Source organism: Mycobacterium gordonae (genome assembly GCF_002101675.1).
Lineage (GTDB): Bacteria > Actinomycetota > Actinomycetes > Mycobacteriales > Mycobacteriaceae > Mycobacterium > Mycobacterium gordonae.
The window spans coordinates 1-47,482 of the sequence record NZ_LQOY01000252.1 but is presented as its reverse complement, the minus strand read 5'-3'; the positions used below and the strand labels follow the sequence as shown (position 1 = coordinate 47,482).

Below are 47,482 nucleotides of genomic sequence, written 5' to 3'. Positions count from 1 at the left end.
GCGCGAACGGGACGGGGGCACAGGGCGCCGCGGGCACGCAGTTGGCCAATGCCGGTACCGGCGGTTTAGGCGGCGACGGCGGCACCGGTGGCGTCGGCGGGGCCGGCGGCTCCGGCGGATTCTTCGGCTCTGTTGGTGCCACAGGCGGCGCTGGTGACGGTGGCGGTGGCGGCACCGGCGGGCTGGGCGGCGTCGGCACCTCGACGAGCGGGGGTGGGTCTGGCGGCACCGGCGGCAGGGGCGGCCTTTCCGGCGGCGTCGGTGGCACCGACGGTGCCGGCGGGGACGGCGGTCACGGCGGCAGCGGCGCGGCTGACGGAACGGGTGCGACCGCTGGCGCCGGCGGGGCCGGAGGCGCTGGTGCCGCAGCCACCAGCGGCGGGCCGGGTTACGGCGGTGGCGGTGGTGGTGGCGGCGGGGCCGCCAGGGTGCTGACCACCGGCGGTGGCACGGCCGTCGGTGGCGCCACCGGCGGTGTCGGCGGCGTCGGCGGCGCCGGTACCACCGTGGCGCCGGGCGGCGTCGGCGGAGCCGGAGGCAACGCCAGTCTCATCGCCAGCGGAGCCGGCAGCGCCGTGAACGGCACCGCCACCGGCGGCGACGGCGGGGTCGGCGGAACCACCTCCGCGACCGGCGGCCGCGGCGGTAACGCCACCCTCAGCGCCAACGGCGGCGGCACGATCACTGGCACGGCCACCGGCGGCGTCGGGGGTGCGGGCACCAACGGTGGCAACGGCGGTGCCGGCGGCGCCGGCTACCTCTTTGCTAGAGATCCAGGCAGCTCCGCCAGCGGCACCGCCCTCGGAGGCGTCGGGGGCACGGGCACCAACGGCGGCCGCGGCGGCTACGGAGGCAGCGCCCGGGTCGGCGCTTATAACGGCGGCACCGCCACTGGCACGGCCACGGGCGGCCTCGGAGGTGCGGGCACCACCAACGGCCGCGGCGGCGGTGCCGGCGGCGGCTACGTCGTCGCTAGGGGCGCGGGTAGCTCCGCCAGCGGCGTCTCCATCGGCGGCGCCGGGGGCGCGGGCTCCACCGGCGGCACGGGCGGCTACGGAAGGTACGCCTCCATCAGAGGTTATTACGGCGGCACCCTCACTGGCGGCACAGCATCCGGCGGCGCCGGAGGCGCGGGAATCGGTGGCCGCGGCGGCGTGGGAGGCGGCGCCACCCTCTTCGCTACCGGGGCGGGCAGCTCCGTCGCCACTGGCTCCGTGACCGGCGGGGTGGGCGGGGCGGGCACCAGCGGCGGCTGGGGCGGTGACGGAAACATCGGCCGAATCAACGCCATCAATAGCGGCACCGTCAGCAACAGCGCCACCAGCGGCGGGAACGGCGGTGCGGGCATCACCGACGGCCGCGGCGGCGCCGGCGGGGCGTCCACCTTCACCGCAAACATCGGCGGCATCATCGACACCAGCACCGGCACCGGCGGCAATGGCGGTAGCGGCACCGGCCTAGGTAGCACTGGCGGCGCCGGTGGAGCCGCCGACCTCACAGCTCCCCCCTCAGCGGCGGGAGCCGTCATTATCGGTACGCCCGGCGCGAATGTGCCGTGACAGTCGCCGCTGATCGAAAGGCCGGGCGCGGCTGTTCGCTGTCGAAGAGAGAATCAACCTCACACGATCATCAGCCCGGCGGGAATCCCCTCCGGGTCGCGCCAGAAGGCGTCGTGGATGAAGCGGTCGAACAGGTCCGGCGGGAGCAGCGTGTCGCGCGGTTCGGCCTTGACCGTTGAGCGCACGGTGTGCAGGCCGGGCGTGCCCGCCCGCTCGTCGAACTCGGTGACGTCGTACTCGACGTGGCTGAAGTCGTGGTCGAACACCGGCTCACCGATAAACGAGTAGACGGCCTGCATCGCCTTGGCCGGGTCGGTGCTCAGAGTTTCGTACTGCAGCAACAGGAGTCGATCCCGTTGCGCGCCGTAGCAGGCCTGCTTGAGGGCATCGTAAGGACCCCCGACCATGCCATCCGGCGCCACCACTTGTTGAGCGCGGCTGTAGACCGTGCCGCCGGCGCTGTAGTTGAAGATCGACGACGGACTGAAGACGTTGCGTTGAATCAACCGCTCGATGCTGTCCACCACCCACTGCAGTTCGCGCACGCACGCAATCACCTTCGCCTCGGGAAACAGCCGGGCAAGCGCGGGCATCCACGCACACCAGCCGCGGTTGGTATCAAAGATCACCTGGGCCGTGGAGTCCGCGTAGAAATCGTCGAACAACCCCCGCAGGATGCGCTCGCGCTTGGCGTCGTCGATAAACACTGAAAACTCGTTGCGCCCACTCATTTCGTCGAGCAGGGCGCCGAACAGGCCGGCCAGCGGTCCGGACATCCCCGCCTGGAAGCGCGGGTTCTGTCGCAGCAACGCGGCCAGCAACGTCGAACCCGAACGCGGCAGACCCGAGATGAAATGAATGGCTTTCACGGAATACCCCTGACCTAACTTCCGCACCATGAAATGCCCGGCGGACGCCTACCCCATAACGCCGTCATATTAACCGATCGCAAATTCCTTTATCGGCTCATCTCGGATCAACGCGGACGCTCGCCATGAGCTCATCACGATCGGGCTTTGGATCACTGAGTGGGGACGATTGTCCGTCGCGGCCCCCACCGCCGCGGACGCGTCCGACCGCTTCGCCCCCGGGAACAAGCTCGCCACGCGCAGTAAGAAAGTACTCAGCGAGTCAGCTGCTAAATGCCCGCCTGGGCGTAGACGTTCTTGTGGATCGTTTCGCAGATGTCCTCAAGGGGGAGGTCATTCGCGTCATACCCGAAGGGGCTTTCAATCTCGACGCCGATTTCCTCGATGCCGAAGAACGTGTAAGCGATGATTAGGACGTCGATAACGGTCGTCCAGCCGAAGGTCTCGACCATGGCGAAGGGGAGAGTGAAGCAATACAAGACAAGCGCGCGCCGCAGGTGAACGGCGTAAGCGAACGGCATCGGCGTTTTCTGGATTCGTTCGCAGCCGCCGAGGTAGTCGACCAGGAGCTGAATGTTCTGGTCCATCGACGTGAGCATGATGTCAGAGATCAAGCCCCGCTCGTGCGCCTCCCGGAGGCAATCGGACATGTTGCCGGCGACAGCGAGTGCGGGGTGCTGGGCGTCGATCGCCTCCTGCGCCTCGGCGGGCGGCAGCTCGGTGATTTGTGGCCCAAGGCCTTTGGTACCGCGCAGGCGGTGCATGGCAGCCCAGGCAAAGGCGGCTGTCCATCGGGTGAGTCGGGCGACCAGCGCCGGATCCCCCGTGATGTATGTGCTGGCGCTTCGGACGAGGTTCCGTGTTTCGTTCACGATCCCTCCCCATAACTTGCGCCCCTCCCAGAAGCGCTCATAGCTGGAGCTGGTGCGGAAAACCAGAAGGAGACCAAGGGCGAGGCCCATCAGGGTGTGCAGCTGAATGGGCATGCCGACCGGCGCGACGTAATTGTGAAACGCGACAACCGCCGCCGACCAAGCGACGCATAGGGAGACTCGACCGATGATCTCCCGGACCAGCGAGCCGCGGATGTCAAAGAAGTGGTCCAGCCATTTATGCGAGTCGTATTGAATCATCTCGTATTTCGCGTAGTTGGGACAAACGGTCTCAGCAGGCGCGGGTTCTCAGTGAGGGCTTCGTGGCGACGGCTATGGCACGATTCGAACTGCGAATTATGCCCCTGCTGCACCGCCGCCGGACAATTGAAGCCCGCGCCAGCATCAAAGAACGCTACACAATCCCAACGGGCACGGCGCGCCGCACGTCCTCGGGCAAATCGGTCGCGGGCCAACACAAGCGTGCACGACGGTAACAACAGCTGTCCCCTCGGACATCCGCGTACCGTGTCGCCTGAGAGGCTGAAACGGATTCTTGCCATGGTGCAGTTTGCGCCCTGCACGCGACGAATGTGTCGACTCGGACCACGGAGACGGCCCAGAGGTGGCGGGACCGGAGAGGCAGATGCCCTCGGCGACTTGTCCGAAGCAGGTGCAGACGGATTGGCTGCCCAGGCGTGAGGAAGGAGATTGTCTTGCCAACAGCTACCACGGGTGAGGCCCGAATCACCATCAACGCGGCCCCGCGGACGATCTACAACCTGATCAGCGATATCCCCCGTATGGGCGAGTGGAGCCCGGAATGTTACCGCTGCGAATGGCTCGATGGTGCCGACGCGGCCGTGCCCGGCGCAAAGTTCCGCGGCCACAATCGACTTGGCAAAGTCCGGTGGCACACCGATGCGGAGATCACCGCAGCCGAGCCCGGACAGGAGTTGGCGTTCACCGTGCTGCACAAGACCGGCCGTGAGGAAACGCTGTGGCGCTACCGCTTTCGTCCAATCAGCGCCGACAGCACGGAGGTGGTCGAGTCTTACCAGTTCTTGTGGTGCCCGCTGGTGAACCGGATCGCCGAATTACCCGTCCCTCGTGACAAGCAACTCCGTCGCGGGATCGAACAAACATTGAACCGCCTGAAGACCACTGCCGAACGTGGTCAGGGCGCAAACCACATTGACTAGCTGGCCGTCGCGCGAGGTTCCTCGACCGGGAGTCCGGCGAGCCGCCACTCGAGCATGCCGTCACCGAGGCGTTTGACCCGGCGTCCAGAGGTCTTCACGACGCGGGTCGCCTCGGGCGCCATGACGCAGTAGGCACCGCGACAGTAGGCAACTATCTCGCGATCGGCGGGTAGTTCGGCAAGTCGGTCCGCAAGCTCCGTGAGCGGCATGTTGATCGCGCCGGGGATGTGTCCAGCCACATATTCTTCGCGTGGCCGCACATCGATCAGCGTGACGTCGCCGGCCTCGAGTCGGTGGACCAGTTCCTCGCGGGTGATCGCATCTTCGGGTGAGCCAAGCGCCGCGGCGGCCGCGACGGCCACATCTGCCAGGTGGGCCTCGGCCACCGTCTGGACGAGTGAAAACAGCTTTGCCACATCGTTTCCGGCCAGCCGGTAGTACTGGCGGGTTCCATCGCGGCGAGCTTCGACCAAGCCGCCGGCCTTGAGTGCCTGCAAATTTGCCGAGGCGGTGGTGAGATTCATGCCCGATGCGGTAGCGATCGATTCCACGGTGCGCTCCCCCTGAGCAAGAAGATCCAGGATCTGTAGCCGACGTCCGTTGCCCAGCGCCTTACCGACCCGGGCGATCTCCTCGAAGAGCGCCGCCTTGCCGCCGGGTGGATTGCCCATTGCTTCTCCAATGATCTTTGGAATATTGTATAAATATTAGCACAGACGAAGGCCGCACCGGGTCATCGACGTCGGCCTACCCCCGGAGAGGTGAAGATTCGTGAGCAAGACAGTTGTCGTCCTAGGCGCCGGTGTGGGAGGTCTGGCCACGGCCGCCGAACTTCGCAAGGCGCTTCCCGCCCAAGATCGAATCCTGCTAATCGACCGCACCTTCAGCGGCAATCTGGGCTTGTCGCTGCTGTGGGTGATGCGTGGGTGGCGCACCCCCGAGCAGGTGCGGGTAAAGCCCTCCGCCGCAGCCCTTCCCGGCGTGCAGATGGTCACCGCGGAAGTCGATTGGATCGACGAGGCTGAGCAGACCGTGCGCTGCCGGGACGGGGACCCGATCCGCTACGACGCACTAGTGATTGCCCTGGGCGCCGCACTCGACGTCGCGGCCGTTGCCGGCTTGGCCGAAGCGCTCGAAGCTGGCGTCGCGAGCCAGTTCTACACCCTCGAGGGTGCCGCGGATCTGCACCGCAGGATCGGAGCGCTGAAGTCGGGACGATTGATGGTGCTCGTGCTTGGTGTGCCGTTCAAATGCCCGGCCGCCCCGTTCGAGGCGGCATTCCTCATTGCCGATCAACTCGGCGCCAGACACTCCGGCGGCGCGGTGCGCGTTGACACATTCACGCCGGACACACTTCCGATGCCGGTCGCAGGTCCAGAAGTCGGCAAGAGCCTGGTGTCGATGATGGAAGCGAAAGGTATCGGTTTCCAAGGCGGTAAGTCCGCGACTCACATCGACGCGAATACCCGCACCGTGGAATTCGCCGACGGCACCACTGAAGCGTTCGATCGTCTCGTGGTTATTCCGCCGCACCGGTCCGAGGCAGCAACGTTGATCTCCACCGGAATCGCTCCCAACGGCTGGATTCCCGTCGATCCGCATACCCTCGCCACCAGCGCGCCGGGGGTATGGGCGATCGGTGATGTCACCGCGCTGATGCTGCCCAACGGCAAGCCCCTGCCGAAGGCCGCGATCTTTGCCCAAGCCGAAGCCGAGGTGGCTGCGCACCAGGTGGCCCGTCACCTGGGTTACGACGCACCTGACACCCGCTTCACCGGCGAAGGCGTGTGCTACGTCGAGATTGGCGGCGGTCTGGCCGCCAAGGGTGAAGGAGACTTCTTCGCGACGCCCGTTCCTCGGGTGGCACTGCGCGACCCGTCTCCGGGATATCACGCCGAGAAGGCGCAAGAGGAGCGAGACTGGTTGGCGCGCTGGAACATTGGCGAAGCATCTGCGGAAACGTCGTGGAACCGGAGGATCTCATGAAGCGGCTACTCACCATCGCCTACGGCGCGATATGTTATCTCGTCTTCCTGGCGGCATTCCTGTACGCCATCGGCTTCGTCGGCAATTTCGTTGTCCCGCATAGCATCGACCACGGCATCGCCGCCTCCCTCACGGAAGCCATCGTCGTCAACGTCTTGCTGCTCGGTCTGTTCGCGGTGCAACACAGTGTGATGGCGCGACCGGCGTTCAAACGCCGGTGGACGCGGTTGGTGCCGAAAGCAATTGAGCGCAGTACCTACGTCCTCCTGTCGAGCCTGGCGCTGTTCCTCTTGTTCTGGCAGTGGCGGACGATGCCCACAGTTTTTTGGAACGTCGCGTGGCCGCCCGGCCGGGCAGGACTGTGGACCCTGTTCGCGCTGGGCTGGGCAACAGTTCTGGCGTCGACGTTCATGATCAATCACCTGGATCTGTTCGGGCTACGGCAGGTTTACCTGGCGGAGCGCGGAGCCAGCTATACGGGCGTCGACTTTCGCACGCCGTTGCTTTATCGAGTAGTGCGTCACCCGATCATGCTCGGCTTTCTCGTCGCCTTCTGGGCAACCCCGACCATGACGGCAGGCCACCTGCTCTTCGCGGGTGCGACCACGTCCTACATTTTGGTCGCGCTGCAGTTCGAAGAACACGACCTCGCCGCAGAGCTTGGCGACCAATATCGCGAATACCGCCGCCACGTGCCGATGCTCATCCCGGGCCTGCCCACCGGTAAGGATTCAGCGGCTCCGACGACAAGGCCGCGACCCGCCTAGTTCCTGGCCGAAAGCCGGGCCTCGCAACTCCCGGCTGGGAATTTCTGACTGTGGAGCTAAGGGGATTCGAACCCCTGACCTACTCGATGCGAACGAGTCGCGCTACCAACTGCGCCATAGCCCCTGATCGCTAAGCAGGCTACCAGCCGCGACCGCGATGCAACGAACCGCTCACTACTGCCCGACGGCACGCGGCAGGTCGCGAGGCCAGCCGTAGTTGCGCATCGGCACCGCGTAGTCCAGGTGCTCGAAGATCGGGTCCTCGTCGTCGATCTCCAATACCACCGCGCCAGGGCGCCGCAGCCGTGACGGAACCAGGTCGTATTCCCGGTCGGCGGTGTTCTCCACACCCAACCGGCTGCGCGCCATCCGCTGCATCCGGCGCCGGCGCACCTTCTCCTCGATCTTGGTCTGCCGCCGCAGGTAGAACAGGTACATCAGGGTGACCGTGGTCGCGACAGCGCACAGCCACCACGCCGTCGGCGTCACCTCGAAGGCGGCGATTGCCGAACCCACCAGCACTACCGCCATCGCCACCAGCACCCGCTTGCGGAACGCGTACTTGCGGGCGCTGACCGCCGCGGCGGTCTTGTTGTCGAACCGGCGTCGCCGGTTGACGCCGACCGGGTATGCCGGCGGCGCGTCGTCCATCTCGTCGTCGTCTTCCTCGGGCTCCAACCCGGAGGAGTCTTCGACGTATTCATACTCGTCGTCAGCGAGGTCGTCGTGCGAGTCGTCGTGCTCGTCGACGGGTTCGGGCTCGACCGCGAGCAGCGCCGGCCCCTGAGACTGTGCCTCGCTGGCACCCACCGGCAGCGCGGGCGCGTCCTCGTCGATCACGTCCACATCGAGATAGTCGTCTTCGGCAGGCTCAGCAACCTGGTCAGCACGCGCCATCGCCGTCACGACCGACCGCGGGCGCATCAGCTCGTCGGTGTCGGCGTCGTCAGCCGCGTGGTCCTTGTCAGCGTCGGCGAAGGCGCCGTCGATCGGCTCGGTGTCCCAGTCCTCCTCCGGCTTCCAGTCGGGGTCGCTGCGATGACCTGCCGCCGGACCGGTGCGCTTGAGCAGGCGGGCGCCGGCACCGCCGTTGAGCACCCTGGTCGCCAGGGCCACGTCGCTGGTGCGCCGAACCGCGTCGCGCTTGCTGATCAACATCGGCACCAGCACGAACAACCACAGCACCACAAGCGAAATCCACAACAACGATTGCGGGATGCTTGGCATGATGACCTGCTCTCTTCGGTTGCGATCCCCGCGAGGCCTAATCGTTGGCCTGCGTGGCCGGGTCACTGCGACCAGGGCAATTACACACCTGTAATTTGCCTCTTTCAAGCATCACACGCCACATATGTCACGCCAGCCACAATTTTATTTCGGTTGGGGGAGGATCCCGCGTGTGTGGCCCTCGAGATCGGCGTCACGGTCGCGATCAGCGCCCAACCACAGCCCTGACGGCAACCTCGACGGAAAGAATCAGACCCAGCTGGCCCGGCCGGCGCGCACCAGCGTCGACGCCACCGACCCGTAGACCTCTTCGACGGTCACCGCCACCAATAAGTGGTCCCGCCAGCCACGGTCGACTTCCAGATACCGCCGCAGGAGGCCCTCTTCGCGGAAGCCGGCTTTGGCCAGCACGGCCCGACTGGCGGCGTTCTCCGGACGCACGGTGGCCTCCACCCGGTGCAGCATCACCGGCCCGAAGCAGTGGTCGAGCCCCAGCGCCACGGCTCCGGTGGCCACCCCGCCGCCGGTGTGCTCGCTGGACACCCAGTAGCCGATCCACGCCGACCGCAGCGCCCCGTGGGTGACGTTGCCGATGGTCAGCTGCCCGCAGAACTGCCCGTCGAGTTCAATCGCATAGGGCAGCATCCGCCCCTTGCGCGCCTCGGCGCGCAGCCCGGAACACACCGCCGGCCACGCGGCCACGGAGTGACGCACCGACCACTCACCGTCGGTACTGGGCTCCCACGGCTCCAACTTGGCGCGGTCGGCCAGCCGGATCCGGCTCCACTGCGCGCCGTCGCGCATGCGCACCGGCCGCAACCGGATCACCCCGGCGGCCACCCGCAGCGGGCCCATGCTCATCGGCCAGCCAGGATGGCGGGAATTGGATCGCAACAGGTTCACGGGCCCGGCGGCAATCAGCCGTGCTGAGCCAGGAAGGCGACGTCGACGATTTCTCCGGTGCGTATCTGCTCGGCCCCGCTGGGCACCACGACCAGACAGTTCGCCTCGGCCAGCGTGGCCAGCAGATGCGACGACGCTCCCGGCGCTCCGCCCAACGCCTGCACCAGATACTCACCGCTCTCCTGATCGCGCATCAACTGCCCGCGCAGGAAGCCTTTGCGGCCTGCCACCGACGTGATCGGCGACAGGGTGCGGGCCTGCACGATGCGGCGCATCGGATGCCGCTTGCCCAGGGACAGCCGGATCAGCGGCCGCACCATCACCTCGAAGACCACCAGCGCGCTGACCGGGTTGGCCGGCAACAGAAACGTCGGCACGCCGTCGCGGCCGAGCTGCCCGAAGCCCTGCACCGAACCCGGGTGCATGGCCACCCGCACGACCTCCATGTCACCGAGTTCGGACAGCACCACACGGACCGCCTCTGCCGCCGCACCGCCCACCCCACCGGCGATCACCAGCACCTCGGCCCGGTTGAGCTGGCCCTCGACGACCTCGCCGAGTTCCTTCGGGTTGTTGCTGACGATCCCGACGCGATTGACCTCCGCTCCGGCATCGCGCGCCGCCGCCGCCAGGGCGTAGGAGTTGACGTCATAAACCTGCCCGTTGCCCGGGCTGCGGGAGATGTCGACCAGCTCCCCCCCGACTGCCATCACCGACACCCGCGGGCGTGGATGAACGAGCACACGTTCGCGGCCGACCGCCGCCAACAGCCCCACCTGGGCTGCACCGATGATGGTGCCGGCACGTACCGCAACATCCCCGGGCTGCACGTCGTCACCAGCGCGCCGCACATAGGCGCCCGAGGGCGCGCCCCGCAGAATTCGGACGCGATTGGTGCCGCCGTCGGTCCAGCGCAGCGGCAGGACGGCATCGGCCAGGGTCGGCAGCGGCGCCCCGGTCTGCACCCGGGCGGCCTGGCGGGGCTGCAGCCGGCTGGGGGTCCGCGCACCCGCCTCGATGGTCCCCATCACCGGCAGGGTCACCGCCTCGCGGGGCGCGGCGACACCGTCATCGCCTACCGCCTCCAACGGTCCGGAATCACCGACTCCGAGGACGTCGACGCTGCGCACCGCGTAACCGTCGATGGCGGCCTGGTCGAATCCGGGAAGCGGGCGTTCGGTCACTACCTCTTCGGCGCACAACAGCCCCTGGGCTTCGGCGATCGCAACCTTGATCGGCCTAGGTGCGACCGCTGCTGCCGATATCCGTGCCTGTTGCTCCTCCACAGAACGCACAGTGCGCCTTCCTGCCGTCCAGCCAGGCGAACTGAGCCGCCGGCTACTGTTCGGTCAGGCCCAATCGCGCCACCAACCACCGCCGAAGTTCCGGGCCGTAGTCGTCACGATCCAATGCAAAGTCAACCGCAGCCTTGAGGTACCCGCCGGGATTTCCCAAGTCGTGTCGGGATCCGCGATGGACTACCACGTGGACCGGGTGGCCCTCGGAGATCAACAGCGCGATGGCATCGGTGAGCTGCACTTCTCCCCCGGCGCCGCGTTCGATCCGGTGCAGGGCGTCGAAAATCGCGCGGTCCAGCACGTAGCGTCCGGCCGCCGCGAACAGCGACGGCGCGTCCTGCGCCCTGGGTTTTTCGACCATGCCCTTGACGCGCAGCACGTCCCGGTTGTCGCCGCCGGGAATCGGTTCAACATCGAAAACGCCGTAGGCGCTGATCTCTTCGGGCGTCACCTCGATGGCGCACAGCACCGTCCCGCCGTGCTCGGCCCGCACCTGCGCCATCGTCTCCAGCACGCCGGTGGGCAGCACCAGGTCGTCGGGGAGCAGCACCATGACCGCGTCCTCATCAGCCGCCAGGGTGGGCTCCACGCAGCTGATCGCGTGGCCCAACCCGAGCGGTTCGGCCTGCACCACAGACTCGACCTTGATCAGCGCCGGGGCGCGACGGACCTTGGCCAGCATGGCCTTCTTGCCGCGGGCCTCTAGGGTGCCTTCCAGCACCAGGTCCTCGACGAAGTGCGCGACGACGCCGTCCTTGCCCTCGGAGGTGATGATCACCAGCCGCTCGGCGCCGGCGTCGGCGGCCTCGGCGGCCACCAGTTCAATCCCCGGGGTGTCGACGACGGGCAGCAACTCCTTGGGCACGGTCTTGGTCGCGGGAAGAAAACGGGTCCCCAAGCCGGCGGCGGGGACTATCGCCGTGAACGGGATCGGGATTTCTGCTCGTGACATCGGTTCTCACCATAGCCTTATCCGCCGCACACAAACCTCTTGGCGGGGAGAACGCGCGGGTCGCCGGTGGTCTGACATGGTTGAAGCCATGGCTACCGCGAGCAAGTGGGCCTGGCGGCGCCAGATCAGGGCGGCGCGGCGGCTGGTGACCGACGAAGAGCACCGCACCGAAGCGCGGATGCTGCGCAACCACCTCCAAGTGGTGGTAGTCCCTGGTAGCACGGTGTGCGCGTATGCGCCGCTGGCTACCGAACCGGGCACCGTCGACCTGCTCGATGAGTTGCTGCGGGTCGCGGACCGAGTCCTGCTACCGGTGGCGCACACCACCCCCGACGAGGAGCCGGTGGCGTTGCGGTGGGGCGAGTACTGCCCCGGTGAACTCGTGACAGGGCTGTGGGGGCTGCAGGAACCGCCCGAACCCTGGTTACCGGAATCCGCCCTGGCCGAGGCAGAGCTGGTGCTGCTGCCGGCGCTGGCGGTCGACCGCCGGGGCGTGCGGCTCGGGCGAGGCGGCGGCTTCTATGACCGTTCGCTGGGGTTCCGGGACCCGGGGTCGCGGCTCGTGGCGGTCGTGCGAGACACCGAATTGGTCGACGAGTTGCCCTCCGAGCCGCATGACGTGCCGGTGACGCACGCCCTCACCCCAGGACGCGGCCTGATTGCGCTGCCCGTCCGGGAATGATCACCGGCACGTGGCGGTTCTAGCACTTGAGACGGTAGAGTGCTAAGTCAGACTTCACATCATCCGGAGGTTTTTTGTGCCGACGTACAGCTACGTGTGCACCGAATGCGGAGACCGGTTCGACAAGGTGCAGGCGTTCACCGACGACGCGCTGACCACCTGTGAGAAGTGCTCGGGTCGCCTGCGAAAGCTGTTCAACTCGGTCGGAGTCGTGTTCAAGGGCAGCGGCTTCTACCGCACCGACAGCCGTGAGGCCGGGAAGAAATCGAACGGTTCGAGCGGCGAGTCCAGCGACTCCAAACCGAGCTCTGGTTCGAGCGAGAGCAAGACGACGTCCAGTTCGGACAAGTCGTCAAGCAACTCGGCGGCGGCTACCGCGACCGCGTCCAGCTGATCTGTACCTGACGTCGCCGGAGGCACGTGCAAGTGCCGGGCATTCCTTGCTGTGAATCAATGGACATCCGAAGCCCGTAGACAATGGCAGGAAACGCATTGTCCAACTGATTTACATAACTTTAGTGGGAATATCACGTTTCTATAACCCTTGAGTCGCGTTTGTGTAACAGGCGGTGCTTTCCCGCTCGTGCTCAATACCATTCGACCGAAATCGAGTGGGAGGTCTGCGATGGTCTGGGCACGTGAACACGCTAGCCGTCATGCCGCGCCGCCGGCGCCGGTGATAAGCCTCCGCATTTGGGTCTACCGTCGGCTATTGATTCACCGCCATTTTCTGATTCCCTTCATCGCGGGTGTTCCGCGTTTCTGGAATTGGATCAATTCGACCGGCACACTGCGGCTGTTATGCAACCGGGTGTTTGTCAATTTATTCGCCTACGCCGCGCAGCCGCGGCCCACGGCACTCACGTTATGGAGCCCGCAGCCGGCGGCCCCCTTGACGCACTACGTCAGTTGGACCGGCCTGGTCGATCGCCGCTACACCGCGCGGCAGTTACCGCCGGCGACCACCGATTGGGTTCACGGGCTTCCCGACCGCGACGAGCTGCGGCAGCTCTTTCGGCGCCCGACGGGGCAAATCGCCTACTGCCCTACCAGCTCGGCGCTGCTAGGGTTCTTCGCCCAGTGGTTCACCGACGGTTTTATGAAGACGGACGCCGGGGATCCGCGCTGCAACACCTCCACCCATGAGGTCGACCTCTGCCAGCTCTACGGCCTCCACGCCGCCGACACCGCACTCCTGCGCGAGCGATCCGGCGGCCGGCTCAAGAGCCAGTGCATCGACGGCCAGGAGTACCCGCCTTACCTGTTCGAGAACGGCGAGGTGCGGCCTGAATTCCGCGGCCTGTCCTACGTCGGCCTGACCCCCGACGGTACCTGGGGCTACCGCGACGCCCGGCTGTCGCAAGATCCGTTGCTCACACCGCAGCGCAAGGACCGCCTCTTCGCGACCGGCCTGGAACGCGGCAACATCACCATCTTCTTCGCCGGCATCACCACGATCTTTCTGCGCGAGCACAATCGGCTGTGCGCACAGCTGCACACGGCCTATCCGGACTGGGACGACGACCGCCTCTTCGAGACAGCGCGCAACATCAACATCGTGCAACTGCTGCGCATCGTCGTCGAGGACTACGTCAACCACCTTTCGCCCGTGAACTTCCGCTTGATCGTCGATCGGACCTGGGCCGAACGTGAGTGCTGGTATCGCACCAACCGCATCAATGCGGAGTTCAACCTGCTCTACCGCTGGCACGGGCTCATGCCCGACGAGCTGACCGCGTCGGGACACGCCATCGCGGCCGCGGACTACATGCTCAACAACGAACAGCTGCTGAGGCATGGCCTCGAGAACCTGCTCGGGGCGGCCTCATCCCAGCGCGCCGGGCTGATCAGCCTGCTCAACACGCCCGACTTTCTGGTGGAGGCGGACCTGGCGGCGATGGACAAATCCCGCGGCTGGGGCCTGCGCTCCTACAACGACTATCGCGAGCTGTACAGCCTCGGACGGGTTCAGACGTTCGAGGAGATCTCGTCCGATCCGGCGATCCGCGCCGCGCTCGAGGCCGTGTACGACTCGGTGGACGATGTGGAATTCCTGGTCGGCCTGCTGGCCGAAGACCGGCTCGCCGGGTCACCGCTGGGCGAGACGATGAGCATCATGGTCGGCACCGACGCTTTCACCCAGATCTACACCAATCCCCTGCTGTCCCAGTACGTCTACGGCGAGCAGGCCTTCTCCGAGGTGGGCATGCGTAGCATCGAGAGCACCGAGACGTTCGCGCAGCTCGTCGAACGCAATTGCAGCCCAGGGACACCCGTGCCGCAGCTCTCGTTCACCCACGGCCGCACCAGTGCCGCACCCAACTCATGTAGCACCCGTCGGCCGGCGCTGCATAGCGTGCCCGACACCGCCGCTGCCTTTTCCGGCTGACGCGCGTTATCCACAAGAAGGCCGTCGACCGGCACCGCCGGTAGGCGCCACGCCCTAGGGTCGTGGGCATGGGCGACTCGCTCAATCCCACTCTTGCCAGCCGGATCTCAACAGTGTTGCGTCCGGACTGGACCAGGACCGTACTGGCCCGCAGGGTGGCCGCGGGCGGGTTGGTGGTCTTGGCCGGTATCGCGGCGCTGCGCTCCGACCCCGAGGGCGACCGCGTCGAGGTGTTGGTCGCCGCCCGCGACCTCGGCTCCGGGGCCGCACTCAACGACTCCGATGTGCGAACGGAAAAGCGTTTGGCGACAACCGTTCCCGAGGGGTCGATGACGGACCCCGGCCGGGTGATCGGTGCCACCCTGGCCAGTCCGACACGTCGGGGCGAAGTGCTCACCGACGTCCGATTGCTGGGCAGCCGGCTGGCAGAATCGACCGCCGGGCCCGGGGCGCGCATCGTGCCGTTGCATCTGGCCGACGACGCGCTGATCGACCTGCTGCGAGTGGGCGACGTGGTGGACGTGCTAGCCGCCCCGGCCGGTGAAGTCCAGCGATCGGCAGTCAGCAAGGTGATCGCCACCGATGCCGTCGTAGTGCTCGTGTCGGCCAAGGAGAAGCTACGGTCCAGCGAGACAGACCGCGTAGTCTTAGTTGCGCTGCCGGCTCACGTGGCGAACACGGTGGCAGGTTCGGCGCTGGGTCAGACGGTGACCTTGACCCTGCATTGAGTACCTGTCCTGTGGTGGACACCTGGCCGGCAGCAAACTCGGTCAGAGTCCAGGAAGGGACATCCTCATGCTCAAGGGGTTCAAGGAGTTTCTCTCGCGGGGCAACATCGTCGACCTGTCGGTCGCGGTGGTCATTGGTACGGCATTCACGGCGTTGGTCACGGCCTTCACCGACAGCATCATCAAGCCGCTGGTGAGTTCGATCGGCGTCAACCAGGCGTCGCAGATCAACGTCCTGAAGATCCACATCACCGGCGATCAGTACATCGACTTCAACGTGGTGTTGTCGGCCGCGATCAACTTCATCCTGGTGGCCGCGGTGGTGTACTTCCTGGTCGTGCTCCCCTACAGCAAGCTGCGCAAGCAGGGAGAGGTCGAGCAGGCCGACGACGCGCAGGTGGTGCTGCTCTCCGAAATCCGCGACCTGCTCGCCCAGACCAACGGCAGTTCCTCAGGCCGGCACGGTGGTTCGCCCGCAGCGGTGCCGCTGTCCGCACCGCCGGAGTACGGACCCCGCGCCGAGAGCTGAGGCTTGCTCAGATCTCGAGGCTAGAGAGCTGGCCGATGATGTGCGCGGCCAGTGGGTTGAGCGTCGCCATCCCGTCCCGCACGGCGTAACGGGAGCCCGCCAGGTTCACCACCAGGGTGCTGCCGGAGACTCCGGCCAGCCCGCGTGACAGACCGGCGTCGGTGATGCCCGCGGACAGACCCGAGGCGCGGATGGCTTCGGCGATGCCGAGGATCTCCCGGTCCAGGATGTCGCGGGTGGCCTCCGGGGTGACGTCGCGGGGTGTCACGCCGGTGCCGCCGACCGACACCACTAGGTCAACCCCGCCGATCACTGCGGTGTTCAACGCATTTCGGATCTCGACCTCGTCCGCCTCGACGGCCACCACGCCGTCGACCACGAATCCGGCTTCGGTGAGCAACTCGGTGACCAGCGGCCCGCTGTGGTCCTCGTCGCCGTGCGCCGTCCGGTCGTCGACCACGACGACCAGTGCCCGCCCGACTACCAACTCCGCGCCCTGTTCCATGGGTGCCACCGTATATCCGAGGTCGGACAGCTGCCCTTCGACCTTCATCAACTGTCCGCCTTCCCGAGCGTGACCTGCACCGTGCGATTGCCACCGGCAGGGTCCTGGTATGTCAGCGCCACCTTGTCGCCGGGCGCCTTGGAACGCACCGCGGCGACGAGCGCGTCCGCGCTGTTGATCGGACGGTCGTCGACCTTGGTGACGACGACGCCCTTGGGTACGCCGGCGTTGGCCGCCGCACCATTGCCCACAACCTCCATCACCTTGGCACCGGGAACGCCCTTGTCGGTGGTCACCTGCACGCCCAGGGAAGCGTGGGTGGCCTTGCCGGTGCTGATCAGCTCGTCGGCGATGCGCTTGGCCTGGTCGACGGGGATCGCGAAGCCCAGACCGATCGAGCCGCTCTGCGCGTCCCCGGAATCGGCGCCCAACGTGGCGATGGCGGAGTTGATGCCCACCAGCTGCGAGTTCATGTTGACCAGCGCGCCACCGGAGTTACCGGGGTTGATTGCGGCGTCGGTCTGAACCGCGTCCAGCACGGTGTTCTGATTACCGGCCTCGCCGGTCGTGGAAACCGGCCGGTTCAGCGCGCTGACGATGCCGGTGGTGACGGTGCCCGCCAGACCCAGTGGGGACCCGATGGCCACCACCGGCTGACCGACCTTCAGGCCCGCCGAGGACCCGATTGCGATTGGGGTCAGGTTGGCGGCGCCCTGCACCTTGACCACGGCGATGTCACTGGTCGGATCGGCCCCGACCACGGTGAACGTCGAGGTACGACCGTCGTAGAAAGTCACCGTCGTCTTCGGCGGAGGACTTCCCGCCGGAGGCTTGGCGGCCGCCGCGACGACGTGGTTATTGGTGAGGATCAGCCCGTCCGCCGAGAGGATCACGCCGGAGCCCTCTTCGGACTGCCGGCCCAGATCGGTCTCGAGCATGACGACGCTGGGCACCACCTTGGACGCGACCTGCTCCACCGAGCCGGGGGGCATGTTGGCCGCCGGGACACTCGGGGCCCCGCCCGATGCGGCGGTCGTGCCGTGGCCGGTGCCGGTCTGGTGACCCAGCTCCACGATGGTGGCGGCCGCACCGCCGATGCCGGCCGAGACCACGGCGATGGCCAGCGCGCCGAAGATCAATCCGGCCGAGCGGCGCCGCCGGGGCGGCGGAGACATCGGTGGCATCATCGGCGGCATCGGACCTGGACCGGTCGGTATCGGACCGGCGCCGGTGCCGCCCGGTATTGGTCGGGCGCCGGTGCCGCCGGGGATGGGGCCCGCACCGGTGTTGCCCGGAATGGGACCGGGTCCGGTGTTACCAGGTATCGGGCCGCCTCCGGTGCCAGTCAGCGGATCGTAGGAGGACCGGTACTGCTGCTGGGGTTGGTACCGCCAGTCGAATTGCTGGTTATAGCTCTGCTGCCCCTGGGCATAGGCGGGCGGCACCGGCTGACTCTGGGTGGCACCGTATCCCGGCTGCTGCGGCGGTGGCGAATACCTCGGGTGATTCGTCATGTCGCTAAAACGTTCTTCCTCTACCTTGGGGGCTTACTTCAAGCCGACTCGACCATGCGTTGCTTGCACGGCGCTGGTTTTCCACACTATCTGTCAACCACCTTGCGCGCGCGGACTAAGAATCGACTGAGATGACATTCGTGGATCCCCGTGATTTTGCGCTCTCTCCCGCATCTCTAACGGTGGTTCCCCGCGCGTCGGTTCCCGCTGCGCGGTCCGCGGCTCCAGCGGACGACGGGTGCGTCGGGGCCGGCATGGGACGCCCCGGCAGCAGCACGTAGATCGACGTTCCCGGCGGCTGGCCGCCCGGTTCGGTGTCCTCCACACGCAACGACCCACCGTGGTTGAGCACGACCTGCTTGACGATCGCCAATCCCAGCCCCGAACCCGGCATCGCCCGCGCCGACGTCGAGCGGTAGAAGCGTTCGAACACCAGGCGCCGTTCCTGCGGAGGGATTCCCGGGCCCCGGTCGGAGACCACCAGTTCGGCATGCGACGGGTCGAGTTGACGCAGCGTGACGCCGACGTGCCCGCCGGGAGGACTCCATTTGGCGGCGTTGTCCATCAGGTTCAGCGCCGCGCGCGACAATCCGGCGGAGTCGCCGTACACCTGCCACGGGATCACCTCGACGTCGAAGTGAATGTCGTTGCGGCGCCGCCGGACCCGCTCCAGACTTCGGTCGATGACCTCGGCCATGTCCACCGGCTCGTGCACCGCGTGTCCGGCGTCCCCGCGGGTGAGGTCGACCAGATCGCCCACCAACGTCGACAATTCCTCTATCTGGGCGATGACGTCCGCCTGCAGGTCGACCATCTCCTGCTCCGGTAGCCGCGGCGCTCCGGGCGCCATCGAGGCCATCAGCAGCTCTACGTTGGTGCGCAGCGACGTCAGCGGGGTGCGCAATTCGTGGCCGGCATCGGTGACCAGCCGTGCCTGTCGTTCCCGCGATTCGGCCAGCGCCCGCAGCATCAGGTTGAACGCCTCGGTGAGCCTGGCCAGTTCGTCGCTGCCGAACACCGGGATGGGACGCAGGTCGTCGGTTCGGGCCACCCGCTCGGCCGCTTCGGTGAGACGCCCGACCGGACGCAACCCCGCCCGGGTCACCATGCCGCCGGCCACCGCCGCGATTGCGACACCCACCCCGCCGACCATCAGCAGCACGAAGCGCAATTTGCCCATGACGTGCTCGGTGGGCTTGAGGCTCTTGGAGATCAGCAGCGAGCTGCCGTTGTTCAGGTGGATCGCCAGCACGCGCTGGTCGGATGCGGTGCGCCGGGACATGAACAACTCACCGCGGATGACTGCCTTCTCCGGCGAGCCCACCGGCAGGGTCTGCCCCGGTTGGTTGGCCGTGTAGATCGACTTGCCCGGGTTCACGAGCATCGCGTTGACGTCGGAATAGGCGGTGCCCTCGATCGCCTTGCCCGGATCGGCCGCAAGCGAACCGCTGGCGATCAACAATTGCGCCCGGCTCTGCAGCTGGTTGTCGATGTCGCTGTAAAGCGCGGCGGAGATCACCGCGTAAACGGCCAGGGACATCAGGACCACGACCATCGCCACCATCGACATCGCCAGCAGCATCACCCGCCATCGCAGGGACAACGAGCTGGTCGCCCGCAGCGGTGCGCGGCCGGCCCGGCCGGGGCGGCGGAACCAGGTCATCAGGGTGGCGTTTCGCGTAGCACGTAACCCACCCCGCGCACGGTGTGGATCAGCCGCGGCTCGCCGTCGGCCTCGGTCTTGCGGCGCAGATATCCGACGTACACTTCCAGCGCGTTACCCGAGGTGGGGAAGTCGAATCCCCACACTTCCTCGAGAATGCGGCTGCGCGTCAGCACCCGTCGCGGGTTGGCGATCAACATCTCCAGCAGGGCGAACTCGGTGCGGGTGAGGCTGATCCGGCGCTGCCCACGGATCACCTCGCGGGTGACGGGGTCCAGGCTCAGGTCCGAGAACGTCATCGCCACCGACTCGGCGGCGTCCTCGGGCTTGGTGCGACGCAGCAGCGCCCGCATCCGCGCCAGCAGTTCTTCCAGAGCGAACGGCTTGGGTAGGTAGTCGTCGGCCCCCGCGTCCAGGCCCGCGACCCGCTCGGAGACCGAGTCGCGCGCGGTGAGCACCAAAATGGGCAGATCGTCGCCGGTGCTGCGGAGTTGCCGGCACACCTCGAGGCCGTCCAGGCGCGGCATCATCACATCCAGCACCACCGCGTCGGGCCGGTCGCTGGCAATCAATTCGAGCGCCTCAACCCCGTCATGGGCCAACTCCACCGAGTAGCCGTTGAAGGAGAGCGACCTGCGCAGCGACTCGCGGACAGCACGATCGTCGTCAACGACAAGTATTCGCACGCTGCCTAGTTTCGTACGGAGGCCTGAGAGCGGCCTGAGAGGCGCGCCGACCGGACGCGATGCGGAGCGTCGAACGCTCCGCTGAGGAGCCGGTCAATCGGGACCGTAGGTCAGCGCTTGTCGAGGTCGACCAGACCCAGTCGGGCGGCCTTGAGCAGGCGGCGCGGAACCTTGTGCTTCTGACCGGCCACGTTCACGTTGACCAGCCCGGTCGCGGTGGCCTTCCACTGCGAACGCCGGCTGCGGGTATTCGAGCGCGACATTCTGCGCTTAGGTACGGCCATGGTCGGGCCTAACTCCTCGTGTGGGGCTTGCGGTCGGGCGTGTCGCGCTCCATGGCCTTTTGGGGCCGGACGACGACAGTTGACCTCAAGGGTAGTGGGTGGACCGGCTGGTCACCAAAATGGCCTTTAAACAACCCGGCGCTGAGCCGGTTGACGCGCCGCCGCCCGCACCCGCTAACCTACCGGTTGGTTGGTTCATTGCGGCCGCCGAATCATCCCAATGGAGGGAGGACGCGCCCATTGTTTTCCGAGGCCCCTTCTGGCGCCGTGCGTATCGCGAACTGCTCCGGTTTCTACGGTGACCGGCTGTCCGCGATGCGCGAGATGCTCACCGGCGGCGAAGTCGACTACCTCACTGGCGACTACCTTGCCGAACTGACCATGCTGATCCTGGGCCGCGACCGGATGAAGAACCCCGAGCGCGGTTACGCCAAGACCTTCCTGACTCAGCTCGAGGAGTGTCTGGGTCTGGCGCACGAGCGCGGGGTGCGCATCGTCGCCAACGCCGGTGGCCTCAACCCCGCCGGCCTGGCGGACGCGGTGCGCGCACTGGCCGAGCGTCTGGGCGTCCCGGCGCGGGTGGCCCATGTGGAGGGCGACGACCTGCAACCACGGGCAGCCGAGCTCGGCCTGGGCACGCCGCTGACCGCCAACGCGTATCTCGGCGGATGGGGCATCGCGGACTGCCTGAACGCGGGAGCCGACGTCGTGGTCACCGGCCGGGTGACCGACGCCTCGGTGATCGTCGGGTCGGCCGCAGCGCACTTCGGCTGGGGACGCACCGACTACGACCACCTCGCCGGCGCCGTCGTCGCCGGGCACGTCATCGAATGCGGTACCCAGGCCACCGGCGGCAACTTCGCCTTCTTTCGGGAAATTCCGGCAGTGGCGGGCGTCTTCCAGCCGGGCTTCCCCCTGGCCGAGGTCCATGCCGACGGCTCGTCGGTGATCACCAAGCATTCCGGCACCGGTGGCCTGGTGAGTGTGGACACCGTCACCGCACAGTTGCTCTACGAGATCACCGGCGCCCGGTATGCCAATCCCGATGTGACGGCCCGGATGGACAGCATCGCGCTGTCGTCCGACGGCCCCGACCGGGTGCGGATCAGCGGCGTGGTCGGCGAACCGCCACCCCCGACGCTCAAGGTGTCACTGAATAGCATCGGCGGCTTCCGCAATGCGATGACCTTCGTACTGACCGGTCTGGATATCGAGGCCAAGGCGGAGTTGGTGCGGCGCCAGCTCGAAGCCACCTTGACCGTCAAGCCCGCCGAACTGGAATGGACCCTGGCGCGCACCGACCACCCCGACGCCGACACCGAACAAGGCGCCAGCGCCTTGCTCAGTTGCGTGGTGCGTGACCCGGACCCGGCCAACGTGGGACGCAAATTCTCCGCCGCCGCAGTGGAATTGGCGCTGGCCAGCTACCCCGGCTTCACCTCCACCGCGCCGCCGGGTGATGGTCAGGTGTACGGCGTGTACACCCCCGGCTACGTGGATGCCGGGCTGGTGCCGCACGTCGCCGTACACCCCGACGGCACCCGCACCGAAATACCCTGCGCCACCGATACTTTGGTTCTGGAGGCAGCGGACGATCCGGAGCTGCCCGAGCCGCTGACCGCCCAGCCCACCCGGCGGGTACCGCTGGGCCTGATAGCCGGTGCCCGCAGCGGCGACAAAGGCGGCTCGGCCAATGTCGGCGTCTGGGTGCGCACCGAGGACCAGTGGCGCTGGCTGGCGAACACGCTGACCGTCGAACTGCTCAAGGAGCTACTGCCCGAAGCGGCTGAGCTGCCCGTCACCAGGCATGTGCTGCCGAACATCCGGGCGGTGAACTTCGTGATCGAGGACATTCTCGGCCAGGGCGTGGCCTACCAGGCCCGCTTCGATCCGCAGGCAAAGGGGCTGGGCGAGTGGTTGCGCAGCCGTCACGTCGACATTCCGGAGAGTCTGTTATGAGCATCTGGACCACGCCCGAGCGCGAGCAATTGCGCAAGACGGTGCGCTCGTTCGCCGAACGGGAGGTATTGCCCCACATCGACGAGTGGGAACGCACCGGCGACCTGCCGCGCGATCTGCACCTGCGCGCCGGCGAGGCGGGCCTGCTGGGCGCGAACTTCCCCGAGTCCGTCGGCGGTGGCGGCGGAGACGGGGCCGACGCGGTGATCATCTGCGAGGAGATGCATCAATCGGGAGCTCCCGGTGGCGTTTTCGCGTCGCTGTTCACCTGCGGTATCGCCGTGCCGCACATGATCGCCTCGGGTGACCAGCGGCTGATCGACACCTACGTGCGGCCCACGCTGGCCGGTGAGAAGATCGGCTCGCTGGCCATCACCGAACCCGGCGGCGGCTCGGACGTCGGGCACCTGCGGACATCTGCTGTGAAAGACGGCGACCACTACGTCATCAACGGCGCCAAGACCTACATCACCTCCGCGGTGCGCGCCGACTTCGTCGTCACCGCGGTTCGCACCGGAGGGCCCGGTGCGGGCGGTGTTTCGCTGATCGTGGTCGACAAGGGCACGCCGGGATTCGAGGTGTCGCGCAAGCTGGACAAGATGGGCTGGCGATCCTCCGACACCGCCGAGCTGTCCTACACCGACGTACGGGTGCCGGCCGAAAACCTGGTCGGGGGGGAGAACACCGGCTTCGCCCAGATCGCGCAGGCGTTTGTCTCGGAGCGTATTGCCCTTGCCGCCCAGGCCTATTCGAGCGCGCAGCGCTGTCTGGACATCACTGCACAGTGGTGCCGCGACCGCGAGACTTTCGGCCGCCCGTTGATCTCTCGGCAGTCGGTGCAGAACACGCTGGCCGAGATGGCCCGCCGCATCGACGTCGCGCGGGTGTACTCGCGCCGGGTGGTGGAACGCCAGCTCGAAGGAGAGACCAACCTGATCCCGGAGGTGTGTTTCGCCAAGAACACCGCTGTCGAGGCCGGGGAGTGGGTGGCCAACCAGGGCGTCCAATTGTTCGGCGGGATGGGCTATATGGCCGAATCCGAGATCGAACGCCAGTACCGGGACATGCGCATCCTGGGCATCGGTGGCGGAACCACCGAGATCCTGACCGCATTGGCCGCCAAACTGCTGGGCTACCAGTCGTGAGCGCGCTACGGTCCACCCTCGACCCCAACGGCTCCGCCTTCACCGACGCGGCCGCGGCGGCGACCACCAAGCTCGACGAGATCGCGGCCGAGTTCGCCAACGCCGTCGAAGGCGGCGGGCCCAAGTACGTCGACCGTCACCATGGCCGGGGCAAGCTCACCGCGCGTGAACGCATCGAGTTGCTCGTCGACCCTGACTCCCCGTTCCTGGAGCTGAGCCCGCTGGCGGCCTGGGGCAGCGCCTTCAAGGTCGGCGCCAGCACGGTCACCGGGATCGGCGTCGTCGAGGGCGTCGAGTGCATGATCGTGGCCAACGACCCCACGGTCAAAGGCGGCACCAGCAACCCCTGGACGCTGAAGAAGATCCTGCGGGCCAACCAGATCGCCTTCGAGAACCGGCTACCGGTGATCTCACTGGTGGAGTCCGGTGGTGCCGATCTTCCGACCCAGAAGGAGATCTTCATCCCGGGCGGCCGGATGTTCCGCGACCTGACCCGACTCTCGGCCGCCGGAATCCCGACCGTCGCACTGGTATTCGGCAACTCCACCGCGGGTGGGGCCTATGTGCCCGGCATGTCCGACCACGTGGTGATGATCAAGGAACGCTCCAAGGTGTTCCTGGCCGGTCCCCCGCTGGTCAAGATGGCCACCGGCGAAGAATCCGACGACGAGTCCTTGGGCGGCGCCGAAATGCACGCCCGCGTTTCGGGTTTGGCCGACTACTTCGCGCACGACGAGCTCGACGCGATCCGCATCGGGCGTCGCATCGTGGCCCGGCTCAACTGGGTCAAGCAGGGGCCGACGCCCAAACCGGTCACCGAGCCGCTGTTCGACACCGAGGAACTGATCGGCATCGTGCCTGCCGACCTGCGCATCCCGTTCGATCCGCGCGAGGTGATCGCCCGCATTGTCGACGGCTCCGACTTCGACGAATTCAAACCGCTGTACGGCTCGTCGCTGGTGACCGGCTGGGCGCGACTGCACGGATACCCCATCGGCATCCTGGCCAACGCGCGCGGGGTGCTGTTCAGCGAGGAATCGCAGAAGGCCACCCAGTTCATCCAGCTGGCCAATCGCTCGGACACGCCACTGTTGTTCTTGCACAACACCACCGGCTACATGGTGGGCAAGGACTACGAAGAGGGCGGCATGATCAAGCACGGCTCGATGATGATCAACGCCGTATCCAATTCGAAGGTGCCGCATATCTCGCTGCTGATCGGTGCGTCCTACGGCGCGGGCCACTACGGCATGTGCGGCCGCGCCTACGACCCCCGATTCCTGTTCGCCTGGCCTACCGCCAAGTCCGCCGTCATGGGCGGGGCGCAGCTCTCAGGTGTGCTGTCGATCGTGGCCCGGGCAGCCGCGGAAGCCCGCGGCCAGCAGGTCGACGAGGCGGCCGACGCGGCGATGCGCGCCGCCGTCGAAGGCCAGATCGAGGCCGAGTCGCTGCCACTGGTGCTGTCCGGAATGCTCTACGACGACGGGGTGATCGACCCGCGCGACACCCGCACCGTGCTGGGAATGTGTCTGTCCGCCATTGCCAATGGCCCGATCAAGGGGACGTCGAACTTCGGCGTCTTCCGGATGTGAGCTTCATGGGGATCACGAGAGTACTGGTTGCCAATCGCGGTGAGATCGCCCGGCGGGTGTTCGCCACCTGCCGACGGCTCGGTCTGGGCACCGTCGCCGTCTACACCGACCCCGATGCGGCCGCACCGCACGTCGTCGAGGCCGACGCCCGAGTGCGGTTACCGAACACCAACGACTACCTCAATGCCGAGGCCATCATTGCCGCCGCCCGCGCCGCCGGTGCCGATGCCGTGCACCCCGGATACGGATTCCTCTCCGAGAACGCCGAATTCGCGGCGGCGGTGCAGGAGGCCGGTCTGACGTGGGTGGGGCCACCCGTCGACTCGGTGCGCGCGATGGGGTCGAAGATCGAGTCCAAGAAGCTGATGGCCGCCGCCGGGGTGCCGGTGCTCGAGGAACTCGATCCGGAGACCGTGACCCAGGCCCAACTGCCGGTACTGGTCAAGGCATCCGCCGGTGGCGGCGGGCGCGGGATGCGGGTGGTGCGGGAATTGTCGGCGCTGGCAGCCGAAGTCGAGGCCGCGCAGCGCGAAGCGCAGTCCGCGTTCGGTGACCCGACGGTGTTCTGTGAGCGCTACCTGCCGACCGGGCACCACATCGAGGTGCAGGTGATGGCCGACACGCACGGCACCGTGTGGGCCGTGGGCGAGCGCGAATGCTCCATCCAGCGCCGCCACCAGAAGGTGATCGAAGAGGCGCCGTCGCCGCTGGTCGAGCGGACACCGGGGATGCGCGAGAAGCTGTTCGAGGCCGCCCGGCTCGCCGCGGGTGCGATCGGCTACACCGGCGCCGGGACGGTCGAATTCCTCGCCGACGATGACGGTGACTTCTTCTTCCTGGAGATGAACACCCGGCTGCAGGTCGAGCACCCCGTCACCGAGGAAACCACCGGTCTGGACCTGGTCGAACTGCAGCTCGAGGTGGCCGACGGCGGGCGGCTGGGCGCCGAACCGCCGGCCGGGCAAGGACATTCGATCGAGGCGCGGCTCTACGCCGAAGATCCCGCGCAAGGCTGGCAGCCGCAGGCCGGCAGGGTGCACCGCATCCACGTGCCCGCCGTGGGCACGCAGTTCAGCACGCTGGGACACCGAACCGGCATCCGGCTGGACTCCGGCATCGTCGACGGCTCGGTGGTGTCGATCTTCTACGACCCGATGCTGGCCAAGGTCATCTCCTATGCGCCGACTCGCCGGCAGTCCGCGCTGGTGCTGGCCGACGCGCTGGCCCGCACCCATGTGCACGGGCTGCGCACCAACCGCGAACTGCTGGTGCACGTGCTGCGGCATCCGGCATTTCTCGACGGAGCAACCGACACCGCGTTTTTCGACACGCACGGCCTGACCGAGTTGTCGGCGCCCCTGGCCGACAGCGCAACGGTGCGACTGTCGGCGATCGCGGCCGCGTTGGCCGACGCCGCACACAACCGCGCCAGCGCGGGGGCGTTGGGCTCACTGCCGTCGGGTTGGCGCAACCTGACCTCGGGGTACCAGGTCAAGACCTACCTGGACGACACCGACACCGAGCAGCGGATTGAATATCGGTTCACCAGAACATCTTTGGCCTTACCACACGATCCGAACGTGCAGCTGGTGTCCGCCTCACCGGAGGAGGTGGTGCTGGCCGATGGCGGGGTGGCCAGCAGCTACGCGGTCGCACGCTTCGGTGCTGACGTCTACGTCGACTCCGCGCGCGGACCGGTGCACCTGGTGGCCCTACCCCGGTTCCCCGAACCGGGCTCGGCCGTCGAGCAAGGCTCGCTCGTTGCGCCCATGCCCGGCAACGTCATTCGGATCGGCGCCGAGGCCGGCGCCACCGTCACCGCCGGTCAGCCGCTGATCTGGCTGGAAGCGATGAAAATGGAACACACCATCACCGCGCCCACCGATGGGGTGCTCGCGGAGATCAACGTCCAGACCGGCCAGCAGGTCGAAGTAGGTGCCGTCCTCGCGAGGGTCGAAGCGCCGGAATCAGAAGGGGATCCGTCATGACCGACACCAGTTTCATCGAAAGCGAAGACCGCCAGGCGTTGCGCAAGGCGGTGCGCGAGTGGGTGTCCAGCTACGGCGCCGAGTACTACCTGAAGAAGGCTCGCGCCCAGGAGCACACCACCGAATTGTGGGCCGAAGCAGGCAAACTCGGTTTCCTCGGGGTGAACCTGCCCGAGGAGTACGGCGGCGGCGGGGCCGGCATGTACGAGCTCGCGCTGGTCATGGAGGAGATGGCCGCCGCGGGCAGCGCGCTGCTGCTGATGGTGGTGTCACCGGCCATCAACGGCACCATCATCAGCAAGTTCGGCACCGAGGAGCAGAAGAAGCGCTGGGTTCCCGCCATCGCCGACGGCACGCTGACCATGGCGTTCGCCATCACCGAACCCGACGCCGGATCGAACTCGCACAAGATCACCACGACCGCCCGCCGCGACGGCAGTGACTGGGTGCTCAAGGGCCAGAAGGTGTACATCTCCGGCGTCGACCAGGCTCAGGCGGTCCTGGTGGTCGGCCGCACTGAAGAGGCGAAGACCGGCAAGCTACGGCCGGCGCTGTTCGTGGTGCCCACCGACTCGCCCGGGTTCACCTACACGCCGATCGAGATGGAACTCATCAGCCCCGAGCGCCAGTTCCAGGTGTTCATCGACGACGTGCGGCTGCCGTCCGACGCGCTCGTCGGCGCCGAGGACGCCGCGATCGCACAACTCTTCGCGGGCCTGAACCCCGAACGCATCATGGGCGCGGCCAGCGCGGTCGGCATGGGCCGGTTCGCCCTCGACAAAGCCGTCGACTACGTCAAGACCCGGCAGGTCTGGGGCGCCCCGATCGGCTCGCACCAGGGCCTCGCGCACCCGTTGGCGCAGTGCCACATCGAGGTCGAGCTCGCCAAGCTGATGATGCAGAAAGCCGCGACGCTCTACGACGCCGGAGACGACGGCGGTGCCGCCCAGGCCGCCAACATGGCCAAGTACGCGGCCGGCGAGGCGTCCACCCGGGCCGTCGACCAGGCCGTGCAGTCGATGGGCGGCAACGGGTTGACCAAGGAGTACGGCGTAGCGGCCATGCTGACCGCATCGCGGCTGGCGCGGATCGCCCCGATCAGCCGTGAAATGGTGCTCAACTTCGTCGCGCAGACGTCGCTGGGTCTGCCCCGCTCGTACTGATGGACACCCTCGTCGAGTACGCCCGCGAGGGCGTCGTAGCCAAGCTGACGCTGAACTCGCCGCACAACCGCAACGCCCTGTCCACCACGCTGGTCACCCAGTTGCACGAAGGGCTACGGGCGGCCGCTGCCGACCCGGCGGTGCGGGTGGTCGTGCTCGGACACACCGGCGGCACCTTCTGCGCGGGTGCGGACCTCAGCGAGGCCGGTGGGGGTGACCCTGTCCAGTCCGCTGTCGCGCGCGCAAAGGAGATGACCGCGCTACTACGCGCCATCGTCTCCTCACCCCGTCCGGTGATCGGCGCCATCGACGGCCATGTACGGGCCGGCGGATTCGGCCTGGTCGGTGCCTGCGACATGGTGGTGGCCGGGCCGCGCAGCACGTTTGCCCTGACCGAGGCTCGCATCGGCGTCGCTCCGGCCATCATCTCGCTGACGCTGCTGCCGAAACTGTCCGCGCGAGCCGCCGCACGCTACTACCTCACCGGTGAAACCTTCGGCGCCAGCGAAGCCGCGGAGATCGGTTTGGTCACCGTGGCCGCCGACGACGTGGACGCCGCGGTGGCCGGTCTGGTCGCCGATGTCGGGCGCGGATCACCGCAGGGCCTGGCCGCATCCAAGGCGCTCACGACGGCCGCAGTCCTGGCCGGCTTCGACCGTGACGCCGAGCGGCTCACCGAGGAGTCCGCGCGGCTGTTCGTCTCGGAGGAGGCGCGTGAAGGCATGCTGGCCTTTCTGCAGAAACGGCCGCCGAGCTGGGTCTCTGACACCGGCCCGACATCCTGACAATGCTGCTCGGACCGTGTGAACGTTGCAGTTCAGCCAACACCTTTTGCAGCAAACCGTGGAAGTCGTAAGCTCGCGGGTGAGATGACCAACCCAACCCAGCGTGATGCAAAGGCCACGCGTGACGAACTGTCGCGTGCAGAGGACACCGACCGTATCCAGATTGCGCAGTTGCTGGGCTATGCGGCCGAACAGGGCCGCCTCCAGCTCAACGAATACGAAGACCGGCTAACCAAGGCTTACGCCGCCACCACCTACCGGGAGTTGGATCAGCTGCGAGCCGACCTGCCCGGCACGGCGGTGAGCCCCCGGCGCGGCGGCAACTGCAACCCGGCGCCCTCCACCCTGTTGTTGGCCATCATGAGCGGCTTCGAGCGTCGCGGGCGGTGGAACATTCCGAGGAAGCTGACCACCTTCACGTTCTGGGGCAGCGGCGTCATCGACCTGCGCTACGCGGACTTCACCTCGACCGAGGTCGAGATTCACGCGTACTCGATCATGAGCGCTCAGACGTTCCTGTTGCCGCCCGAAGTCAACGTCGAGATACACGGCCGCGGGGTGATGGGCAACTTCGACCATGAGGTGGTCGGCGAGGGCACCCGGGGCGCGCCCACGGTGAAGATCAAGGGATTCTCGCTGTGGGGCGGCGTCGGCATCAAACGCAAGGCGCGCAAGGCTCGCAAGTAATCCACACGGTGTGGCAGGGGTGAGTGGCCCGCCGCATTTTCCGGTGAAAGGCTTCGCCGAAAGTTCGCGTCTGCGGAAGGCGATTGCGGTGGCTTCAGAATTGCGGGCGACTCCCGATGTGCTGACTCACGTAGGCATCCAACTGGCGCACCAGGGCCAGGCATTGCAGGCGGTGCAGTGGTCATGCCTCCGCGACGCCGACGGGGCCCAGGCAGGGTGGGTCGGGGCTTCGGCCTCGGCCCTGACTGGATTGTTGGATCGGTGGGCTGCCTTGGGCGAGGGGCACCAGGTCCGCCTGAGCGACCATGCTGACGGCATGCGGTTCGCCGCGACCGCCTTGCGCGCGATGGAGCAGAGCAACGCCGCCTCGCTCCGATGACGGTGACCTTGGCCGACATCGAGCGCTGGGATCCCGCCGCCATCACCACCGTCTTCGAAGCCGCCATCCGGCGTGCACACGGAACCCGCACCGCGGCTGCGGCGATCACCGAGCTGATGCGACTGCTGAGTTTCGGCGGTGACGCCGCGGCGGCGGCGCACGCGGCGACCGGACACACCGCGCTCGTCCTGGACGATCACGCCGATGCATGCGCTGCTGTCGGACGTGCCGCCGAACAGGCGGCCGAGGAGGTCGCCGCGGTGAAGCGGCGACTGAAGTTGATGCGGGACGCGGCGAGGGAAAACCACTTGCAGATCAACGAAACGCTGGGCTCCGCACTACCTCCCTCGGACCTGGTCGGCCTTCCCCCCGGGAGACAGCAGGCCATCCTTGACGCGGCGGTGCGGCTGACCGAGAGCCTGCAACGGCTGTTGGCGGACGCCGAGCGCGCCGACGAAGATCTCGCCGCGGCAATCCGCGGCGCGGACGGCGACCTCGGCGCCGGACAGATCGACGATCAACTCGGCCATCAGCCGCCCAGGATGCCTGGGCTGCCGGCTCCCGGCACCGAACCCAGCGCCGTCGCCGCCTGGTGGCACGCGCTGACCCCCGGCCAGCAAGACCGGCTCAAGCAATGGTTTCCCGGTCGATTGCGCAACCTCGACGGCATCCCGGCCACTGTCCGCAGCGAACTCAATGTGCCCGCACTGCAACGGGAACTCACCCGACTACAGCAAGGCTGGGTCGACTCCTACGGGTGGCACACCGACCCCGGCAAGCTGGCAGACCTGACCGCGCTGCGCGACACCCTGGCCGCCAATCCCGAGGCCAGCCTGCTGCTGCTGGACACCGCAACCATCCCGGGTAAGGTGCTCGCGGCCGTCGGCGTCGGTGACGTCGACAACGCCGAGCGGGTCGGCGTCACCGTGGGCGGACTGACCACCCGGGTCAGCGACAGTACCGCAACCATGGTGCGGCAGGCCGGTTTTCAGCGCGACGAGGCGCGGCAGCTGCGCCGCAATGCCGGGGTCGCCAATCCGGATGCGGTGGCCTCGATCGCCTGGCTCGGCTACGACGCGCCGGACAGCCTGCGCGACGTGGCGCACGACTGGCTTGCGCGCGACGGCGCCCGGGCTCTCAATAGCTTCTATCGTGGACTGGCTGCAGCCGGCAACCTTCCGGCCACCGGGATCGTCGCCTTCGGCCACTCCTATGGATCGTTGACCACGAGTCTTGCGTTGCAGCAGGGCGCCCCGGTCAGCGACGTGGTGCTCTACGGCTCGCCGGGTGCCGAACTCACCGACGCCGCGCAGCTCGGAGTCCCGCCCGGTCACGCCTACTTCATGATCGGCGCGAACGACCTTGTCTCCGAGCTTATTCCGGGATTCGAGGCGTTTGGCGCCCCGCCGCAGGACGTGCCCGGCATGGCGGAATTGTCCACCGACGAGGGGTACGCGTGGGGCGGTGAGTACGGTGACGGGCGACTGCACGAACGGGCTTACGGGCATTCCGAATATGCCCGCACGGGAAGCAACGGGAACCTGCGGATGAGTGGCTACAACCTCGCGGTGGTGCTGGCGGGGCTGCCCGCCGACCTCATCACCCCCGGAACTGACCCATGCGACCCGTGACCCGGCCGGCGGCACTGCTGCTCGGCCTCGCCCTCATGCTGGCCGGCTGCGTTAAGCCGACCACCTTGAATCCGAACGCCAATCCTGGCCGGTCCGAACTGGATCGGCTGCAGCGGATGGTCAACGCCCGGCCCGATCTGGAAGCCGTCGAGCGTCAGCTGGCCGAACTCGACACCGCGATTCGCGCGGTGATCGGCAAACACTCACCGCAGAGCCGGTTTTCGACGATGGCGGCCACCCATCTCAGCAACGGTTGCCAGGACCCGTTCACCCGCAGCATCGGCCGTCAGGTCAATAGCGATATGTTTTTCGCCGACCCGCCGCCCTCGGCCGCGCAGTGGTTGCAGATCGCCACCGAGCTCGCTCCGGCGTTCACGGCCGCGGGCTTTGCGCCCAACAACTCCGCACCCGGAACTCCGCCGCTGGCACTGGGTGCGGCCAACGACTCACAGATCCGCGACGACGGCGCGACAGTGACGCTGGTCAATGGGATCGGCAGCAGTCCCCTGAACTACTCCTATGACACCGGCTGCCACCTACCGGGCGGCTGGCGCAGCGCCCCGCCGCCGCCAGCTTCGCGGCCCTCGAATGACCCGGACGTGCACTACCCCTACCTGTACGGATCTCCCGGCGGCCGCAAGATGGACGCCTACTAACTTGGCGCGAGCAGACGTGAAAGCCCCCCATTTTGGGCTGCCACGGGTACTTTGGCGTCTGCTCGCGCTTGTCAGCGACGGCGTCGCGAGCGTAGGTAGTCCCCCACCACGGCTGCACCCAGTCCGTCCAGATCCGGCACCACCACCCGCCCCTCGACCCGGCGGGCGATCTTGTCGAGGAATCGGGCCAAGCCGGGGTCGCTGCCCAGCCGGAAGATGGTGATCTGCGCGCCAAGCCGGGCCATGTCGTCGAAGCCCTTCACGGTGAAGGAGATGGTGCGCGGGTTGGGCGGGTAATCAAAAAACACAGCAGAACGCCCTTCCCCGCCGTAGTCCTCCAGGTGGGCGGTTGGCTCGCCGTCGGTCACCACCAGCACGACGGGCTGTGCGTTGGGATGCCGGCGCAGATGACGGCCCGCCAGCGCGAGCGCGTGATGCAGGTTGGTGCCCTGCTCGTAGACGCCCTCCAAGCCGGTCAGTTCGGCGGCCGTGACGGTGCGGGCGTAGCGGCCAAAGGCGATGATCTGCAACGCATCTGACCGGAACCGGGTGCTCACCAGGTGGTTGAGCGCCAGCGCGGTCCGTTTCATCGGCAGCCACCGGTTCTCCATCACCATCGAGAACGAGGTGTCCACCAGCAGCGCCACCGCGGCCTGGGTGCGCATCTCGGTCTCGGAGACCTCGACGTCGTCGACGGTGATGCGCAACGGGCCGTCCAGCGTGTGCATTCCCGACTGCCGCAACACGGCATTGGTGAGGGTGCGGGAGATGTGCCACGGCTCGGTGTCCCCGAACTGCCAGGGCCGGGTCGCTCCGGTCAGCTCGCCGGCGGCGCCGGCCCGCCGGTGGTCTCGCTCCCCCTTGCGTCCGGAAAGTTGTTGTGCGACATCACGTAACGCCGTCTCACCGAGCCGGCGCATGGCTTTGGGGGACAATCGCCACTGGCCGTCGGAGCCGCGGTCCAGAAAACCCTGATTGAGCAGCGCCCGTTCCAGTTCGGCGAGCGTCCGGGCGTCCACCGCGGCGTCGTCGCCAAGCTGGCGGGCCAGGGCGTCGAGGTCGACGTCGTCCATCGTGGCGCCCGGATATGCCTGAGACAGCTGCTCGGCCAGCTGCTCCAATTCGCCGATGTCGGCCAGCGCCTGGGTGCCCTCGCCCATGCCGAACGGATTGTCGCCGGAGAACTGCTGCTCGCCCGTCCAGTCCTCGCCCGGCCGAGCGGCCTGCAGGTGCGCGTCCAGGCGATTCAGCGCGTTCATCAACGACGGCGAGCCGAAGGCCTGCTGCGCCAACGCATCCAGCTCGTCGCGCTGCTGCTGGCTCAGGCTGTTGCGGAACCGCCGCGCGGCGGCGGCCCGCTTGGCCAGCGAATCCAGCAACTCCTCGACATTCTGCGGGTTCTCCGGGAAGAACTCGCCGTGCTTGTCCATGAAATCCTGGAAGTCCTGCTCGGTGTCTTCTCCACGGGAGTGCTTGTCCAGCAAGTCATTCAGATCGTCCAGCATCTCGTTGACCCGCTGGCGGTCCTCGTCGGTGGCGCCTTCCAACGCCTGCTTCATACCCGCGAAGCGTTGGTCGAGCATCTCGCGGCCCAGCAGATCCTTGATCTGGTCATACTTCTGCCGCGCCTCGGGGCTGCGCCACTGATATTCGGAAAGCTCCTGCACTGCCTTGGCCGGCGACGGCGGCAACGACTCCAACTGCAACTCGGAGAACCGCGCGTCGTCGTCCAGGGCGCGGGCCAACTCCTTGCGTTCGGCCAGCACCGCCTCGTCCAGCAGCTTCTTGATCTCCTGCAGCGTCCCATCGAGGTTGTTGCGCCGCAAGAGGTCTCGCCTTTTGCGGTTGGCCTCGGCGGCCAGCCGGTCGGCACCACGCATGTTTTCGCTGCCCCGGCGCAGCAATTCGGACAGGGCCCGGCGCGGCGAGGTGCCCGCCATGACGTCCTGCCCGATCTGTTCGAGCGCCTCACGCAGATCCACCGGCGGAGCCAGCGGGTCGGGCCCGCCGGTATACGCCGAGTATCGCTGTGAGTGCCCGCTACTAGCCATAGACGGTCTGCCCCTCCCCGGATACCTTGTCGACGCGCTTGGCCAGATACAGCGCCTCCAGCGCCAGTTCCAATGCCGCGGCGCGCTCGCCTTCGGACTCCGCGCCGAGTTTGGCCGCAATCTTGTCCACGACCGGCAGCCCGGGCACCGCGCCCAGCACATCCTTGGCCGACACCCGCTCACCCGTCGTCACCGCGGATCCCCTCTCGACCGCGGACACCAGAGTGCCGACGTCCACTCCGCCGAGCACCCGGGAGGCGGTGTCGGCGGTCGCCCGGCGCAGCAGGTGCTCGAGCACGGCCTGCTCGCGGCCTTCCTCGCCGGACTCGAACTCGAGCTTGCCGCGCAGCACGTCGATGACGGTGCCCAGGTCGACCACCCGGGCCACCGGGTCGGTCTCACCGAGAATCGCGCCGCGGTGCCGGGCCGAGGCGGCCACCGTCTCAGCGGCGGCTATGGCGAAGCGGGCCGACACCCCGGAGCGCTGGTCGACCGAATTGGACTCGCGCAGATACCGGGCGAACCGCGCGATCACCTGCAACAGGTAGTCGGGCACCTGCGCGCTCAGGTGTGCCTCCTGGGCGATCACGCCGATCTCGGCCGATAGCTCGAGTGGGTAGTGGGTGCGGATCTCGGCGCCAAATCGGTCCTTGAGCGGAGTGATGATGCGGCCGCGGTTGGTGTAGTCCTCGGGGTTGGCGCTGGCCACCACCAGCACGTCCAGCGGCAGCCGCAACGTGTAGCCGCGGACCTGGATGTCGCGCTCCTCCATCACGTTCAGCATCGAGACCTGGATCCGCTCGGCCAGGTCGGGCAGCTCGTTGACCGCGACGATGCCGCGGTGTGCGCGTGGAATCAGGCCGTAGGCAATGGTTTCCGGGTCGCCGAGGCTGCGGCCTTCAGCGACCTTGATCGGGTCGATGTCACCGACCAGGTCGGCCACACTGGTGTCAGGGGTGGCCAGCTTCTCGGTGTAGCGCTCACTGCGGTGCTTCCAAGACACCGGCAGGTCGTCCCGCAGCTGGGCCGCGCGGCGGATCCACTCCGGGGTGATCGCCGTGTAGGGATGCTCGCCCAGCTCCGATCCGTCGATCACCGGCGTCCACTCGTCGAGCAGACCGGTCAGCGCCCGCAGTAGCCGGGTCTTGCCCTGGCCGCGTTCACCCAGCAGCACGAAGTCGTGGCCGGCGATCAGCGCGCGCTCGAGTTGCGGAATCACGGTGTCGTCGAAACCCAGGATGCCCGGCCAGATATCGTCGCCGTCCGCCAAAGCGGTCAACAGATTTTCGCGGATCTCCTGCTTGACGCCCCGCTCGCGATGACCGGAGGCACGCAGCTCGCCCACAGTGCGGGGCAGATTGCTCGGTGAAGTCACCTCTCCAAGCTACGCGCTGCTGACCCGCGTGACGCGCCGAACAGTCAGTGGGCGAAGTGCCGGGCTCCGGTGAGATACAGCGTGACACCGGCTTTGGCGGCGGCGGCCGTGACTTCGTCATCACGCACCGACCCACCCGGGTGCACGACGGCTTTGACGCCGGCGGCGGTCAGCGTCTCGAGTCCGTCCGGGAACGGGAAGAACGCGTCGGAGGCCGCGACGGCGCCGTTGACCCGGTCACCGCCCCGTTCGACGGCCAGGCGGGCGGCGTCGACCCGGTTCACCTGGCCCATGCCGACGCCGATGGTGGCGCCGCCGGCGACGATCACGATGGCGTTGGACTTGACCGCGCGGCAGGCGCGCCAGGCGAACACCAGGTCGGTGAGGGTGGCCGGGTCGGCGGGATCGCCGGTGGCCAGGGTCCAGTTGTTCGGGTCATCGCCCGGGGCGTCGAGTTGGTCGCGCTGCTGGATCAGCAGCCCGCCGCTGATCGGGCGCAGCTCGTGCCCGCCGTTCAGTGGCTCGGAGGCCAGCAGGACCCGGATGTTCTTCTTGCGGGTCAGCACCTCGACGGCGCCCGGCTCGTAGGCGGGCGCCACGATCACCTCAGTGAAGATGGTGCTGATGTACTCCGCCATCTCCACGCTGACCTCGGTGTTGGCCGCGATCACACCGCCGAACGCGCTCAGCGGGTCGCAGTCGTGGGCCTTGCGGTGGGCGTCAGCGACCGAGACGTCGGAGATCGCGATGCCGCACGGGTTGGCGTGCTTGATGATCGCCACGCAGGTCTGCTCGTGGTCGAAGGCCGCCCGCCAAGCCGCGTCCGCATCGGTGAAGTTGTTGTAGGACATCTCTTTTCCGTGCAGTTGCTCCGCCTGCGCCAGACCCGGCCAGGCGCCGGGGTCGGTGTAAAGCGCGGCCTGCTGGTGCGGGTTCTCGCCGTAGCGCAGAGTCGCCTGGCGGCGCCAGTTCCTGGCGAAGAAGTGCGGGAACTCGTGCGCCGGCTCTTCGGGCGCCAACGTGGACTGCATCCAGCTCGCGACGGCGATGTCGTATTCGGCGGTGTGTTGAAAAGCCAACGAGGCCAGCTTCTTCCGCTCGGCGAGGGTGAACCCGCCGTGGCGCACCGCGGCCAGCACGCCGTCGTAGCCGCGGGGATCGACGACGACGGCGACGCTGGGGTGGTTCTTTGCGGCGGCGCGCACCATCGACGGTCCGCCGATGTCGATCTGCTCGACGCACTCGTCCGGGCTGGCACCGGACTCGACGGTCTGGGTGAACGGGTAGAGGTTGACCACGACGAGTTCGAAGGCGGCGACGCCGAGCTTCTCGAGCGAGGCGCGGTGTTCGGGCTTGCGCAGGTCCGCCAGTAGACCGGCGTGGACCTTGGGATGCAGGGTCTTGACGCGACCGTCGAGCACCTCCGGGAAACCGGTGAGCTCCTCGACGCGGGTCACCGGAATCGCTTTGTCCGCAATGGTCTTCGCTGTCGATCCGGTCGAGACGATCTCGACGCCGGCGGCGGTCAGGCCCTGGGCGAGCTCGACCAGACCGGTCTTGTCGTACACGCTGATCAACGCGCGACGGATCGGCTTCTTGTCGATGTTCATCCCAGGGTCGCCTTTCGCTCTGTGACCGTCACGCCACGGGTCGCGATCGCGGCCACCACATCCACCAGGAGTTGGCGTTCCACGACCTTGATGCGTTCATGGAGGGTCTCTTCATTGTCTCCGTCGCGGACCTCGACGGGCTGCTGCGCCAGTATTGGGCCCGTGTCCACGCCGGCATCCACCAGGTGCACCGTACAGCCGGTGACTTTCACGCCGTAGGCCAGCGCGTCGCGGACGCCGTGCGCGCCCGGGAAGGCAGGCAGCAGCGCCGGGTGGGTGTTCAGGATGCGGCCGTTGAACCGCGAAAGGAACTGCGGTCCAAGAATTCTCATGAACCCCGCGGAGACGACCAAGTCCGGGCTGTGGGCTGCGGTGGCCTCGGTGATGGCCGCGTCCCAGTCGTCGCGGGTCGGGTGCTCGCCGACGCGGACGGCGAAGGCGGGGATTCCCGCGCCGGCGGCGATCTGGGTGGCCCGGCAGTCGCGATCGACCCCGACGGCCACCACCCGCGCCGGGTAGTCGCCTTGGGCGGCGTCCAATAAGGAGTTCAGCAGCGAACCGGTGCCCGATGCCAGCACCACGAGCCGCGCCGGTGCACTCGCGGGTACACGGAGCGGTTCCTGCACACGGAGAGCCTAGTCGGGCGACGATGCCGGCCGCTCTGCGGCCGGAGGAGGAGCGCGACACATCAGAACGAGTCGGGCTTCGTCGAAACTGCGTCCAGGGCTGCTCTGCCGCCCTGGGCGCAGCCCTCACCGCAGACTCGACGCCACCTTCGCAGACGCAAGACGGGCAGACGAACTAATCTTCTTCCGCTGGCGGGCGCGGCTCGTCGGCCTGCTCGTCAGGCAGCGCAGGTTCCTCGACGCCCACGGGTTCGTCCTCGTCGTCGAAAGCCCCCTCCAACGGTTCGTCGTCTTCGACGGGCTCCGGTACAGCAGCGGGCGGCCTGACCCGCCGCCGTCGCGGCCGTCGCCGAACGCCTCCGGCCATCACCACGGTGACCCCACCCACCACGGTGAACCAGAACAACACGCCCAGGAACATGGCGCTGTGGTCGACGCCGACGTCGCCGAAGTTGCCGAGCTTGCCGCCGCCGCCGTAACCCAGCAGCGTCATCATCATCGCCGCCACCAGGGCCGCCACCAGCAACTTGGCCACCGCGGGGATCAACGGCAGCGCACGCCGGGCACATTGCTGACCGACCGCGACTCCGGATGCCGCACCGATGATCAGCAGCGCAACCCACACCGGCCCGAGCGGCGGCGTGGGCGCCGCGGCGAGGATCGGCAGGGCAGGCACATCGCCGCCGAACACCGTGAACGAGCTGAATGTCGCGAAGCCGATATGGGCGCTGGACCCGACGGCGACCGCAGCGGCACCCACCATGACGTTCGGCGCGTACAGCACCGACAGCGCGGTCAGATTGAACTGGCCCCAGATCGAATCGGTGATGCCGTACAGGTCTTGCATGGTCGACCAGTGCACGACCAGCGACCCCGCCGTCACCACACCGGAGAGTCCGAGCAGGGCCAGCACCCCGGCCGAAGCCGCGCGCAATGAATCACCGAGCCAGTTCGGCAACGGAGAAGCGGCCAATGCGCGTCGCCCCGCCTGTGACCAAACCCCGATCGCGGCGCCGATGGCGTGTACCACCAGCACGCTGGTGAACGCCCGCAGCGCGCTGGGCGTCTGCAGTTCGGTCAACACCGACGACGCGTCGTGGATGACGGCAAGCGCGATGGCGGCGATCAACAGCGGGCCGCCCAGCGCCGACGCGACGACCCACCGGATCACCAGCCACGACGAGTACGGCGAGGTCGCGCGCGCGGTGGTACGTGCGGTGCCCCACACCATCAACATGACCGGCAACAGCGGCATCACGCCCAGTTCCCGACCGCCGATGGAGATCGGCACCTGGTGCACGCCCAGCCACATGCTGGCGATGGCACCCAAGGCGCCGGTCATGTCGCTGTTGGCGATCAGCAGCTGCAACAGTGTGACCGCCGCGATGACGACCAGCGCCACCACCGCGGGGGCGAAAGCTACCCTGACCAGGTCGCGCGCCTGGCGGGCGCCCGTTTCTCGGTTTCTTGCCGACACCCGTGTCACTCTTGGTGGGTCACTCTTCGCGCACGAGCCTGACTAGGCGCGAGAGCGCACGGTTAGACGGGCGCCGAACCAGGCGACTGCTGCTGGCCCTGGCCGTAGGACGATTGCTGGCCACCGCCGGCGGGGTTGCCGTAGTTGACCGGGGCAGCACCGCCTTGCGATCCGCTGCCTGCGCTGACCGGCGGTGGCGGGCTGAAGCTCGGGAAGCCGGTGGGCGGCGTGTTGGTCGGCCCCTGTTGCTGCTGGGGTACCTGCTGCGTGGGCTGTGCCGCGAAGCCGCCGGACTGGGGGTTGGGGTTCGACGAGTAGCCACCACCGTACTGTGAGCCGTACCCGGATTGGCCCGGGTTCTGCGCGGACTGCTGTGCACCCGGCTGACCGTAGTACCCGCCCGGCTGACCCCCGTATTGGCCGTACTGACCGTACTGTCCGTAACCACCACCGAACGGGTCGTACTTGGGACGCGGCGTCGGCGCGCTGATGATGCCCGAGTCCAGCAGCAGCGCGCCGACCGCGGCCACCGCCTGGAAGACGATGCACACCAGAACGATCCACAGCGCCCATCCGGTGGACAACAGGGGGGACTTATTGAATGTGGCCGCAATGATCAGCAGCACTCCCAGCACCGAGAGGACGGCGACAATGGGCACGTAGCTTTTGGCCTTGGGCAACAGCCCGAGCCCCGCCAGCATCCCAGCCAACAGGACGACGGCAATCGACAACCCGGTGTCACCCGATGCCGCGGTGCCGGATGCGCTGCCCATGTCGCCGTTGTAGGTGAACATCGGGCCGAAGCTGAAGAAGTACGCCAACAGGCCCAGTGCCGCTACCGCGATGGCCAGGTACAGCCCCAGCTTGCTTTCGCCGGGCTCGCCGGCGGCGGCGGGGGCGGCAGGCGCGGAGCTGCCGTACGAGCCGGCCGGCTGTTGCGCGGATGGATATCCGGGACTACCGGGCGGGTAGGTCATGAGTCCTCCTGTTGCTTCCGGTGCCGTCACGGCCCCTCTGCTTCGGCACGACGCGGTACGGCCTGCGACGCATTCGATCAACCACGCTAGCGCACCTCTGACAACTAGTGCCCGTCGCCGCAGGGGGTCGGCTGCGGCCAAAAGTAGAACACGTTCTAAATTGGGGCATGGACTACAGCCTCGTTCTGTTCACCAGCGATCGCGGTATTTCCCCTGCGGCAGCAGCGAAACTTGCCGACACACATGGTTTTCACACCTTCTACGTACCCGAACACACGCATATCCCGATCAAACGCGAGGCGGCTCATCCCACCACCGGAGACGAGACGCTGCCCGACGACCGTTATATGCGCACCCTGGATCCCTGGGTGAGCCTGGGCGCGGCGTGTGCTGTGACGTCGCGGGTGCGGCTGTCGACGGCAGTCGCGTTGCCGGTCGAGCATGACCCGATCACCTTGGCGAAAAGCATCGCCACGCTGGATCACCTGTCCGGCGGGCGAGTTAGCCTCGGCGTCGGGTTCGGCTGGAACACCGACGAGCTCGCCGACCATAACGTGCCGGCCGGCCGTCGTCGCACCATGCTGCGCGAGTACCTCGAGGCAATGCGGGCGCTGTGGACTCAGGAAGAGGCCGAGTACGACGGCGAGTTCGTGAAGTTCGGCCCGAGCTGGGCATGGCCCAAGCCGGTGCAGACGCACATTCCGGTGCTGGTGGGCGCCGCGGGCAACGAGAAGAACTTCAAGTGGATCGCGCGCAGCGCCGACGGCTGGATCACCACGCCGCGTGACTTCGACATCGACGAGCCGGTGAAGTTGCTGCAGGACACCTGGGCCGCGGCGGGGCGCGATGGCGCCCCACAGATCGTGGCACTCGACTTCAAGCCGGATCCCGAAAAGTTGGCACGCTGGGCAGATCTCGGCGTCACCGAGGTGCTGTTCGGCCTGCCGGACGCCGACGAGGACAAGGTGGCCTCGTACGTGGAGCGGCTGGCCGGCAAGCTGGCGTCATTCGCCTAACCGGCCGTGCAGCGGTTCCCGTAATCGAACGAGCGCACCTGCACCGGCTGCCCGATCGGGTCGCCGTCGATCAGTAGGGTCAATAGTGCGTCGTCCTCGGTGGTGGCCAGGAAACGGCTGTCGTCGGTGGTGAGCCGGCCGATGATGACGCCCGTCGGTCGGCCGCCATCGCGCCGGACGGTGTAGGTCTCGATGGTGGCGGCGCCGTCGGGGTTCTCGGTGACCCGCACCTTGGGTCCACCGTCGACCAGCGCCTGCAACTCAGCGCTGCGATCGGACCCCCAGGGGGCCGGCGCGGTGGAATAGATGCCGACCGAATACTTGCTCTGAATGCCACCGTTTGCCCCGACCAACCCGAATTGCCCTGGCGCACTTCGCATCCGGACCACGGTCTCGGCGACGCCGTGCATCGAGTAGTTGTTGCCGGGGCCGCCGAAGAACGGCAACCCGCCGGTCAGGGTCAGCCCGCGCGGGTCGTCGGGGGCGATGCCCAGCCCGTCGCAGATGTTGAACACCGGTACCGGGAAGCAACTGTAGAGGTCGAAGGTGGCGACATCGTCGACGCCGATGCCGGCCACCTGGAGCGCTTCGCGGGCCGCCATGACGGCCGACGGGGCATGCCCGAGGTCGGGCCGCTCCATGAACGCCGGCGCCTCCAGGTCGGCATGCCCGCGCAGATAAACCCATCTGTCCTCGGGAACGCGCAGCCGACGCGCGGCCTCGACCGACATGAGCAGCGCCGCCGCGCCCTGGTTCACCTGATCGCGGGCCACCAGCAAGCGCGGATAGGGCTCGGCGATCATCCGGTTGCTCTCGGTGACGGTGATCAGTTCGTCGACCGTCCGCTCCACCGGCGCGGCAGAGTAGGGGTTGCTCGCCGCGACCTTGCTGAACGGCGCGAACAGTTCGGCCATCCGCCGCAGGTACTCGGCCGGCCCGAGGCCCGTCGCGGCTCGTCGGGCGTTTTCCATCAGGGCGTACTGGGTGGGCGCATCTACCAGTCCGTGGATCACGGTGTAGCGCGAGATGTATTTCTCGATGCCCGGTCCGCGGTCTTCCAGGTCACCGTCAACCGTTTCGCTGAAGTCCGGCTTGTCCTCACGCTGCGCGAAGTGCCGCAGGGTGGATGTGGCGTCCGAGCCGAAGACCAGGGCCACCTCGGAGCGCCCCGCCGCAATCTCGCCGGCAAGTTCGGTGATCAGGTGCTGCGGGCCCTGCCCGCCGACGATCTCGAGGATCGCGCGACGCGGTTCGGCGCCGATCCGTTTGGCGACCGAGCGTGGGTAGTTGTTGGACCGGCCGAGGGGCGCGTTGGGCACCGGTCCGGAGATCTCGAACTGTCGCAGCGCCGCGATCGTGTCGACCTCGGCGGCCACCGCGGTAGCACCGCAGTCGTCGAGGGCGGCCTGGGCTGCGGCAGCGGCCAGTTCCACGGGTGACATGGCCCGGTAGCCGGGGTCGTCGATACGCTCGGCGGCCTGCCCGACGCCGACGACCACGGGCGTCCGCGGATCAAGATTCATAGCCTTACTATCTACCGCAGCGACCGGCGTGCCTCCCGGGCGGGTTGCCCTGACCCGCCGAGCAGACGCCAGAGCCCCTCATTTCGGCACGAAATGGGGGCTTTGGCGTCTGCTCGCGCTACAGGGTCTTGAGGATCTCCCGCGCCAGCGCCGCGGTCTCAGACGGCGTCTTGCCCACCTTGACGCCGGCGGCTTCCAGTGCGTCCTTCTTGGCGGCCGCCGTGCCCGACGAGCCGGACACGATGGCGCCCGCGTGGCCCATCGTCTTGCCTTCGGGCGCAGTGAATCCCGCCACGTAGCCGACCACCGGCTTGGTCACGTTGGCCTTGATGAAGTCGGCCGCGCGCTCCTCGGCGTCACCACCGATCTCGCCGATCATCACGATGAGCTTGGTGTCGGGGTCCTTCTCGAACGCCTCGATGGCGTCGATGTGGGTGGTGCCGATGATCGGGTCGCCGCCGATTCCGATCGAAGTGGTGAACCCGAAATCGCGCAGCTCATACATCATCTGGTAGGTCAGCGTGCCCGACTTGGACACCAGGCCGACCGGCCCGGGACCGCTGATGTTGGCCGGGGTGATGCCGACCAGGGACTGGCCGGGGCTGATGATGCCCGGGCAGTTGGGCCCGATGATGCGGGTACGCGGACCCTTTGCCCCCCCTTTTTCCAGGTTGTAGGCCCACGCATAGGCGCTGTCCTGCACCGGAATTCCCTCGGTGATGACCACCAGCAACGGGATCTCGGAGTCGATGGCCTCGATCATCGCGTCCTTGGCGAACACCGGCGGCACGAAAATGATCGACACATCGGCGCCGGTCTTCTCGATCGCCTCCACGACGCTGCCGAACACCGGCAACTCGATCGGGTTGCCGTCGACGTCCTTGTGCGCGACGGTGGTGCCCGCCTTGCGGGCGTTGACCCCGCCGACGATCTGGGTGCCGGCGGCCAGCATCCGCGCGGTGTGCTTGGTGGCCTCCGCGCCGGTGATGCCCTGGACGACGACCTTGTTGTCCCTGTTCAGGAAGATAGCCATGTCAGTCGTCCTCTCAGGCGCTCGCCAGCTCGGCGGCTTTGTCGGCACCGGCATCCATCGTGTCGGCCTGGATCACCAGCGGGTGGTTGGCATCGGCCAGGATCCGCCGACCCTCTTCGACGTTGTTGCCGTCCAGGCGGACCACCAGCGGCTTGTTGGCCTCGTCGCCCAGGATTTCCAGCGCCTTGACGATCCCGGCCGCCACCGCGTCGCACGACGTGATGCCGCCGAAAACGTTGACGAACACGCTCTTGACTTCCGGGTCGCCCAGGATGACGTCCAGGCCGGCCGCCATGATCTCGGCCGACGCGCCACCACCGATGTCCAGGAAGTTGGCCGGCTTCACACCGCCGTGCTTCTCACCGGCGTAGGCGACCACGTCCAGCGTCGACATCACCAGGCCCGCCCCGTTGCCGATGATCCCGACCTCGCCGCTGAGCTTCACGTAGTTCAGGTCGTGTTCCTTGGCCTTGAGCTCCAGCGGGTCGGTGGACGCGCGGTCCTCGAACTCGGCGTGCCCGGGCTGGCGGAAGTCGGCGTTCGCGTCCAGGGTGACCTTGCCGTCCAGGGCCAGGATCTTGTCGTCCGGCGTGCGCACCAGCGGGTTGACCTCCACCAAGGTGGCGTCCTCGCCGACAAATACCCCCCAGAGCTTCTCGATCGTCACCGCGGCTGCGTCGAGCACTTCGGCGGGCAGGTGGCCCTGCTCCGCGATGGACCGCGCGAAGGCGAGGTCGACGCCCTTGACGGCGTTCACCGGCACCTTGGCCAGCCGATCGGGCTTGGTGGCCGCAACCTCCTCGATCTCCATGCCGCCCTCGACCGAGCACATCGCCAGGTAGGTGCGGTTGGCGCGATCGAGCAGGAACGAGAGGTAGTACTCCTCGGCGATGTCACTGGCCTCGGCGACCAGCAGCTTCTTCACGATGTGGCCCTTGATGTCCAGGCCCAGGATGTTCTTGGCGTGCTCGTAGGCTTCCTCGGCGTTGGCGGCGTACTTCACGCCACCCGCCTTGCCTCGGCCACCGGTCTTGACCTGGGCCTTGACCATCACGGGCGCACCGATCTCCTCCGCGATGGCCTTCGCGCCTTCGGCGGTGTCGGTAACCCGGCCTTGCGTGCCGGGTACGCCATGCTTGGCGAACAGTTCCTTAGCTTGGTACTCGAACAGATCCATGGGGCGTCACTGCCTTTGCTCGGCTTACTTGCTAGGCCAACTAGGGTGGCGGTGCCGGTACTCGGCAACTCGCACGGAGGAACTGTATCGACCCCGGAAATCAGCCCTGCCGCCGCATCCCACCGCTGTGGCATACGTCACGCCATGGCCACAGAGACGAAACGTGATCCAATTCACAAAAATGACCGGTTTTCATACTGAGGTTGCCAGCCCCCCACGTTTGCGGATACCTTCTCAAGGTCCAGATAACGTTATGGTCACGATCCGAGGACATTTCAGCTTGTCCCAGCACCTTTTCGCTCGCACTGCCGCCGCAGTATCGGCGCGCGCATCCCGGGAACGCTGGCCCCATCACCACCGCAACGAAGTCACCGAGATCATTCCGTTAGACGGGTCTGATGAACTCGACGACATGGAGCTGGCCGACCTCGACGAGTTGGATTTCGGCGAGTCCGAGTTCGCGTTCGACGACCTGCTGCTGCAGGCCCCCGAACTTGACGACCTCGACGACACCGACGATCTGACGCCGATGTGGCTGGCCGCCCCCGCCACCGAGGTCCTGCCTCGCGTTGCCGCCGAGGCCCCGCACCCGATCACCCACGCCATCAACGTCACCCCCGTCCCGCGCCGCGGCGGCAGCCACCGCAAGCAGCCGACCAGCGCCGCCAAGGGACGTCTGTTGATCGGGGCGATGGCAGCCGGGGCCGCCGCAGCGGCCACCCACACCGCGCTCAGCCAGTCCGACCACAACACCAAGATCGAGACGGTGCTGACCGCCAACGCCTCGACGCTCACCGGCGGCTCCGGGAACGCCGGCACCAGCGCGCCGCGTGGGGTGCAGGTGATCGCCGCCCAACCGGCCAATGCGGCGCTGCACAACGAAGAACTCGCCCGCGGCGTGGCCTTCGCACAGGAGCGGGCTCAGCGCGAAGCGCGCCTGCAGCAGCCGCTGTATGTCATGCCGACCAAGGGCATCTTCACCTCCAACTTCGGCTACCGCTGGGGCGTGCTGCACGCCGGTATCGACCTGGCCAATGCGATCGGCACCCCGATCTATGCGGTGTCCGACGGCGTCGTCATCGACGCCGGACCGACCGCCGGCTACGGCGCCTGGGTCAAGCTGCTGCATGCCGACGGCACCGTGACGCTGTACGGCCACGTCAACACCACGCTGGTGAGCGTCGGTGAACGTGTGATGGCGGGCGACCAGATCGCAACCATGGGCAACCGCGGCAACTCCACCGGCCCGCACCTGCACTTCGAGGTGCTGCTGGGTGGCAGTGAGCGGATCGACCCTGTGCCGTGGCTGGCCAAGCGGGGTTTGTCCGTCGGCAACTACGCCGGCTGACCGGTGACCGGGCCGAACGATCCCTCCCCCAGCGAGAACCCACCCGAGCCCGCCGAACCGCCAAACGAACCACGCACCAAGATCATTCGGCGTGCGCCGACCAGTCCGCTGCCACCGATAACCGCGCAGCCGACCACCCAGATCCCGCGTCCGGCAGGGCTTCCGCCGCTGCCCGCGGTGTTGCGGCAGGAGCCGAGTGCGCGGACGGCGGTGGCGGCCAGCGCCGTGAGCATCGTCAGCGGATGGGCTACGTCGGTGGTGGCCACCGATCTGATCGCCGGTTGGTGGCAGACCGACCGGCTGTTCTGCATCGCCGTCGGATTCCTGGCCCTGGTCTTCGCGCTCACCACGATCAGCGGCGTGATCATGCTGTTGCTGCGCCGCCCGTTCGGGCGCTACCTGATCGTGGCCGGAGCGGTGGTGGCGCTGCTGACCTACCTCGGGGTGTTCATCGCGGGTGCGCGCGTGGGATGGATAGTCCATGCGCTGCCGTTGTTGCCGGTCGCGAGCGTGGTTTTGGCGATGCTGCCGGAGACTAGGCGCTGGGCCGAGTAGCCGGCTTCGCCGAACGTGTCGTGACGGCGATATTTTCGCGCTCAATGTCAAGTGGTTAGTGCAACGCGGTTAGGCGGCTTGATCGAGCAGGGCTGCTAAGCGTTGGGCGGGGGT

41 protein-coding genes, 1 tRNA gene and 2 pseudogenes are annotated in these 47,482 nt (G+C 67.5%); 22 read left to right on the top strand and 22 right to left on the bottom strand.

Features of this window, described 5'->3' with window-relative positions; translation table 11 throughout:
• A pseudogene (locus AWC08_RS36080) lies at nucleotides 1-1,559 on the top strand (hypothetical protein); the annotation flags it as partial.
• A gap of 59 nt (nucleotides 1,560-1,618) precedes the next feature.
• Here the strand turns inward: AWC08_RS36080 and AWC08_RS33420 are convergent.
• Nucleotides 1,619-2,458, bottom strand: coding sequence for a sulfotransferase family protein (locus tag AWC08_RS33420; protein WP_065132489.1), 840 nt, complete (start codon nucleotides 2,456-2,458; stop codon nucleotides 1,619-1,621).
• Nucleotides 2,459-2,697: 239 nt separating this feature from the next.
• Nucleotides 2,698-3,561: a bestrophin family protein gene (locus tag AWC08_RS33415; protein ID WP_065132490.1), complete on the bottom strand. Its 864-nt coding sequence runs from the start codon at nucleotides 3,559-3,561 to the stop codon at nucleotides 2,698-2,700.
• 455 nt (nucleotides 3,562-4,016) lie between these two features.
• Here AWC08_RS33415 and AWC08_RS33410 point away from each other — a divergent pair, with 455 nt between their 5' ends.
• On the top strand, nucleotides 4,017-4,502 hold the full coding sequence (locus AWC08_RS33410; protein ID WP_065132510.1) for an SRPBCC family protein: 486 nt from the start codon (nucleotides 4,017-4,019) through the stop codon (nucleotides 4,500-4,502).
• Here AWC08_RS33410 and AWC08_RS33405 read toward each other — a convergent pair.
• Nucleotides 4,499-5,173: an ArsR/SmtB family transcription factor gene (locus AWC08_RS33405; protein WP_085088781.1), complete on the bottom strand. Its 675-nt coding sequence runs from the start codon at nucleotides 5,171-5,173 to the stop codon at nucleotides 4,499-4,501. The two genes, AWC08_RS33410 and AWC08_RS33405, sit on opposite strands and share 4 nt — an antisense overlap.
• A gap of 100 nt (nucleotides 5,174-5,273) precedes the next feature.
• Between AWC08_RS33405 and AWC08_RS33400 the strand changes: the two genes are divergently transcribed.
• Both AWC08_RS33400 and mddA read left to right on the top strand, forming a co-directional pair.
• Entirely contained in the window at nucleotides 5,274-6,488 is a 1,215-nt protein-coding gene (locus AWC08_RS33400; RefSeq protein WP_069434509.1) for an NAD(P)/FAD-dependent oxidoreductase, read from the top strand.
• Entirely contained in the window at nucleotides 6,485-7,255 is a 771-nt protein-coding gene (mddA, locus tag AWC08_RS33395) for a methanethiol S-methyltransferase (protein WP_065132511.1), read from the top strand. The genes AWC08_RS33400 and mddA overlap by 4 nt, the downstream gene beginning before the upstream one ends.
• Nucleotides 7,256-7,306: 51 nt before the next feature.
• Here mddA and AWC08_RS33390 read toward each other — a convergent pair.
• The 5 genes from AWC08_RS33390 to AWC08_RS33370 all read right to left on the bottom strand — a co-directional run bounded on the left by AWC08_RS33390 (nucleotide 7,307) and on the right by AWC08_RS33370 (nucleotide 11,635).
• A tRNA-Ala gene (locus AWC08_RS33390) sits at nucleotides 7,307-7,379 on the bottom strand.
• A gap of 50 nt (nucleotides 7,380-7,429) precedes the next feature.
• Nucleotides 7,430-8,482, bottom strand: coding sequence for a divisome protein SepX/GlpR (sepX, locus tag AWC08_RS33385; protein WP_065132493.1), 1,053 nt, complete (start codon nucleotides 8,480-8,482; stop codon nucleotides 7,430-7,432).
• Between the two features lie 249 nt (nucleotides 8,483-8,731).
• Nucleotides 8,732-9,385: a GNAT family N-acetyltransferase gene (locus AWC08_RS33380; protein ID WP_065132494.1), complete on the bottom strand. Its 654-nt coding sequence runs from the start codon at nucleotides 9,383-9,385 to the stop codon at nucleotides 8,732-8,734.
• Between the two features lie 14 nt (nucleotides 9,386-9,399).
• Nucleotides 9,400-10,680 (bottom strand): molybdotransferase-like divisome protein Glp, encoded by a 1,281-nt coding sequence (gene glp, locus AWC08_RS33375; protein ID WP_065132495.1) that lies wholly within the window; start codon nucleotides 10,678-10,680, stop codon nucleotides 9,400-9,402.
• Nucleotides 10,681-10,723: 43 nt separating this feature from the next.
• Nucleotides 10,724-11,635 (bottom strand): UTP--glucose-1-phosphate uridylyltransferase, encoded by a 912-nt coding sequence (locus AWC08_RS33370; RefSeq protein WP_069434510.1) that lies wholly within the window; start codon nucleotides 11,633-11,635, stop codon nucleotides 10,724-10,726.
• 88 nt (nucleotides 11,636-11,723) lie between these two features.
• Here AWC08_RS33370 and AWC08_RS33365 point away from each other — a divergent pair, with 88 nt between their 5' ends.
• The 5 genes from AWC08_RS33365 to mscL all read left to right on the top strand — a co-directional run bounded on the left by AWC08_RS33365 (nucleotide 11,724) and on the right by mscL (nucleotide 15,963).
• Nucleotides 11,724-12,317: a 5-formyltetrahydrofolate cyclo-ligase gene (locus tag AWC08_RS33365; RefSeq protein WP_065132512.1), complete on the top strand. Its 594-nt coding sequence runs from the start codon at nucleotides 11,724-11,726 to the stop codon at nucleotides 12,315-12,317.
• A 76-nt stretch (nucleotides 12,318-12,393) separates the two neighbouring features.
• Nucleotides 12,394-12,711, top strand: coding sequence for an FmdB family zinc ribbon protein (locus AWC08_RS33360; protein ID WP_069434511.1), 318 nt, complete (start codon nucleotides 12,394-12,396; stop codon nucleotides 12,709-12,711).
• A 417-nt stretch (nucleotides 12,712-13,128) separates the two neighbouring features.
• Nucleotides 13,129-14,706, top strand: a complete 1,578-nt coding sequence (locus AWC08_RS33355) for a peroxidase family protein (RefSeq protein WP_159460046.1) — start codon at nucleotides 13,129-13,131, stop codon at nucleotides 14,704-14,706.
• A gap of 68 nt (nucleotides 14,707-14,774) precedes the next feature.
• Nucleotides 14,775-15,434, top strand: coding sequence for an SAF domain-containing protein (locus AWC08_RS33350; RefSeq protein ID WP_069434517.1), 660 nt, complete (start codon nucleotides 14,775-14,777; stop codon nucleotides 15,432-15,434).
• Between the two features lie 67 nt (nucleotides 15,435-15,501).
• Nucleotides 15,502-15,963, top strand: a complete 462-nt coding sequence (mscL, locus tag AWC08_RS33345; RefSeq protein WP_065132499.1) for a large-conductance mechanosensitive channel protein MscL — start codon at nucleotides 15,502-15,504, stop codon at nucleotides 15,961-15,963.
• A 7-nt stretch (nucleotides 15,964-15,970) separates the two neighbouring features.
• Here the strand turns inward: mscL and AWC08_RS33340 are convergent, their stop codons facing one another.
• From AWC08_RS33340 to rpmF, 5 genes and pseudogenes are all read right to left on the bottom strand, one after another.
• Entirely contained in the window at nucleotides 15,971-16,516 is a 546-nt protein-coding gene (locus tag AWC08_RS33340; RefSeq protein ID WP_065045409.1) for a MogA/MoaB family molybdenum cofactor biosynthesis protein, read from the bottom strand.
• Nucleotides 16,516-17,747, bottom strand: a pseudogene (locus AWC08_RS33335) (S1C family serine protease); the annotation flags it as partial. The pseudogene AWC08_RS33335 and the gene AWC08_RS33340, both read right to left, overlap by 1 nt.
• Nucleotides 17,748-18,097: 350 nt before the next feature.
• Nucleotides 18,098-19,645, bottom strand: coding sequence for a sensor histidine kinase (locus AWC08_RS33325; protein ID WP_065132501.1), 1,548 nt, complete (start codon nucleotides 19,643-19,645; stop codon nucleotides 18,098-18,100).
• On the bottom strand, nucleotides 19,645-20,331 hold the full coding sequence (gene mprA, locus AWC08_RS33320) for a two-component system response regulator MprA (RefSeq protein ID WP_055576902.1): 687 nt from the start codon (nucleotides 20,329-20,331) through the stop codon (nucleotides 19,645-19,647). The genes AWC08_RS33325 and mprA overlap by 1 nt, the downstream gene beginning before the upstream one ends.
• 110 nt (nucleotides 20,332-20,441) lie before the next feature.
• Entirely contained in the window at nucleotides 20,442-20,615 is a 174-nt protein-coding gene (rpmF, locus tag AWC08_RS33315; protein ID WP_055576903.1) for a 50S ribosomal protein L32, read from the bottom strand.
• 267 nt (nucleotides 20,616-20,882) lie between these two features.
• Between rpmF and AWC08_RS33310 the strand changes: the two genes are divergently transcribed.
• The 10 genes from AWC08_RS33310 to AWC08_RS33265 all read left to right on the top strand — a co-directional run bounded on the left by AWC08_RS33310 (nucleotide 20,883) and on the right by AWC08_RS33265 (nucleotide 32,600).
• Nucleotides 20,883-22,574: an acyclic terpene utilization AtuA family protein gene (locus tag AWC08_RS33310; protein ID WP_142283961.1), complete on the top strand. Its 1,692-nt coding sequence runs from the start codon at nucleotides 20,883-20,885 to the stop codon at nucleotides 22,572-22,574.
• Nucleotides 22,571-23,719, top strand: a complete 1,149-nt coding sequence (locus tag AWC08_RS33305) for an acyl-CoA dehydrogenase family protein (protein ID WP_069434515.1) — start codon at nucleotides 22,571-22,573, stop codon at nucleotides 23,717-23,719. Before AWC08_RS33310 ends, AWC08_RS33305 begins: the two co-directional genes overlap by 4 nt.
• Nucleotides 23,716-25,311 (top strand): acyl-CoA carboxylase subunit beta, encoded by a 1,596-nt coding sequence (locus AWC08_RS33300; RefSeq protein WP_069434516.1) that lies wholly within the window; start codon nucleotides 23,716-23,718, stop codon nucleotides 25,309-25,311. Before AWC08_RS33305 ends, AWC08_RS33300 begins: the two co-directional genes overlap by 4 nt.
• A gap of 5 nt (nucleotides 25,312-25,316) precedes the next feature.
• Complete coding sequence (locus tag AWC08_RS33295) at nucleotides 25,317-27,299, top strand: acetyl/propionyl/methylcrotonyl-CoA carboxylase subunit alpha (RefSeq protein ID WP_069434518.1); 1,983 nt, start codon at nucleotides 25,317-25,319, stop codon at nucleotides 27,297-27,299.
• Entirely contained in the window at nucleotides 27,296-28,462 is a 1,167-nt protein-coding gene (locus AWC08_RS33290; protein WP_085088778.1) for an acyl-CoA dehydrogenase family protein, read from the top strand. The genes AWC08_RS33295 and AWC08_RS33290 overlap by 4 nt, the downstream gene beginning before the upstream one ends.
• Complete coding sequence (locus AWC08_RS33285) at nucleotides 28,462-29,247, top strand: enoyl-CoA hydratase family protein (RefSeq protein ID WP_085088775.1); 786 nt, start codon at nucleotides 28,462-28,464, stop codon at nucleotides 29,245-29,247. The genes AWC08_RS33290 and AWC08_RS33285 overlap by 1 nt, the downstream gene beginning before the upstream one ends.
• 84 nt (nucleotides 29,248-29,331) lie before the next feature.
• Nucleotides 29,332-29,934, top strand: a complete 603-nt coding sequence (locus tag AWC08_RS33280) for a DUF1707 SHOCT-like domain-containing protein (RefSeq protein WP_065132507.1) — start codon at nucleotides 29,332-29,334, stop codon at nucleotides 29,932-29,934.
• An 88-nt stretch (nucleotides 29,935-30,022) separates the two neighbouring features.
• Nucleotides 30,023-30,313, top strand: coding sequence for a WXG100 family type VII secretion target (locus AWC08_RS33275; protein WP_142283957.1), 291 nt, complete (start codon nucleotides 30,023-30,025; stop codon nucleotides 30,311-30,313).
• A complete protein-coding gene (locus AWC08_RS33270; RefSeq protein WP_142283956.1) occupies nucleotides 30,310-31,944 on the top strand; it encodes an alpha/beta hydrolase in 1,635 nt (544 codons plus the stop codon). Before AWC08_RS33275 ends, AWC08_RS33270 begins: the two co-directional genes overlap by 4 nt.
• Complete coding sequence (locus AWC08_RS33265) at nucleotides 31,932-32,600, top strand: LppA family lipoprotein (protein ID WP_069434026.1); 669 nt, start codon at nucleotides 31,932-31,934, stop codon at nucleotides 32,598-32,600. Before AWC08_RS33270 ends, AWC08_RS33265 begins: the two co-directional genes overlap by 13 nt.
• 71 nt (nucleotides 32,601-32,671) lie before the next feature.
• Here the strand turns inward: AWC08_RS33265 and AWC08_RS33260 are convergent, their stop codons facing one another.
• The 6 genes from AWC08_RS33260 to AWC08_RS33235 form a co-directional block, all read right to left on the bottom strand.
• Nucleotides 32,672-34,651, bottom strand: coding sequence for a vWA domain-containing protein (locus AWC08_RS33260; protein WP_069434025.1), 1,980 nt, complete (start codon nucleotides 34,649-34,651; stop codon nucleotides 32,672-32,674).
• Nucleotides 34,644-36,026, bottom strand: coding sequence for a sigma 54-interacting transcriptional regulator (locus AWC08_RS33255; RefSeq protein WP_069434024.1), 1,383 nt, complete (start codon nucleotides 36,024-36,026; stop codon nucleotides 34,644-34,646). Before AWC08_RS33255 ends, AWC08_RS33260 begins: the two co-directional genes overlap by 8 nt.
• A gap of 44 nt (nucleotides 36,027-36,070) precedes the next feature.
• Entirely contained in the window at nucleotides 36,071-37,636 is a 1,566-nt protein-coding gene (gene purH, locus AWC08_RS33250; RefSeq protein WP_069434023.1) for a bifunctional phosphoribosylaminoimidazolecarboxamide formyltransferase/IMP cyclohydrolase, read from the bottom strand.
• Entirely contained in the window at nucleotides 37,633-38,262 is a 630-nt protein-coding gene (gene purN / locus AWC08_RS33245; RefSeq protein WP_065132340.1) for a phosphoribosylglycinamide formyltransferase, read from the bottom strand. Before purN ends, purH begins: the two co-directional genes overlap by 4 nt.
• A 175-nt stretch (nucleotides 38,263-38,437) precedes the next feature.
• A complete protein-coding gene (locus tag AWC08_RS33240; protein WP_372513538.1) occupies nucleotides 38,438-39,748 on the bottom strand; it encodes a cell division protein PerM in 1,311 nt (436 codons plus the stop codon).
• A 53-nt stretch (nucleotides 39,749-39,801) separates the two neighbouring features.
• Nucleotides 39,802-40,716: a DUF5336 domain-containing protein gene (locus tag AWC08_RS33235; protein ID WP_065132339.1), complete on the bottom strand. Its 915-nt coding sequence runs from the start codon at nucleotides 40,714-40,716 to the stop codon at nucleotides 39,802-39,804.
• 167 nt (nucleotides 40,717-40,883) lie between these two features.
• Between AWC08_RS33235 and AWC08_RS33230 the strand changes: the two genes are divergently transcribed.
• Nucleotides 40,884-41,732, top strand: a complete 849-nt coding sequence (locus tag AWC08_RS33230; RefSeq protein WP_065132338.1) for an LLM class F420-dependent oxidoreductase — start codon at nucleotides 40,884-40,886, stop codon at nucleotides 41,730-41,732.
• On the opposite strand, the gene AWC08_RS33225 is transcribed toward AWC08_RS33230, so the two are convergent.
• The 3 genes from AWC08_RS33225 to sucC all read right to left on the bottom strand — a co-directional run bounded on the left by AWC08_RS33225 (nucleotide 41,729) and on the right by sucC (nucleotide 45,465).
• The gene (locus tag AWC08_RS33225; protein ID WP_069434022.1) at nucleotides 41,729-43,255 is read right to left on the bottom strand and encodes an acetyl-CoA acetyltransferase; all 1,527 of its coding nucleotides are present in this window, start codon (nucleotides 43,253-43,255) and stop codon (nucleotides 41,729-41,731) included. The genes AWC08_RS33230 and AWC08_RS33225 overlap by 4 nt on opposite strands.
• 118 nt (nucleotides 43,256-43,373) lie before the next feature.
• Nucleotides 43,374-44,288: a succinate--CoA ligase subunit alpha gene (gene sucD, locus AWC08_RS33220; protein WP_069434021.1), complete on the bottom strand. Its 915-nt coding sequence runs from the start codon at nucleotides 44,286-44,288 to the stop codon at nucleotides 43,374-43,376.
• 13 nt (nucleotides 44,289-44,301) lie between these two features.
• Nucleotides 44,302-45,465, bottom strand: a complete 1,164-nt coding sequence (gene sucC / locus AWC08_RS33215) for an ADP-forming succinate--CoA ligase subunit beta (protein ID WP_069434020.1) — start codon at nucleotides 45,463-45,465, stop codon at nucleotides 44,302-44,304.
• 280 nt (nucleotides 45,466-45,745) lie between these two features.
• On the opposite strand from sucC, the gene AWC08_RS33210 reads away from it, so the two are divergent.
• Both AWC08_RS33210 and AWC08_RS33205 read left to right on the top strand, forming a co-directional pair.
• Nucleotides 45,746-46,813 carry a M23 family metallopeptidase gene (locus AWC08_RS33210; protein WP_069434031.1) on the top strand — a complete coding sequence of 356 codons (1,068 nt, stop codon included), beginning with the start codon at nucleotides 45,746-45,748 and terminating at the stop codon, nucleotides 46,811-46,813.
• A gap of 3 nt (nucleotides 46,814-46,816) precedes the next feature.
• Complete coding sequence (locus AWC08_RS33205; protein ID WP_232007917.1) at nucleotides 46,817-47,368, top strand: hypothetical protein; 552 nt, start codon at nucleotides 46,817-46,819, stop codon at nucleotides 47,366-47,368.
• The last annotated feature ends 114 nt before the right edge of the window (nucleotides 47,369-47,482 follow it).

Excerpts from the sequence above, each read along its gene's own strand:
- AWC08_RS33420 (WP_065132489.1), bottom strand. The coding sequence starts at position 2,458 with ATGGTGCGGAAGTTAGGTCAGGGGTATTCCGTGAAAGCCATTCATTTC.
- AWC08_RS33415 (WP_065132490.1), bottom strand. The coding sequence starts at position 3,561 with ATGATTCAATACGACTCGCATAAATGGCTGGACCACTTCTTTGACATC.
- AWC08_RS33405 (WP_085088781.1), bottom strand. The coding sequence starts at position 5,173 with ATGGGCAATCCACCCGGCGGCAAGGCGGCGCTCTTCGAGGAGATCGCC.
- mddA (WP_065132511.1), top strand. The coding sequence starts at position 6,485 with ATGAAGCGGCTACTCACCATCGCCTACGGCGCGATATGTTATCTCGTC.
- sepX (WP_065132493.1), bottom strand. The coding sequence starts at position 8,482 with ATGCCAAGCATCCCGCAATCGTTGTTGTGGATTTCGCTTGTGGTGCTG.
- AWC08_RS33370 (WP_069434510.1), bottom strand. The coding sequence starts at position 11,635 with ATGTCACGAGCAGAAATCCCGATCCCGTTCACGGCGATAGTCCCCGCC.
- AWC08_RS33365 (WP_065132512.1), top strand. The coding sequence starts at position 11,724 with ATGGCTACCGCGAGCAAGTGGGCCTGGCGGCGCCAGATCAGGGCGGCG.
- AWC08_RS33350 (WP_069434517.1), top strand. The coding sequence starts at position 14,775 with ATGGGCGACTCGCTCAATCCCACTCTTGCCAGCCGGATCTCAACAGTG.
- mscL (WP_065132499.1), top strand. The coding sequence starts at position 15,502 with ATGCTCAAGGGGTTCAAGGAGTTTCTCTCGCGGGGCAACATCGTCGAC.
- AWC08_RS33340 (WP_065045409.1), bottom strand. The coding sequence starts at position 16,516 with ATGAAGGTCGAAGGGCAGCTGTCCGACCTCGGATATACGGTGGCACCC.
- AWC08_RS33325 (WP_065132501.1), bottom strand. The coding sequence starts at position 19,645 with ATGACCTGGTTCCGCCGCCCCGGCCGGGCCGGCCGCGCACCGCTGCGG.
- rpmF (WP_055576903.1), bottom strand. The coding sequence starts at position 20,615 with ATGGCCGTACCTAAGCGCAGAATGTCGCGCTCGAATACCCGCAGCCGG.
- AWC08_RS33305 (WP_069434515.1), top strand. The coding sequence starts at position 22,571 with ATGAGCATCTGGACCACGCCCGAGCGCGAGCAATTGCGCAAGACGGTG.
- AWC08_RS33295 (WP_069434518.1), top strand. The coding sequence starts at position 25,317 with ATGGGGATCACGAGAGTACTGGTTGCCAATCGCGGTGAGATCGCCCGG.
- AWC08_RS33290 (WP_085088778.1), top strand. The coding sequence starts at position 27,296 with ATGACCGACACCAGTTTCATCGAAAGCGAAGACCGCCAGGCGTTGCGC.
- AWC08_RS33285 (WP_085088775.1), top strand. The coding sequence starts at position 28,462 with ATGGACACCCTCGTCGAGTACGCCCGCGAGGGCGTCGTAGCCAAGCTG.
- AWC08_RS33280 (WP_065132507.1), top strand. The coding sequence starts at position 29,332 with ATGACCAACCCAACCCAGCGTGATGCAAAGGCCACGCGTGACGAACTG.
- AWC08_RS33270 (WP_142283956.1), top strand. The coding sequence starts at position 30,310 with ATGACGGTGACCTTGGCCGACATCGAGCGCTGGGATCCCGCCGCCATC.
- AWC08_RS33265 (WP_069434026.1), top strand. The coding sequence starts at position 31,932 with ATGCGACCCGTGACCCGGCCGGCGGCACTGCTGCTCGGCCTCGCCCTC.
- AWC08_RS33260 (WP_069434025.1), bottom strand. The coding sequence starts at position 34,651 with ATGGCTAGTAGCGGGCACTCACAGCGATACTCGGCGTATACCGGCGGG.
- purH (WP_069434023.1), bottom strand. The coding sequence starts at position 37,636 with ATGAACATCGACAAGAAGCCGATCCGTCGCGCGTTGATCAGCGTGTAC.
- AWC08_RS33235 (WP_065132339.1), bottom strand. The coding sequence starts at position 40,716 with ATGACCTACCCGCCCGGTAGTCCCGGATATCCATCCGCGCAACAGCCG.
- AWC08_RS33230 (WP_065132338.1), top strand. The coding sequence starts at position 40,884 with ATGGACTACAGCCTCGTTCTGTTCACCAGCGATCGCGGTATTTCCCCT.
- AWC08_RS33225 (WP_069434022.1), bottom strand. The coding sequence starts at position 43,255 with ATGAATCTTGATCCGCGGACGCCCGTGGTCGTCGGCGTCGGGCAGGCC.
- sucD (WP_069434021.1), bottom strand. The coding sequence starts at position 44,288 with ATGGCTATCTTCCTGAACAGGGACAACAAGGTCGTCGTCCAGGGCATC.
- sucC (WP_069434020.1), bottom strand. The coding sequence starts at position 45,465 with ATGGATCTGTTCGAGTACCAAGCTAAGGAACTGTTCGCCAAGCATGGC.